At 73.2% G+C, this 57,123-nt stretch carries 52 protein-coding genes (2 of these 52 running past the window's edge); 21 read left to right on the forward strand and 31 right to left on the reverse strand.

Going from position 1 to position 57,123, the window contains the following annotated elements; all coding sequences use genetic code 11:
- The 3 genes in view from ABTW87_RS08880 to ABTW87_RS08890 are tightly spaced (at most 40 nt apart) and all read right to left on the reverse strand, a layout consistent with a single transcriptional unit that may run on beyond the window.
- Positions 1-633, reverse strand: partial view of an SCO6745 family protein gene (locus ABTW87_RS08880; RefSeq protein ID WP_350649976.1) — the 5' portion only. The gene continues 108 nt to the left of window position 1, outside the view; the window shows 633 of its 741 coding nt (coding positions 1-633); it begins with the start codon at positions 631-633; the stop codon falls past the left edge of the window.
- Between the two features lie 40 nt (positions 634-673).
- The gene (locus ABTW87_RS08885) at positions 674-1,609 is read right to left on the reverse strand and encodes a hypothetical protein (protein WP_350649978.1); all 936 of its coding nucleotides are present in this window, start codon (positions 1,607-1,609) and stop codon (positions 674-676) included.
- Positions 1,610-1,615: 6 nt separating this feature from the next.
- Complete coding sequence (locus ABTW87_RS08890) at positions 1,616-2,245, reverse strand: MBL fold metallo-hydrolase (RefSeq protein WP_350649980.1); 630 nt, start codon at positions 2,243-2,245, stop codon at positions 1,616-1,618.
- Positions 2,246-2,401: 156 nt separating this feature from the next.
- Here ABTW87_RS08890 and ABTW87_RS08895 point away from each other — a divergent pair, with 156 nt between their 5' ends.
- Positions 2,402-3,412: a DUF4349 domain-containing protein gene (locus tag ABTW87_RS08895; RefSeq protein ID WP_350649982.1), complete on the forward strand. Its 1,011-nt coding sequence runs from the start codon at positions 2,402-2,404 to the stop codon at positions 3,410-3,412.
- Here the strand turns inward: ABTW87_RS08895 and ABTW87_RS08900 are convergent.
- Complete coding sequence (locus ABTW87_RS08900) at positions 3,369-4,628, reverse strand: amidohydrolase (protein ID WP_350649984.1); 1,260 nt, start codon at positions 4,626-4,628, stop codon at positions 3,369-3,371. The two genes, ABTW87_RS08895 and ABTW87_RS08900, sit on opposite strands and share 44 nt — an antisense overlap.
- A gap of 641 nt (positions 4,629-5,269) precedes the next feature.
- A complete protein-coding gene (locus tag ABTW87_RS08905; RefSeq protein ID WP_350649986.1) occupies positions 5,270-6,853 on the reverse strand; it encodes an acyl-CoA mutase large subunit family protein in 1,584 nt (527 codons plus the stop codon).
- Positions 6,854-7,058: 205 nt separating this feature from the next.
- Here ABTW87_RS08905 and ABTW87_RS08910 point away from each other — a divergent pair, with 205 nt between their 5' ends.
- Together ABTW87_RS08910 and ABTW87_RS08915 are read left to right on the forward strand one after the other, a co-directional pair.
- On the forward strand, positions 7,059-9,008 hold the full coding sequence (locus ABTW87_RS08910) for a serine/threonine-protein kinase (protein WP_350649988.1): 1,950 nt from the start codon (positions 7,059-7,061) through the stop codon (positions 9,006-9,008).
- Between the two features lie 48 nt (positions 9,009-9,056).
- Positions 9,057-10,778 (forward strand): phospho-sugar mutase, encoded by a 1,722-nt coding sequence (locus ABTW87_RS08915; protein WP_350649990.1) that lies wholly within the window; start codon positions 9,057-9,059, stop codon positions 10,776-10,778.
- A 53-nt stretch (positions 10,779-10,831) separates the two neighbouring features.
- Here the strand turns inward: ABTW87_RS08915 and ABTW87_RS08920 are convergent, their stop codons facing one another.
- Positions 10,832-11,509: a GOLPH3/VPS74 family protein gene (locus tag ABTW87_RS08920; RefSeq protein WP_350649992.1), complete on the reverse strand. Its 678-nt coding sequence runs from the start codon at positions 11,507-11,509 to the stop codon at positions 10,832-10,834.
- Positions 11,510-11,657: 148 nt separating this feature from the next.
- Positions 11,658-12,290, reverse strand: a complete 633-nt coding sequence (gene upp, locus ABTW87_RS08925; RefSeq protein WP_350649994.1) for a uracil phosphoribosyltransferase — start codon at positions 12,288-12,290, stop codon at positions 11,658-11,660.
- A 124-nt stretch (positions 12,291-12,414) separates the two neighbouring features.
- On the opposite strand from upp, the gene deoC reads away from it, so the two are divergent.
- The 10 genes from deoC to ABTW87_RS08975 all read left to right on the forward strand — a co-directional run bounded on the left by deoC (position 12,415) and on the right by ABTW87_RS08975 (position 23,785).
- Positions 12,415-13,374, forward strand: a complete 960-nt coding sequence (gene deoC / locus ABTW87_RS08930) for a deoxyribose-phosphate aldolase (RefSeq protein WP_350649996.1) — start codon at positions 12,415-12,417, stop codon at positions 13,372-13,374.
- 5 nt (positions 13,375-13,379) lie between these two features.
- Entirely contained in the window at positions 13,380-14,810 is a 1,431-nt protein-coding gene (locus tag ABTW87_RS08935; protein WP_350649998.1) for an aldehyde dehydrogenase family protein, read from the forward strand.
- The gene (locus ABTW87_RS08940) at positions 14,803-15,627 is read left to right on the forward strand and encodes an aldehyde dehydrogenase family protein (RefSeq protein ID WP_350650000.1); all 825 of its coding nucleotides are present in this window, start codon (positions 14,803-14,805) and stop codon (positions 15,625-15,627) included. Before ABTW87_RS08935 ends, ABTW87_RS08940 begins: the two co-directional genes overlap by 8 nt.
- Before the next feature lie 43 nt (positions 15,628-15,670).
- Positions 15,671-16,156, forward strand: a complete 486-nt coding sequence (locus tag ABTW87_RS08945; RefSeq protein WP_350650002.1) for a BlaI/MecI/CopY family transcriptional regulator — start codon at positions 15,671-15,673, stop codon at positions 16,154-16,156.
- A gap of 11 nt (positions 16,157-16,167) precedes the next feature.
- Positions 16,168-17,073 (forward strand): M56 family metallopeptidase, encoded by a 906-nt coding sequence (locus ABTW87_RS08950; RefSeq protein ID WP_350650004.1) that lies wholly within the window; start codon positions 16,168-16,170, stop codon positions 17,071-17,073.
- 103 nt (positions 17,074-17,176) lie between these two features.
- Positions 17,177-18,424, forward strand: coding sequence for a cytochrome ubiquinol oxidase subunit I (locus ABTW87_RS08955; protein WP_350650006.1), 1,248 nt, complete (start codon positions 17,177-17,179; stop codon positions 18,422-18,424).
- Positions 18,425-18,435: 11 nt separating this feature from the next.
- Complete coding sequence (locus tag ABTW87_RS08960; RefSeq protein WP_350650008.1) at positions 18,436-19,443, forward strand: cytochrome d ubiquinol oxidase subunit II; 1,008 nt, start codon at positions 18,436-18,438, stop codon at positions 19,441-19,443.
- Positions 19,440-21,116 carry a thiol reductant ABC exporter subunit CydD gene (gene cydD / locus ABTW87_RS08965; protein WP_350650010.1) on the forward strand — a complete coding sequence of 559 codons (1,677 nt, stop codon included), beginning with the start codon at positions 19,440-19,442 and terminating at the stop codon, positions 21,114-21,116. The genes ABTW87_RS08960 and cydD overlap by 4 nt, the downstream gene beginning before the upstream one ends.
- A 164-nt stretch (positions 21,117-21,280) precedes the next feature.
- Complete coding sequence (gene cydC / locus ABTW87_RS08970; protein ID WP_350650293.1) at positions 21,281-23,047, forward strand: thiol reductant ABC exporter subunit CydC; 1,767 nt, start codon at positions 21,281-21,283, stop codon at positions 23,045-23,047.
- An 81-nt stretch (positions 23,048-23,128) separates the two neighbouring features.
- Positions 23,129-23,785: a permease prefix domain 1-containing protein gene (locus ABTW87_RS08975; protein WP_350650012.1), complete on the forward strand. Its 657-nt coding sequence runs from the start codon at positions 23,129-23,131 to the stop codon at positions 23,783-23,785.
- 12 nt (positions 23,786-23,797) lie between these two features.
- On the opposite strand, the gene ABTW87_RS08980 is transcribed toward ABTW87_RS08975, so the two are convergent.
- Entirely contained in the window at positions 23,798-24,139 is a 342-nt protein-coding gene (locus tag ABTW87_RS08980; protein WP_350650014.1) for a PadR family transcriptional regulator, read from the reverse strand.
- A gap of 115 nt (positions 24,140-24,254) precedes the next feature.
- On the opposite strand from ABTW87_RS08980, the gene ABTW87_RS08985 reads away from it, so the two are divergent.
- Together ABTW87_RS08985 and ABTW87_RS08990 are read left to right on the forward strand one after the other, a co-directional pair.
- Positions 24,255-25,193 carry a SatS C-terminal domain-containing protein gene (locus ABTW87_RS08985; RefSeq protein ID WP_350650016.1) on the forward strand — a complete coding sequence of 313 codons (939 nt, stop codon included), beginning with the start codon at positions 24,255-24,257 and terminating at the stop codon, positions 25,191-25,193.
- Between the two features lie 39 nt (positions 25,194-25,232).
- Entirely contained in the window at positions 25,233-27,560 is a 2,328-nt protein-coding gene (locus ABTW87_RS08990) for a transposase (RefSeq protein WP_350650018.1), read from the forward strand.
- A 291-nt stretch (positions 27,561-27,851) separates the two neighbouring features.
- On the opposite strand, the gene ABTW87_RS08995 is transcribed toward ABTW87_RS08990, so the two are convergent.
- The 4 genes from ABTW87_RS08995 to ABTW87_RS09010 all read right to left on the reverse strand — a co-directional run bounded on the left by ABTW87_RS08995 (position 27,852) and on the right by ABTW87_RS09010 (position 32,893).
- A complete protein-coding gene (locus tag ABTW87_RS08995; RefSeq protein WP_155328937.1) occupies positions 27,852-28,442 on the reverse strand; it encodes a GTP-binding protein in 591 nt (196 codons plus the stop codon).
- Position 28,443: 1 nt separating this feature from the next.
- Complete coding sequence (locus tag ABTW87_RS09000; protein ID WP_130321596.1) at positions 28,444-28,821, reverse strand: DUF742 domain-containing protein; 378 nt, start codon at positions 28,819-28,821, stop codon at positions 28,444-28,446.
- 95 nt (positions 28,822-28,916) lie between these two features.
- Entirely contained in the window at positions 28,917-29,321 is a 405-nt protein-coding gene (locus tag ABTW87_RS09005) for a roadblock/LC7 domain-containing protein (protein WP_067370442.1), read from the reverse strand.
- The gene (locus ABTW87_RS09010; RefSeq protein ID WP_350650022.1) at positions 29,318-32,893 is read right to left on the reverse strand and encodes a sensor histidine kinase; all 3,576 of its coding nucleotides are present in this window, start codon (positions 32,891-32,893) and stop codon (positions 29,318-29,320) included. The genes ABTW87_RS09005 and ABTW87_RS09010 overlap by 4 nt, the downstream gene beginning before the upstream one ends.
- 460 nt (positions 32,894-33,353) lie before the next feature.
- Here ABTW87_RS09010 and ABTW87_RS09015 point away from each other — a divergent pair, with 460 nt between their 5' ends.
- Complete coding sequence (locus ABTW87_RS09015) at positions 33,354-33,692, forward strand: hypothetical protein (RefSeq protein WP_350650024.1); 339 nt, start codon at positions 33,354-33,356, stop codon at positions 33,690-33,692.
- Between the two features lie 12 nt (positions 33,693-33,704).
- Here the strand turns inward: ABTW87_RS09015 and ABTW87_RS09020 are convergent, their stop codons facing one another.
- Together ABTW87_RS09020 and ABTW87_RS09025 are read right to left on the reverse strand one after the other, a co-directional pair.
- Entirely contained in the window at positions 33,705-34,784 is a 1,080-nt protein-coding gene (locus ABTW87_RS09020) for an adenosine deaminase (RefSeq protein ID WP_350650026.1), read from the reverse strand.
- A 62-nt stretch (positions 34,785-34,846) separates the two neighbouring features.
- Positions 34,847-35,278 (reverse strand): PPOX class F420-dependent oxidoreductase, encoded by a 432-nt coding sequence (locus ABTW87_RS09025; RefSeq protein WP_350650028.1) that lies wholly within the window; start codon positions 35,276-35,278, stop codon positions 34,847-34,849.
- Positions 35,279-35,336: 58 nt separating this feature from the next.
- Here ABTW87_RS09025 and ABTW87_RS09030 point away from each other — a divergent pair, with 58 nt between their 5' ends.
- On the forward strand, positions 35,337-35,807 hold the full coding sequence (locus tag ABTW87_RS09030) for a MarR family winged helix-turn-helix transcriptional regulator (protein WP_350650030.1): 471 nt from the start codon (positions 35,337-35,339) through the stop codon (positions 35,805-35,807).
- Position 35,808: 1 nt separating this feature from the next.
- Complete coding sequence (locus ABTW87_RS09035) at positions 35,809-36,813, forward strand: putative RNA methyltransferase (RefSeq protein ID WP_350650032.1); 1,005 nt, start codon at positions 35,809-35,811, stop codon at positions 36,811-36,813.
- Here ABTW87_RS09035 and ABTW87_RS09040 read toward each other — a convergent pair.
- The 9 genes from ABTW87_RS09040 to ABTW87_RS09080 all read right to left on the reverse strand — a co-directional run bounded on the left by ABTW87_RS09040 (position 36,810) and on the right by ABTW87_RS09080 (position 46,731).
- Entirely contained in the window at positions 36,810-37,490 is a 681-nt protein-coding gene (locus ABTW87_RS09040) for a DUF4272 domain-containing protein (protein ID WP_350650034.1), read from the reverse strand. The genes ABTW87_RS09035 and ABTW87_RS09040 overlap by 4 nt on opposite strands.
- Positions 37,491-37,585: 95 nt before the next feature.
- Positions 37,586-38,866 (reverse strand): thymidine phosphorylase, encoded by a 1,281-nt coding sequence (locus tag ABTW87_RS09045; RefSeq protein WP_350650036.1) that lies wholly within the window; start codon positions 38,864-38,866, stop codon positions 37,586-37,588.
- Positions 38,866-39,570: a cytidine deaminase gene (locus ABTW87_RS09050; RefSeq protein WP_350650038.1), complete on the reverse strand. Its 705-nt coding sequence runs from the start codon at positions 39,568-39,570 to the stop codon at positions 38,866-38,868. Before ABTW87_RS09050 ends, ABTW87_RS09045 begins: the two co-directional genes overlap by 1 nt.
- A 14-nt stretch (positions 39,571-39,584) precedes the next feature.
- The gene (locus tag ABTW87_RS09055) at positions 39,585-40,865 is read right to left on the reverse strand and encodes an ABC transporter permease (RefSeq protein WP_350650040.1); all 1,281 of its coding nucleotides are present in this window, start codon (positions 40,863-40,865) and stop codon (positions 39,585-39,587) included.
- Positions 40,866-40,870: 5 nt separating this feature from the next.
- The gene (locus tag ABTW87_RS09060) at positions 40,871-42,196 is read right to left on the reverse strand and encodes an ABC transporter permease (protein WP_350650042.1); all 1,326 of its coding nucleotides are present in this window, start codon (positions 42,194-42,196) and stop codon (positions 40,871-40,873) included.
- Positions 42,193-43,953, reverse strand: a complete 1,761-nt coding sequence (locus tag ABTW87_RS09065) for an ABC transporter ATP-binding protein (protein WP_350650044.1) — start codon at positions 43,951-43,953, stop codon at positions 42,193-42,195. The genes ABTW87_RS09060 and ABTW87_RS09065 overlap by 4 nt, the downstream gene beginning before the upstream one ends.
- A 38-nt stretch (positions 43,954-43,991) precedes the next feature.
- A complete protein-coding gene (locus ABTW87_RS09070; protein ID WP_350650295.1) occupies positions 43,992-45,056 on the reverse strand; it encodes a BMP family lipoprotein in 1,065 nt (354 codons plus the stop codon).
- Positions 45,057-45,334: 278 nt separating this feature from the next.
- On the reverse strand, positions 45,335-45,676 hold the full coding sequence (locus ABTW87_RS09075; protein ID WP_350650046.1) for a hypothetical protein: 342 nt from the start codon (positions 45,674-45,676) through the stop codon (positions 45,335-45,337).
- A gap of 56 nt (positions 45,677-45,732) precedes the next feature.
- Positions 45,733-46,731, reverse strand: coding sequence for a hypothetical protein (locus ABTW87_RS09080; RefSeq protein WP_350650048.1), 999 nt, complete (start codon positions 46,729-46,731; stop codon positions 45,733-45,735).
- A gap of 98 nt (positions 46,732-46,829) precedes the next feature.
- Between ABTW87_RS09080 and ABTW87_RS09085 the strand changes: the two genes are divergently transcribed.
- Positions 46,830-47,426 carry a TetR/AcrR family transcriptional regulator gene (locus ABTW87_RS09085; protein ID WP_350650050.1) on the forward strand — a complete coding sequence of 199 codons (597 nt, stop codon included), beginning with the start codon at positions 46,830-46,832 and terminating at the stop codon, positions 47,424-47,426.
- 61 nt (positions 47,427-47,487) lie between these two features.
- On the opposite strand, the gene ABTW87_RS09090 is transcribed toward ABTW87_RS09085, so the two are convergent.
- The 3 genes from ABTW87_RS09090 to ABTW87_RS09100 form a co-directional block, all read right to left on the reverse strand.
- Positions 47,488-48,396 carry a sugar ABC transporter permease gene (locus ABTW87_RS09090; protein ID WP_350650052.1) on the reverse strand — a complete coding sequence of 303 codons (909 nt, stop codon included), beginning with the start codon at positions 48,394-48,396 and terminating at the stop codon, positions 47,488-47,490.
- Between the two features lies 1 nt (position 48,397).
- A complete protein-coding gene (locus ABTW87_RS09095) occupies positions 48,398-49,417 on the reverse strand; it encodes a carbohydrate ABC transporter permease (protein ID WP_350650054.1) in 1,020 nt (339 codons plus the stop codon).
- Between the two features lie 109 nt (positions 49,418-49,526).
- Complete coding sequence (locus ABTW87_RS09100; RefSeq protein WP_350650056.1) at positions 49,527-50,828, reverse strand: extracellular solute-binding protein; 1,302 nt, start codon at positions 50,826-50,828, stop codon at positions 49,527-49,529.
- Positions 50,829-51,177: 349 nt separating this feature from the next.
- On the opposite strand from ABTW87_RS09100, the gene ABTW87_RS09105 reads away from it, so the two are divergent.
- Positions 51,178-52,260: a LacI family DNA-binding transcriptional regulator gene (locus ABTW87_RS09105; protein WP_350650058.1), complete on the forward strand. Its 1,083-nt coding sequence runs from the start codon at positions 51,178-51,180 to the stop codon at positions 52,258-52,260.
- A gap of 232 nt (positions 52,261-52,492) precedes the next feature.
- Positions 52,493-54,127 carry a glycoside hydrolase family 13 protein gene (locus tag ABTW87_RS09110; RefSeq protein WP_350650060.1) on the forward strand — a complete coding sequence of 545 codons (1,635 nt, stop codon included), beginning with the start codon at positions 52,493-52,495 and terminating at the stop codon, positions 54,125-54,127.
- 174 nt (positions 54,128-54,301) lie between these two features.
- Here ABTW87_RS09110 and ABTW87_RS09115 read toward each other — a convergent pair whose 3' ends face one another.
- From ABTW87_RS09115 to ABTW87_RS09135, 5 genes are all read right to left on the reverse strand, one after another.
- Entirely contained in the window at positions 54,302-54,745 is a 444-nt protein-coding gene (locus ABTW87_RS09115; RefSeq protein WP_350650062.1) for a hypothetical protein, read from the reverse strand.
- Between the two features lie 79 nt (positions 54,746-54,824).
- Entirely contained in the window at positions 54,825-55,478 is a 654-nt protein-coding gene (locus ABTW87_RS09120) for an SRPBCC family protein (protein ID WP_350650064.1), read from the reverse strand.
- 24 nt (positions 55,479-55,502) lie between these two features.
- Entirely contained in the window at positions 55,503-55,862 is a 360-nt protein-coding gene (locus ABTW87_RS09125; protein WP_350650066.1) for a GntR family transcriptional regulator, read from the reverse strand.
- A 17-nt stretch (positions 55,863-55,879) separates the two neighbouring features.
- Positions 55,880-56,803: a YihY/virulence factor BrkB family protein gene (locus ABTW87_RS09130; protein ID WP_350650068.1), complete on the reverse strand. Its 924-nt coding sequence runs from the start codon at positions 56,801-56,803 to the stop codon at positions 55,880-55,882.
- A 115-nt stretch (positions 56,804-56,918) separates the two neighbouring features.
- Positions 56,919-57,123 carry the 3' end of a 2'-5' RNA ligase family protein gene (locus ABTW87_RS09135; protein ID WP_350650070.1) on the reverse strand. The gene runs 374 nt beyond the window's last position, so only the last 205 of its 579 coding nucleotides appear in the window; its start codon lies beyond the right edge, outside the window; its stop codon occupies positions 56,919-56,921.

The raw sequence follows: 57,123 nt of genomic DNA on the forward strand, positions 1-57,123 counted from the left end.
CGCCTCCGCCCACAGCCGGCGGCGGACCAGGGGTCCCACCGGCGGGTACGGGGGCGACCAGCCCGCCGCGACCGCTCCGGCCTCGCCCTCCGGTCCCGCCAGCACCGCCTCCAGCGGTGTCATGCCCGCGGCGCGGACCGCCAGCAGGTACGCACCGGCGAAGTGCTCGCGCAGCAGGCGCAGGCTCGCCGCCGCCCGGGCGCCCGCCGACCGCTCCGGTACGGGCATCGCACGCCAGGCCGCGAAGAGCGGCATCCCGGTGGCGTCGGCGGCCTCGACGGCCCGCTCGAGCAGCTCGGCGAGCCGGCCGGCGTCCGGCAGGGGGTCGACGTTCTCGTCACCCCACCGGCAGCACTCCAGCAGCGTCGCGGCGGCCACCTGGGTCGGCCGGACGGTCCGCACCGCGGCGTCCCAGCCGTCGGCGACCGCGTCCGGGGCGATGAACCCGAGCGCGGCGGCCACCGTCTCGGCGCGGACGTCGCCGAGCGCACCCGCCCGCCCCGCGATGTAGAACGCCCACCCGGAGATGCCGAGCAGCCGGGCCTGGCGGAGGGTCACCGGACAGCGGGTGAACGCGTCGCCGAGTTCCAGCACGGCCGGCTTGCAGCCGGCCGCCACCTGCTCCGGGGTCATCCGGGCGCTCCCCGCCCCACGGCCCGTCCGTCCACGAAGGTCAGTCTGCCGTGCCGTCGTCGGCACCGGCATCCCCCTCTTCGGCGTCGAGCGCCTCCGCCGCGGCCTCGACCTCACCGGTGCGACGGCGGGCGGCGGTCACCGTCCGCTCGGCCGCCCGCCGGGCCAGCTTCGCCCGGCTGAGGTTCTGCTCGGCGACGGCCCGCCGGCGCTCCAACTCGGCCAGCTCCGCCTCGATCGCGTCGAGGGCGGCCGCGCCGTCGCGCTCGGCCGCCGCGGCGCCGGCCAGCTCCGCCTCCGCCCGGTCCTGGTCGGTACGCGCCCGCGCCAGTTCCTTCTCCAGCGCCCGGCGCCGCCGCGCCCGCTCGGCACGGGCGGCCCGCTCGGCCTGCTCGGCGCGCAGCGCCGAACGGTCCGCCCCGCGGGGCCGCGACGGCGGCTCGGTCTCCTCGTCCGCGCCACCGGTGACCAGCCGCAGCTGCGGGCGGGGCACCTCGCCGAACCCGGCGTAGCTGGCTGCCCGCAGGAGCCGGCCGGTGCGTACCTGCCCGGCCACCTCCGGGTCGGCGAGCGCGGCGTTCAAGGTCGTCTCCACCTCGCCCAGCGGCAGCTTCCCGGCCGCCGGGGCACCGTCGACCTCGGCCGCCAGCTTGCGTACCTCGGCGACCAGCGCGCCGACCACGGCCCGGCGCTGCGCGGACAGTTCACGCAGCTTGGCGCCGCGCAGTTCGCGCTGGGCCGAGCGCAGCGACTCGGCGAGCCGGCCCAGGTCGGCGACCAGCTCGGGCCGTTCCAGGGCGAGCAGGTTGACCAGCCAGGCCGCCACGGTCGGGCGGCGCAGCCGGGCGATCTCCCGGGCGGTGCGCGCGTCGCCGGCGCGGCGGGCCTCGGCGACCGCCTCGTCCCGCAGGGCGACGAACCGGTCGGGGGGCGTGCGGTAGAGCTGCCGCACCAGCTCCGGGGGTGGGCCGGGCATCGCGGCTCAGGCGTCGACCCGGGTGCCCGGTTCGAGCCGCCGGTAGTCCACGTCGGAGAGTCGGGTGAAATTGTTCTTGAGGACGGTCAGGCCGTTGTCGTTGAGCAGCCCGTCGTGCAGCGCGTACGCCCGGCGCGGCGCGACCGCCCGCAGGAAGTCCAGCGACTCGGAGAACTTGGTCCACGGCGCGTGGATCGGTAGGAAGAGCGTGTCCACCTGGACGTCCTCCGGGACGACCAGGGAGTCGCCGGGGTGGTAGACCCGGTCGTCGATCAGGTACGCCAGGTTGTCCACCACCGGGATGTCGGGGTGGATGACGGCGTGCCGACCGCCGTAGGCGCGCACCGGCACACCGGCGGCGGTGAACTCCGCGCCCGCCTCGACCGGGCTCAGCAGGTCGGCCAGACCGTCCAGTGTGGCGGCCAGCGACGCCGGCCCGTACAGGGCGAACGGGCGGCGGTCGTGCTGCCCGGCCAGCGCCGCCACGTCGACGTGGTCGGGGTGCTCGTGGGTGATCAGTACGGCGTCCGCCCCGTCCAGCGCGGCCCGCTCGCTGAAGACCCCCGGGTCGATGACCAGCACTCCCCCGTCGTGCTCGACGCGTACGCAGGAGTGGGCGTACTTGGTCAGCCGCATTCGTGACTCCTCGATTATCGAATCGTGACGTCCTCAGCGCAGTCTGCCGGAACGGACGCGGCACCGCGTCCCGTCTGACCGATCGTCCCGGTCGTTCCGGGGCCACAGACACGGGCGGGTCGGCCGGGAGGCCGGCCACGAAGGATCGGAGCGGGGATGGGCGGAATCGGACCGCGTCGCCGGGCGACGGTGCTCGCGGCGGCGCTGGCGGCGGCCCTGGCCGTCGGCGGCTGCGGCGCCTCCGGGAACGACGGCGCGGCGACGGACAGCGCGGCGGGCGGGCCGGGTGGAAGCGTGGAACTCGGCGACCGGGCGGGCGAGGCGCCGGCGGGTGCGGCGGACGCGCCGGCCGGTGCCGGCCAGCCGGGGAAGGCGGAGGGCGGCGCCGCGGCGGACCTGCGGATCGACCAGCGGGCCATCATCTACACCGGCTCGATGCGGGTGCAGGTGGCGGACGTGGACCGGGCGGCCCACGACGCGGTCGCCCTGGTCACGGCGGCCGGCGGTTTCGTCGGCGGGGACCAGCGGCGCAGCGTCGACGGGGACGCCACGGCCGAATTGACGCTGCGGGTGCCGGCGGCGAAGTTCACGACGGTGGTGGACGGGATCGCCAGGCTGGGCACCCGCCAGCGGCAGGAGATCAGCACCGAGGACGTCACCGAGGAGACGGTCGACCTGGACGCCCGGATCACCACCCAGCGGGCCCGGGTGGAGAACGCCCGCCGGCTGCTCGCCCGGGCCCAGTCGATAAGTGACCTGGTGTCGCTGGAGAACGAACTGGCCCGCCGCGAGGCCGACCTCGCCTCCCTGGAGGCGAAGAAGCGCCGGCTGGCGGATCTGACCGCGCTCTCCACGATCACGGTGTCGCTGGTCGGCCCGGACGCCGCCACCGACGACGGCGAGTCCGACCTCGGGTTCCTGGCGGGGCTGGAGGGCGGCTGGAAGGTCTTCCTCGCCTCGATGGTCGTGCTGCTGACCGTGCTCGGGGCGGTGCTGCCGTGGCTGATCGCCCTCGGCGTACCCGCCGGGGTGCTGGTGTGGCTGCTGCGCCGCCGCCGGCCGCGGCCGGCGCTGGTCGCGACGCCGGCCGCTCCCGCGCCCACCGCCCCGGCGGACGCCGGTGTCAGCTCGCGGCCGCCAGTGCCCGGAGCGCGGTCTGCACCATGACCCGGACGCCGACCGGGATGGCCCGCTCGTCCGGGTCGAACGACGCCCGGTGCAGGTCGACGTTCGGGCCGGAGCGGCCGACGCCGAGCCGGGCGAGGGCACCGGGGACGTACTCCAGGTACCAGGAGAAGTCCTCGCCGCCCATGCTCTGCGGGGTCTCGGCGATGCCCTCCGGCCCGAGCGCGGCGGCGGTGGCGGCGGTGAGGACCTGGATGGCCCGCGAGTCGTTGCTCACCGGCGGCCGGCCGCGCAGGTACTCCAGGTCCACCGTGGCGCCGGTCGGGGCGATCACGTCGCGCACCACCTGACCGACCACCTTGGGAGCCATCTCCCAGGTGTCCCGGTCCATCACGCGCAGGGTGCCGGAGGCGCAGGCCTCCGACGGGATGACGTTGTACCGGGTGCCGGCCGAGGCGTGGCCGAACACCAGCAGCAGGCCGCTGTTGGCCGGCACCCGGCGGCTCACCAGGGCCGGGACCTCGGTGATCAGCCGGCCGAGCGCGTCGACCAGATCGACGGTCAGGTGCGGCCGGGCGGTGTGCCCGCCAGGTCCGGTCAGCCGGACGGTCACGTTGTCCGCGGCGGCGGTGATCGGACCGACCCGCAGGCCGATCTTGCCGACCGGCAGGTTCGGGTCGCAGTGCAGCGCGAAGATCTGCACCACGTCGTCGAGACCGCCGGCCTCGATCACCTCGAGCGAGCCGCAGGGCAGGATCTCCTCGGCCGGCTGGAAGATCAGGCGCACCCGGCCGGGCAGCTCGCCCTGGTCGGCGAGCTGGGCGAGGAGCATCCCCACGCCGAGCATGATCGAGGTGTGCACGTCGTGGCCGCAGGCGTGGCAGACGCCGTCCACCGTCGACCGGAACGGCACGTCCTTGGTGTCGGTCAGCGGCAGCGCGTCGATGTCGGCGCGGAGCGCGATCACCGGGCCGTCGGGGCGGCCGTCGATGTCGCAGATGACACCGTTGCCCTTCGGCAGCAGCCGGGGGCGCAGCCCGGCCAGGGACAGCTCCCGGGCGATCAGCGCCGCGGTCTCGAACTCCTGGCCGGAGAGCTCCGGGTGCGAGTGGATGTGACGGCGCGTGGCGATCAGGCCCGGTACCCGGAGAGCGAGGAGGTGGTCCAGCTCGAAGGGCAACGGCTGGGACCCGGTGGGCGCCGCCGTCCAGGACGACGCCAGATGGCCGCCGCTCGGCAGCGTCAACGCACTCGTCACGTCGAATTCTCGATCACTAGGAATGGATGGATCTTCGGGAACAGCAGACAGCCTAGACCTCCGGCGGTGACGCTGCGCAACCTCGTTCCGGTAGCGGTCGGAGCGCGCTGCGTCACGTACGCCCTGCTCGGGGCGCTCGTATATCAGCGGGACAGCAGGTAGATCGCGGTCGAACGCCGTCATCTGCCCCACACCTCCTACAACGCGTAACCGATTCGCGGGTCACGAAATCGTCATCTGCCTCCGGGGCGTCTTTCCGAATTGTGGCATTAGTCGGTTGTGTTAACTGACGGTCCGACAACTACCCGACCACCGTCGGCAACGAGGCCCCGCAGACGTTCACACGCTCGGGCCGAATCCGCCCGCACACGGTGTGCGTCCCCGATCACCCGGCCGGGTTACCCGGAAAAGCTGCCCCGCATGCGCCGTGGCCGGTGGGCCGCGCCGCCCCGGGGACGGGGGAGCGTGCGCCGGCGTCGTCGCGCGGGCCGCTCACCCCGCCTGCGCCGCCGATCGGCGGCGGAAGTGGCGACAACTGTACGCCGCCGGTCAAAGCCTCGACGACCTGCGCAAACACCGGCACGTAGCAGGCGCGGCGCCGACCCGGTTCCGCCGGGACGACGCCGCGCGTGCCGGTTGCCTCAGAACCGGTCGGACGGGCGGTGGACGCCCCAGACCTCGCGGAGCGTGCCGCAGACCTCCCCGACGGTGGCGCGGGCCCGCAGCGCCTCCCGCATCGGGTAGAGCACGTTGCCGGTGCCCTCGGCGGCGGCGCGCAGCTCGGCGAGGGCCCGCTCGACCGACCCGCCGTCCCGCTCCGCACGGAGCTTCGCCAGGCGCTCGGCCTGCGCGGCCTCGATCGCCGGGTCGACCCGCAGCGGCTCGTACGGCTCCTCCTCGTCGATCGCGAACCGGTTGAGGCCCACCACGATCCGCTCACCGGAGTCGATCTCCTGCGCGATCCGGTACGCGGACTGCTCGATCTCCCGCTTCTGGAAGCCGGCCTCGATGGCCTCGACCGCCGACCCGTGCTCGAAGACCCGCTGCATCAGGTCGTCCGCCGCGGCCTCGATCTCGCTCGTCATCGCCTCCACCACGTACGAACCGGCGAACGGGTCGACGGTGGCGGTCAGGTCCGTCTCGTACGCGAGCACCTGCTGCGTCCGCAGGGCCAGCCGGGCCGCCTTCTCGGTCGGCAGCGCGATCGCCTCGTCGAAGCTGTTGGTGTGCAGCGACTGGGTGCCGCCGAGCACCGCGCCCAGGCCCTGTACCGCCACCCGGACCAGGTTCACCTCGGGCTGCTGGGCGGTGAGCTGCACGCCCGCGGTCTGGGTGTGGAAGCGGAGCATCATCGACTTCGGGTTCTTCGCGCCGAACTCGTCGCGCATCAGCCGGGCCCAGATCCGCCGGGCGGCGCGGAACTTCGCCACCTCCTCGAGCAGCGTCGTCCGGGCGACGAAGAAGAACGACAGCCGGGGCGCGAAGTCGTCGACGGCCAGCCCGGCGGCGATCGCCGCACGCACGTACTCGACGCCGTTGGCCAGGGTGAACGCGATCTCCTGGACGGGCGAGGCACCGGCCTCCGCCATGTGGTAGCCGGAGATCGAGATGGTGTTCCACTTCGGCACCTCGGCGCGGCAGTACGCGAACGTGTCCGCGACCAGGCGCAGGGAGGGCTTCGGCGGGAAGATGTACGTCCCCCGGGCGATGTACTCCTTGAGGATGTCGTTCTGGATCGTGCCGTTCAGCGCCGAGCCCGGCACGCCGTTCTCCTCGGCGACCAGTTGGTAGAGCAGGAGCAGCACCGAGCCCGGCGCGTTGATGGTCATCGAGGTGGAGACCTTGTCCAGCGGGATGCCGTCGAAGAGCAGCCGCATGTCCTCGATGGAGTCGATGGCGACGCCGACCTTGCCGACCTCGCCGTGCGCGATCGGGTCGTCCGAGTCGTACCCCATCTGGGTCGGCAGGTCGAAGGCGACGGACAGGCCCATCGTGCCGGCTCGCAGCAGCTGGTGGTAGCGGGCGTTGGACTCGGTGGCGGTGCCGAAGCCGGCGTACTGGCGCATCGTCCAGGGACGCGACGTGTACATGGTCGGGTAGACCCCGCGGGTGTACGGGTACTCGCCCGGGCCGCCCAGCCGGGAGTCCAGATCCTCCGGAAGGTCCGTCGCCGTGTAGACGCCCTTGATCGGGAAACCGGACTCGCTTGACCGCCGTTCGCTCATTACCGGATGGTAGGACGGCGCGGCCGGACACCGGGTGAGGGATTCCGCACACCATGCCGGGCGCGCTCGACGGGGTGTGCCTGGCCGGGCACGTACTGTCGAGTTCACCAAACGTCCGCCGCGTCGGCTTTCGCATCGGGCGTCGGACCCAGCAAGATAGGGGGGTTGTGTCCCAGCCCCCTCGATATCCCCCGGTGGCTCTTCAGTGACTCAGATCCCGACGTGGAGCGGCGGACCAGTCAGTCCCCCAAGCGGCCGCGCGACACCCGGCACCACGATCGGCGGGCGCTACTCGCTGCGCTCGGCGGTCGGTAACGGCGGCATGGGCACGGTGTGGCGTGCGACAGACACACTCCTGCGGCGGGACGTGGCCGTCAAGGAGGTCGTGCTGCCGCCCGGGCTCGCCCCCAGCGACCGTGACGCCATGTACGAACGCACCCTGCGCGAGGCGCGCGCGGCCGCCGCGATCCAGCACCCGGCCGTGGTCCAGGTCTACGACGTGGTCACCGAGGCCGGCCGGCCGTGGATCGTGATGGAGCTGCTCGACGCCCGCAGCCTCGCGGACATGGTGATCGAGGACGGGCCGGTCGCCCAACGGGTGGTCGCGAAGATCGGCATCGCCCTGCTCGGCGCGCTGGAGGTCGCGCACGCGATCGGTGTGCTGCACCGGGACGTCAAGCCCGCCAACGTGCTGATCTGCTCCGACGGCCGCTGCGTGCTCACCGACTTCGGCGTCGCCCGGATGCCCACCGACGTGCAGCTCACCACGCCGGGCATGGTGCTCGGCTCCCCGCACTTCATCTCGCCCGAGCGGGCGATGGGCCAGGAGTTCGGCCCGCCGAGCGACCTTTTCTCGCTGGGCGTGACGCTCTACACCGCCGTCGAGGGACGGCCGCCGTTCGACAAGGGCGACCCGATCGAGACGATGCACGCGGTCGTCGAGGACCCGCCCGCCGCACCGCAGCGCAGCGGCCCGCTGGTGCCGGTGCTGATGGGCCTGCTGGAGAAGGATCCGGCCCGCCGGCTCGACGTGCACACCGCCCGGGCCATGCTGCGCGAACTGCTCACCGGGCCGCTGACCAGCACCGCCGCCGCGGTGAACTCGGTGACCGACCCGTACTCGGTGGTGCCGGTGCAGCAGCGGCCGGCGCCCGTCGTACAGCCGGAGCCGGCCAAGCCGAGCGGGCAGATCGGCGGCCGGGCGATGCTCGCGCCCGGCGAGTCGCTCACCGACCGGCTGGCGTCGCTGCGCCGGGGCGGGGCCTCGGTTGCCGGCGCGGGTGCCACCGCGCTGGACGACACGAGCGCCGACGCGCTGGCCGGTCCGCTGCACACGCCGACCGGGGCGATGCCCCCACCGGGCCGCACCTACGGCGGGGACGCCACGCAGCAGATCGGCGGGTACGCGGGGCCGGCCGACGCGACCCAGCGCGTGGGCGGCGCCCAGTGGACGGTTCCCGGCACCGGCCAGCCGTGGACCACCACGCCGCCGCCCGCACCGGCCGGCGGTGGGTTCGTCGGCAAGGCACGTGCCGCCGGTGACCATCTCGTCCGCACGGTCAAGGGCTGGCCGCGCAAGGTCCAGCTCGCCGCCGCCGGCGGGCTCGCCGTGGTCCTCCTGCTCGGCGCGCTGGCCCTCTCCGGTGGCGACGACGACACGCCGGCGACGCCGCAGGCGGGCCCCACCTCGGCCGCTCCGGCCGGGCCGGGGGTCGAGATGAAGGAGCACACCGGCAAGGGTGTGCGGATCATGGTGCCGGACGGCTGGCAGCGCAAGAGCGCGGGCAACTGGGTGGACTACGTCGACCCGGAGGACGAGGGCCGCAAGGTCCGGATCCTGATCGAGCCCTTCTCCACCACGTCGATCCGCTGGGCGGAGATCGCCGAGGAGGGTCTGCGCAAGCGTTCGACGTCCTGCGCGAAGCCGTACGAGCAGATCGCGATGACCGAGGTCGACTGGGCCGGCAAGCAGGCGGCGGAATTCGAGTACACCTGCGGCGAGGGCGACGCCAAGCGGCACGGCAAGTGGCGCGGCCTGGTGGACGGCGGCAAGGTGTTCTCCTTCTACCTGACGTCCACCGACGCGAGGTTCGAGGAGAGCCGGCCGATCTTCGACGCCATGGCGGAGTCGTTCCAGCTCACCGAAGCCGGCTGAGACCCGGCCGGGCCGACGTGATGATCCGCCGGCGTGCTATCAAGAGGCATGCCGGCGGACACCACTGACATCAACGACCTCCGCGAGCAGGCCCGGCGCTGGCTCGACGACGACCCGGACCAGGCCAGCCGCGCCGAGCTGAAGGCGGTGCTCGACCGGCTGCCGGCCAGCGCCCCGGAGCTGGCCGACCGCTTCGCCGGCCCGCTGACCTTCGGCACGGCCGGCCTGCGCGGCCCGCTGCGCGCCGGCCCGAACGGGATGAACCTCGCGGTGGTCACGCAGGCCGCCGCCGGCCTGGTCGCCTGGCTCGCGGCGCAGGGTGGCAGCGGCCCGCTCGTGATCGGGTACGACGCCCGGCACGGCTCCCGCGCCTTCGCCGAACGGACCGCGCAGGTCGCCACCGGCGCGGGACGCCCGGCCGTGCTGCTGCCCCGGCCGCTGCCCACCCCGGTCCTCGCGTACGCGGTGCGACGGCTCGGCGCGGTCGCCGGAGTGATGGTGACCGCCAGCCACAACCCGCCGCAGGACAACGGCTACAAGGTCTACCTGGGCGCCGGGCTCGGCGGCGAACTGGGCGCCGGCGCGCAGATCGTGCCGCCGGCCGACGCCGGGATCGAGGCGGCCATCCGGGCGGTCGGCCCGCTGGCCGAGGTACCGCTGGGCCCGGCCGGGACGGTGCTCGGCGACGACCTGGTGGCGTCGTACGTGCAGCAGGCCGCCGGTGTGATCGACCCGGACGGCCCGCGCGACCTGACCGTGGCGTACACCCCGCTGCACGGGGTCGGGGCGGCGGTGCTCACGGCGGCCTTCGCCCACGCCGGCTTCCCCGTCCCCGGGATCGTGCCCGAGCAGGCCGAGCCGGACCCGGCCTTCCCCACCGTCTCCTTCCCCAACCCGGAGGAGCCCGGCGCGGTCGACCGGCTGACCGCCCTGGCCGAGTCCACCGGCGCCGACATCGCGATCGCCAACGACCCGGACGCGGACCGCTGCGCGGTGGTGGTGCGCGAGACCGGCCCGGCGGCTAGCGCCTCCGGCGAGGTCGCCGGCCCCGGGACCGGCGGGGGCGCGCCGGGATGGCGGATGCTCCGCGGCGACGAGGTCGGCGCCCTCCTCGCCGACCACCTGATGCGCCGCGGCGTCACCGGCCTGTACGCCACCACGATCGTGTCCTCGTCCCTGCTGCGCGCGATGTGCGCCGCCCGGGACCTGCCGTACGACGAGACGCTGACCGGGTTCAAGTGGATCGTGCGGGCGGGCGGCGGGGCCGCGCCGCTGGTCTTCGGCTACGAGGAGGCGCTCGGCTACTGCGTGGCGCCCGACCACGTCCGGGACAAGGACGGGATCACCGCCGCGCTGACCGTGGCCGAACTGGCGGCCGGGCTCAAGGCGCGGGGGCGCACGCTCACCGACCGGCTGGACGAGTTGGCCGCCGAGTTCGGCGTGCACCACACCGACCAGCTCTCGGTACGCGTCGACGACCTGCGGATGATCGCCGAGATGATGGCCCGCGTCCGCGCCGCCACCCCGACCACGCTGCTCGGGCAGCCGCTCACCGAATCGCGGGATCTGCTCCCCGAGGCGGACGTGGTGATCCTGCGCAGCGCCGCCGCCCGCGTGGTGATCCGCCCGTCCGGCACCGAGCCGAAGCTCAAGGCGTATCTGGAGGTGGTGGAGCCGGTCGCGGAGGGCGAGGTGGCCGCGGCCCGCACCCGCGCGGCGCAGGCCGTCGCCACCCTGCGCGCCGAGATCGCCACCGCGCTGGGGGTGTAAGGAAGGGCCCCCTGTTAACGCCTGCGGTAGAGGAAGGGCCCCTTGTTAACACCTCAGGGGCGGGGGCCGAGCGCCGCGTCGACGGCGTGGCCGAGCGCGCTCACCACAAGCGCGACGGACGGGCGGACCACCGAGTCCTCCAGGCTGACCTCGCCGGAGAACCCGGCGCCGCTGGCGATCTCGGTCAGCCGCCGCCGGGCGTCGGCGGCGGCCGCCCCGCTCACCCCCAGCGCCGGTTCCATCCGCAGCACCGCGACAAGCGTGGCCAGCGCGGCGGTCCGCTCGTCGGGGGCCACCGAGCCGGTCAGCGCCTCGGCGAGCCGGCGGCGGGTGTCCGCCTCGACCGACGGGTCGACCACCGGGTAGCGGTGCACGTGGATGAAGCCCAGCTCGGTCTCGTCCACGTCCCGCACGACACCCTGGCGACACAGGTCGCCGAGGATCCGGTCACGCAGGCCGTGCCGCAGCCGCTGCACCCAGGAGGAGGGGCTGTGCGGGGTGTCGGCGGCGATCTTCGCCAGCACGGCGTCGGTCACCGGTTCGCCGGTCGGCGTCGGGTCGAGCACCGTGACGTTCCCCTCGGCGTACGCGATCCGCCCGGCCAGCGCCAGCTCGATCAGCACCGCCGCGGCCATGCCCAGGTCGAGGCTGATCCGGGGCATGGTCGCCCGGCCCGTCTCGTCGTCGTACGCGAGCAGAAGCAATTCCTCGGCGAGCGCAACACCAGTCATGGCCCGGACGCTAGCGCCTCCTCGCACCTGCGGGGTCCGGACGCGCCCAGCCCTCGCCGATCATGGACTTGTGGTGCCGGGTCACGGGCGGTTCGCGCAGCTTGTCACCCACCACAACTCCATGATCGCCTCCCCGCGGCGCGGCGGGTCAGAAGCGGGGCATGCCGCCGAACTGGCGGTCGCCGGCGTCGCCGAGGCCGGGGACGATGAACTTGCGGTCGTTGAGGCCCTCGTCGATCGACGCCGTGACCAGGCGCAGTGGCAGGCCGGAGCGCTCGAGCCGCTCGATGCCGGCGGGCGCGGCGAGCACGCAGAGCACGGTGATGTCGACGCACCCCCGGTCGGCGAGCAGCCGGCAGCAGTGCTCCAGCGAGCCGCCGGTGGCGAGCATCGGGTCGAGCACCAGCACCGGCAGGCCGGCGAGGTCCCGGGGCAGCGACTCCATGTACGCGCGGGGCTCGAAGGTCTCCTCGTCGCGGGCCAGCCCGACGAAGCCCATCGACGACTCCGGCAGCAGGCCGAGCGCGGCGTCGGCCATGCCGAGGCCGGCCCGCAGCACCGGCACCAGCAGCGGCGGGTTCGCCAGCCGGGTGCCCTCGGTGCCGGTGACCGGGGTCTGCACCGGGTACCGCTCGACGGGGAAGGAGCGCGCGGCCTCGTACACCAGCATGGTGGTGAGTTCGTGCAGCGCGGCGCGGAACGCGGCCGAGTCGGTCCGGGCGTCGCGCATGGCGGTCAGCCGCGACTGGGCGAGCGGGTGGTCAATGACGAGTACGTCCACGGTCGCTCAACCTACCCGCCCGCCGCCGGGGACACCGCCGCTGTGGCCGGACCGGCGACTCCGCTCACGCGCAGCCGGGCCGTGACCAAGATCACGCGACGGCTGCGTGCGTAGACTTCGGGTCATGACGGCGACAGCGACGTCGGCCCGGTCGGACCTCTCCGAGCTGGGACGATCCGAGACCGCTCTGCGGACCTTCCTGCACGGCCTGCCCGGCGTGGACCAGGTCGGCGCGGAGCAGCGGGCGGCACAGCTCGGCACCCGCTCCATCAAGACCACGGCCAAGGCCCAGGCGATCGACCTGGCGATCCGGATGGTCGACCTGACCACCCTCGAAGGGGCCGACACCCCGGGCAAGGTGCGGGCGCTCGCCGCCAAGGCCCTGCGCCCCGACCCGGCCGACCCGTCCTGCCCGCACGTCGGCGCCGTCTGCGTCTACCCCGCGATGGTCCCGTACGTTGCCGAGGTGCTGCGCGGCAGTGGCGTGCACCTGGCCAGCGTGGCGACCGCCTTCCCGTCGGGCCAGGCGCCGCTGGAGGTCAAGCTCGCCGACACCCGGGCCGCCGTCGAGGCGGGTGCCAACGAGATCGACATGGTGATCAACCGGGGCGCGTTCCTGGCCGGCCGCTACCAGGAGGTCTACGACGAGATCGTGGCCACCAAGGAGGCCTGCGGGGACGCCCACCTCAAGGTGATCCTGGAGACCGGCGAGCTGGCCACGTACGACAACGTCCGGCGCGCCTCGTGGCTGGCGATGCTGGCCGGCGGCGACTTCATCAAGACCTCCACCGGCAAGGTGCCGGTCGCGGCCACCCCGCCGGTGACGCTTGTGATGCTGGAGGCGGTCCGCGACTTCCGCGCCGCCACCGGGCGGCAGGTCGGCGTGAAGCCGGCCGGCGGTATCAAGACCACAAAGGACGCCATCAAGTACCTGGTGATGGTCAACGAGACCGTCGGCCCGGACTGGCTCGACCCGGACTGGTTCCGCTTCGGCGCCTCCAGCCTGCTCAACGACCTGCTGATGCAGCGCACCAAGCTGACCACCGGTGTCTACGCCGGTCCCGACTACTTCACCCTGGACTGAGCGTGATGTTCGAATACGCCCCCGCCCCCGAGTCGCGCTCGGTGGTGGACCTCAAGCCCTCGTACGGGCTCTTCATCGACGGTGAGTTCGTCGACCCGACCGACGGCGGCACGTTCAAGTCGATCAACCCGGCCTCCGAGGAGGTCCTCGCGGAGGTCGCCGAGGGCGGCGCCGGTGACGTCGACCGGGCGGTCCGCGCGGCCCGCGCCGCGTACGAGAAGGTGTGGGGCCCGATGCCGGGCCGGGACCGGGCCAAGTACCTGTTCCGGATCGCCCGGATCATCCAGGAGCGCTCCCGCGAACTGGCGGTGCTGGAGTCCCTCGACAACGGCAAGCCGATCAAGGAGTCCCGGGACGTCGACATCCCGCTGGTCGCCGCGCACTTCTTCTACTACGCCGGCTGGGCGGACAAGCTCGGTCACGCGGGTTTCGGTCCCGACCCGAAGCCGCTCGGTGTGGCGGCGCAGGTCATCCCGTGGAACTTCCCGCTGCTGATGCTGGCCTGGAAGATCGCCCCGGCGCTCGCCGCCGGCAACACGGTGGTGCTCAAGCCCGCCGAGACGACTCCGCTGACCGCGTTGCTCTTCGCCGAGATCTGCCAGCAGGCCGACCTGCCGGCCGGTGTGGTCAACATCGTCACCGGCGCCGGCGACACCGGCCGGGCCCTGGTCGAGCACGCCGGTGTGGACAAGGTCGCCTTCACCGGCTCCACCGAGGTCGGCCGGGCCATCGCCCGCGCCGTGGCCGGCACCCGCAAGAAGCTCACCCTGGAGCTGGGCGGCAAGGCCGCCAACATCGTCTTCGACGACGCCCCGGTCGACCAGGCGGTCGAGGGCATCGTCAACGGCATCTTCTTCAACCAGGGGCACGTCTGCTGCGCCGGCTCCCGGCTGCTGATCCAGGAGTCCGTCGCCGACCGGGTGCTGGAGTCGCTGAAGCGGCGGATGGCCCAGCTGCGGGTCGGCGACCCGCTGGACAAGAACACCGACATCGGCGCGATCAACTCGGCGGCCCAGCTGGCGCGTATCAGGGAGTTGTCCGACGCCGGCTCCGCCGAGGGCGCCGAGCGCTGGTCGCCGCCGTGCGAGCTGCCCGACCGCGGCTTCTGGTTCGCGCCGACGATCTTCACGGGGGTCACCCAGGCCCACCGGATCGCCCGGGAGGAGATCTTCGGCCCGGTGCTGTCCGTGCTGACCTTCCGCACGCCGGCGGAGGCCGTCGAGAAGGCCAACAACACGCCGTACGGGCTGTCCGCCGGGATCTGGACCGACAAGGGCTCCCGGATCCTGTGGCTGGCCGACCGGCTCCGCGCCGGCGTGGTGTGGGCCAACACGTTCAACAAGTTCGACCCCACCTCGCCGTTCGGCGGCTACAAGGAGTCGGGCTACGGTCGCGAGGGCGGCCGGCACGGGCTGGAGGCGTACCTCAATGTCTGAGCGGGTCGCGGTACGCAAGACGTACAAGCTCTTCATCGACGGGAAGTTCCCGCGCAGCGAATCGGGACGGTCGTATCTCGTGCAGGACGCGAATGTCTCCCTGGCCTCCCGCAAGGACGCACGGGACGCCGTGGTCGCCGCCCGGGCCGCCGTGAAGGGGTGGGCCGGCGCGACGGCGTACAACCGGGGCCAGATCCTCTACCGGGCCGCCGAGATGCTGGAGGGCCGCCGCGAGCAGTTCGTGGCTCTGGGCGTACCGGGCGACGAGGTGGACGCCGCCGTCGACCGCTGGGTCTGGTACGCCGGCTGGTCGGACAAGCTGGCCCAGGTGTACGGCGGCGCGAACCCGGTCGCCGGCCCGTACTTCAACCTGTCGGCGCCCGAGCCGACCGGCGTCGTGGCCGTGGTGGCCCCGGAGGCGCCGGCGCTGCTCGGCCTGGTCAGTGTGATCGCCCCGGCGATCGTGACCGGAAACACGGTGGTGGTGGCGGCCTCGCCGGCGGCCCCGCTCGCGGCGGTGACCCTGGCCGAGGTGCTGGCCACCTCCGACCTGCCCGGCGGGGTGGTGAACATCCTGACCGGCCGGCTGTCGGAGACCGTGCCGACGCTCGCGAGCCACATGGACGTCAACGCCATCGACCTGTCCGGCGTCGGCGACGCCGGGCTGGCCGCCGACCTGGAGGTCAAGGCGGCGGAGAACCTGAAGCGGGTGCTCCGCCCCGCTGCCGCCGGCCACGACTGGTCCGCCGACCCGGGCATCACCCGGATGACGGCGCTGCTGGAGACGAAGACGGTCTGGCATCCGAAGGGGGTCTGACCGGCTGCGCCGCGGGCTCTACTACGCGGGGTAGGATTGGCGCGTGACTCGGCTCGGTGATCTCGAACGTGCGGTGATGGACGTGCTGTGGGACTCGGTCCCCGCCACGTCGGGCGGCGTCACCGTGCGGGAGGTCGCCGACGCCCTCGCCGGGCGTGAGCTGGCGTACACGACGGTGATGACGGTGCTGGACCGGCTCGCCGGCAAGGGCATGGTGCAGCGGGAACGCGAGGGACGGGCCTGGCGGTACCGGGCCGCCGCGAGCCGGGAGGCGCACATCGCGCAGCTCATGCTCGACGCGCTCGATCTCGGCGGCAGCCGGGACGCCGCTCTGGTGCGCTTCGCCCGGTCGGTCACCGGAACCGAGGCGGAGGTGCTGCGCGCCGCGCTGAGCGCGGAGGCGGGGCTGACCGACACCGCCACCCCGCCCGAGCGGAGCGGCGCGGGAACGCTCGTCGACCGGGTCGATCCGCCGGCGGCGGACCGGGCCGCGCGGGCGCACCGGGCCGACGAGGCAGCGGACCGGTAGGGCGGGCGGGCATGGCCTACGCGATGCACTTCGGCGTGTCGGTGCTGGCCTGCTGGCTCACCGCACAGGTGCTGGCCCGCTCGACGTGGCCCTGGCGCAGCCCCCGGGTGGCGATCCTCTGCTGGCAGGCGGTCGGCCTGGCTGTCGGCCTCTCCGCGATGGGCCTGCCGATCGCGCTCGGCCTCGCCGCGTACGGCCTGCCGACCGGCAGCGCCCTGTGGGCGCTCGCCACGGACCTGAGCCACGGCACCCTGCCGGCGGAGGTGGGCGCGGTCCAGCTCGGGCTCGTCGGCGTCGGCTTCGGCATCGGGGCGGTGCTCCTGACCACCACCGTCCGCAGCCTGTACGCCGCCGTGCGCGCCCAGCGACGCCACCGCGACCTGCTCGCGCTTGTCGCGCGCCGGGACCCGACCGTGCCCGGTGCCCTGGTGCTCGACCATCCGAGCGCGGCGGCGTACTGCCTGCCGGGGGTGAAGCCCCGGGTCGTGGTCAGCGCCGGCACGCTCGACCTGCTGGATCGGGCCGAGCTGGCGGCCGTGCTCACCCACGAGCGGGCGCACGCCCAGGAGCGGCACGATCTGGTGCTGCTGCCGTTCACCGCGCTCTGCCGGGCCCTGCCCTGGTTCCAGTGGGTGCGGGACGCGCACGAGCGGGTCGCCCTCCTGGTCGAGATGCGCGCCGACGACAAGGCCCGCGCACTGCACGCGGAGGCGTCCCTGGCCGGCGCGCTGCGCCGGTTCGCCGCCGCCGGCAACCGGATCACCCCGGCCGGCGCGCTGGGGATGGGCGACCGGGATCTCGACGTACGGGTGCAGCGCCTGCTGGAGTCGGGGCGGCCGCCCCGGCTGGTGGGCGCCGCGGCGCTGAGCGTGACGACCACCCTGGCCGCCCTGCCCGTCTCGCTGTTCCTGAGCTGACCGGGCGCCCCCGCGCTCGGCGCACCCGGCGGGCGGCATATGTAGACAGGCTACGTGTAGGCTCGCTCCGATAGACGCACCCGTCCGCCCGGAGGGCCGCCCCTTGGACACCCTGCTCCTCGCCCGCCTCCAGTTCGCCACGACGGCCTCGATCCATTTTCTCTTCGTCGTGGTCACGCTCGGCCTGGTGACGCTGCTGGTCGGCCTGCAGACGGCATGGGTGCTCACCGACAAGCCGGTCTACGAGCGGCTGACCCGCTTCTGGGGCCAGCTCTACGTGATCAACTATGTGCTCGGCATCGCCACCGGCATCGTGATGGAGTTCCAGTTCGGGTTGAACTGGAGCGGGCTGTCGCGGTACGTCGGCAACGTCTTCGGGGCACCGCTCGCCATCGAGACGCTCGTCGCGTTCTTCCTCGAGTCGACGTTCCTCGGCATGTGGATCTTCGGCTGGCACCGGCTCCGCCGCGGCGTCCACCTGGCCCTGCTCTACGGGGTGGCGATCACCGCCTACGCCTCGGCCTTCTGGATCATGGTCGCCAACTCCTGGCTGCAGAACCCGGTCGGGTACGAGGTCCGTGACGGGATCGCCCACCTGACCGACTTCTCCGCCCTGCTGACCAACCCGAGCCTCGGCATGGCGCTCGGGCACGTGGTCGCGGCGGCCCTGCTCGTCGGCGGGATGCTGATGGCCGCGGTGAGCGCCTGGCACCTCCTGCGCCGCACCCCGGACTTCGCCCTGCACCGCACCGGCCTGCGGATCGGCCTGGTCGTCGCCACGCTGTCGATCACCCTTGTGCAGGGGTTCGGCTTCGCCCAGTTCGGCCCGGTCGGCGAGGTGCAGCCGACCAAGTTCGGCGGCAGCCCGGCGGCGGACGCCCTGGTCGCCGAGTGGACGGCACGGTTCGGCCCCGGTGACTACACCCCACCGGCGCTGGCGGACGTCGGGCTCGGGTTCATGATCCTCATCGGCTTCGGCCTCGGCACGCTGTGGCTGCTCCTGCCGCTGCTCTGGCGGGACTGGATCATCCGGCTCCGCGTTCCGCTCTGGCTGCTGCTGATCGCCCTGCCGTTGCCCTTCGTCGCGGTGATCCTCGGCTGGCTCGCCCGCGAGGTCGGCCGGCAGCCCTGGGTGGCGTACGGGCTGCTCCCCACCGATCAGGCCGTCTCCGGCGTCGGCCCGGGGTTGATGCTCGTCTCCTACCTCGGCTTCACCCTGCTGCTCGGCGCCCTCGCCGGCACCAACTGGGTGCTGCTCGCCCGGCACGCCGCCCGGGGCGCCGCCGATCCCGCTCTCGGCCGCCGGCCCGAGCAGCCGGCCGACCCCCGCCCCGAACCCGCCTTCGCCTGAGGGAGACGACCGTGGAACTCGCCTGGTACGCGCTGCTCGGCGCCTTCTTCGCCACCTACCTCGTGCTTGGCGGCTACGACTACGGCGTCGGGCTGCTGCTCGCCCGCCGCACCGACCCGGCCCACCGCCGGCAGACCCTCAACGCTCTCGGCCCCTTCTTCCTCGGCAACGAGGTCTGGCTGGTGGCCGCCGTCGGCATCCTCTTCGGGGCGTTCCCCGTCCTGGAGGGCGAGCTGCTGTCCGGCCTCTACCCGGCGGTCGTCGGCGCGCTCGCCGGGGTGATCCTGGTGACCGCCGGGGTGCAGCTACGGAGCCGGCCGGCGAGCGACCGGGCCCGCGCCACCTGGGACCGGGTGGTCGTCGCCGGCAGCCTGCTCGCCGCGCTGGGCTGGGGCGCGGTGCTCGGCGGACTGCTCCAGGGCGTACCGCTGCACGCCGACGGGCACGTCGCCGGGGTGACCCACCTCGGCACGCCCTTCGTGGCCGCCACCGGCCTCGCCCTTGTCGCCCTCGTCGCCCTGCACGGCGCGACCTTCCTCGCCCTCCGCCTGCCGGCCGCCGACGCCGAGCCGATGGCGCGGCTGGCCGGCCGGCTGGTCCCGATGGCCCTCGCCGCGGTCGGCGCGGTCGCCGTCGTGGGCCTGCTCTCCGACCGGGTACGCGCCGCCGCCCAGCGCCCGGCGGTGGGCGTACTCCTGCTGGCACTGCTGGTCGCGGCGGTGCTGGCGGCCCGGGCGGCGCTCGCCCGGCGGCGGCCGGGCCTGGCGTTCGCCGCCACCGCCACGGCCCTCGCGGTGCCGGTGGCGCTGGTCGGGGCGACCCTCTGGCCGTACGCGCTGGTCTCCACGGTCGATCCCGCGGCGTCCCTGACCGTGGCCGACGCGGCCGCCAGCGCGCCCACCCTGCGGCTGCTGGGATGGCTGACGCTACCGCTGCTGCCGGCCCTACTAGGCTTTCAGGCGATGTGCTGGTGGGTGTTCCGGGGACGGACCGACGGCAGGGCACCGGTGTACTGGTGAACCGCCGCCCCTTCGACCCGCGTCTGCTGCGTCGGGTCCCCGCGGCCCGGCGCGACCTCGCCGTGCTCGCGCTGCTCGGCGTGCTCGCCGCGGGTCTGGTGGTGGCCCAGGCGACGGCGCTCGCGGCGCTGCTCGCGACGGCGTTCGACGGGCGGCTGGACCGGCCCGCGCTGGCCGGGTTCCTGGCGGCGGTCGCCGCCCGGTCCCTGCTCGTGTGGGCGCAGGGCACGGTGTCGGCCCGGGTCGCGGCGACGGTCAAGGCGGCGCTGCGGGTCGAGCTGCTCGACGCGGTCGGGCGGCACGGGCCGGCCTGGGTCGCGGGGCAGCGGACCGGGCAGCTCGCCACCCTGGCCGGCCGGGGGCTGGACGCGCTGGACGCCTACTTCACCGGCTACCTGCCCCAGCTCGTGCTCAGCGTCACCGTGCCGGTGGCCGTGCTGGGTCGGATCTTCCTCGCCGACTGGAGCTCGGCCCTCATCATCGCGGTCACGCTGCCGCTCATCCCGATCTTCGGCGCGCTGCTCGGCTGGCAGGCGCAGGCCGCGACCGAACGCCAGTGGCGACGGCTGTCGTTGCTCGGCGGGCACTTCCTGGACATGGTGGCGGGGCTGCCCACGCTGCGGGCCTTCGGGCGGGCGCGGGCGCAGACCGAGGCGGTCCGCCGGATGGCCGACGGGCACCGGGTGGCGACCATGCGCACGTTGCGCATCGCGTTCCTCTCCGCCCTGGTGCTGGAGCTGGTCGCCACCCTCTCCGTGGCGCTGGTCGCGGTGCCGGTGGGTGTCCGGCTGCTCGGCGGCGGGCTGACCCTGCAGACCGCGCTGCTGGTGCTGCTGCTCACCCCGGAGGCGTACCTGCCGCTGCGCGCGGCCGGCAGCCGCTTCCACGCCAGCATGGAGGGCCTCACCGCGCTGGACGAGGCGCTCACGCTCGCCGCCGGGGCGCCGGCCACCGGCGCCCGTGCGGACCGACCCGTGCCGGACGGGCGCGGTGAGATCCGGTTCGAGGGTGTGACCGTCGCGTACGACCGCACCACCGCCCTCCGCGACGTCACGCTGACCGTCCGGCCGGGCGAACGGATCGCCGTCGTCGGGCCGAGCGGCGCCGGCAAGAGCACCCTGCTGAACCTGCTGCTCGGCTTCGTCGCGCCCACCACCGGCCGGGTCACCGTCGGCGGCGTGGACCTGGCCGACGCCGATCTGGACGCCTGGCGCCGGCAGCTCGCCTGGGTCCCGCAACGGGCCCACCTCTTCGCCGCGTCGCTGGCCGACAACATCCGCCTCGGCGCCCCCGACACACCGGACGCCGCCCTGGCCGGCGCGGTCCGGGACGCCGCGCTGGACGACGTCGTCGACGCGCTGCCCGACGGGCTGGCCACCGTCCTCGGCGAACGGGGGCAGGGCCTCTCCAGCGGCCAGCGGCAACGGGTGGCGCTGGCCCGCGCCTTCCTGCGGGACGCCCCGGTGGTGCTGCTCGACGAACCGACCGCCCGGCTGGACTCGGCAAGCGAGGCGGCCGTCCTCGACGCCACCCGCACGCTGGTGTCCGGCCGGACGGCACTGCTTGTCGCGCACCGCCCCGCGCTGCTCGCCGACGCCGACCGCATCCTGCGCGTCGCCGACGGGCGGGTCACCGAACTCACCCCGACCGCCGCCGGGAAGGCGACCTCGTGACCGACCCCGACGATCCGACGGCCGGAGCGGCCGGCCCCCGGAGCTTCCCCGGGACGCCGGGCGACGCTCGCACGGCCGCCGCCCGCGTCGACGCCGTCGAGGAGGCGGCGGGCCCGCTGCCGGCCGTCGGCGCGGACGCACCCGCCGGGCCGGGTGCGGGGCCGCTGCCCCCGGAGGCCCGTCCGTCCGGCGGCGCGCCGGAGCGGGTCGTGCTGCGGCTGGCCCGCCCGTACCTGAACCGGCTGCTCGGCGCGGGCCTGCTCGCCGCCGCCACCGAGTTCGCCGCGCTGGCCCTGATGGCCACGGCGACGTGGCTGCTGATGACCGCCGCCGGCCAGCCACCGCTGGACCGACTGACCGTGGCGATCGTCGCCGTCCGCGCGCTCGCCATCGGGCGGGGCGTGCTCCGCTACACCGAACGCCTGGCCGGGCACGACGCGGTGCTGCGGTTGGTCACCGACGTCCGCGCCCGGGTGTTCGCGGCCCTGGCTGCCCGCCGGGACTCCGCCGGGCAGCGGTCCGGCGACGCGTTGAGCCGGCTGGTCTCGGACGTGGAGGCGGTGCAGGACCTGCTGCTGCGGGTTCTCGTGCCGGCCGCCGCGGCGGGGCTGGTGAGCGTGGTGGCCGTGGCCGCGGCGGCGCTGGTCTCCCCGGCCGCCGCCGGGGCACTCGCACTCGGCCTGCTGGTCGCCGGTGTCGCGCTGCCGGCCCTGGCCACCAGGCTGACCCGGCGCGCCGCCGCCGAGCTGGCGCCGCTGCGCGGCGCACTGGCCACCGACGCCGTCGACCTCACCCACGGTGCCGCCGATCTCGCCGCCTTCGGCGCCACCGGCGAGGCGCTGGACGCGGCCACGGCCCGCGCCGGCCGGCTGGCCCGCGTCGAGCGGCGACTCGCCGCCACCGGGTTCGCGGTCGACGCGCTGGGCGTGCTGGTGGCCGGGGCGACCGCCGGGGCGGTGGTGCTCACGGGCCTGGCCGCCGGTGTGGACGGCGTGCTGGTGGGCGTACTCGCCGTCGGCACGCTGGCCGCCGTCGAGGTGGCGCTCGCACTCGTCGGTGCCGCCCGCCAGTGGACCGGCCTGCGCGCCGGCCTGACCCGGGTGGCCGCACTGCTGGCGGAGGTTCCGGCCCCGGCGGCACCCGCCACCGGTCCGGCCCCGGCGACCCCCGAGGTCCGGTTCTCCGACGTCACCGTCCGGTACCGCCCCGGCGCCCCGCCCGCCCTCGACCGGTTCCGCCTGGACCTGCCGCCCGGGCGGCGGGTCGCCGTGGTCGGGCCGAGCGGCGCCGGCAAGAGCACGCTCGCCGCCGTGCTGACCGGCGCGGTACGCCCGACCACCGGGCGGGTGACGTTGGACGGGCGGGACGTCTCCGCGTACCCCGAGGAGACCCTGCCCCGGTACGTCGGGGGCCTGCTCGCCGAGGCGTACGTCTTCCACGCCACCGTCCGGGAGAACCTGCTGCTCGGGCGCCCCGGCGCGGGCGAGGACGAGCTGGCCGCGGCCGCCGAGGCCGCCGGCCTGCGGGACTGGGTACGCGAGCAGCCCGACGGCTGGGACACCGTGGTCGGCGAGGAGGGCGGACAGCTCTCCGGCGGCCAGCGGCAACGTCTCGCCCTGGCGCGGGCGCTGCTCGCCGCGCCGCCGGTGCTCGTACTGGACGAGCCCACCGAGGGGCTCGACCCGGCGGCGGCGGACGCCGTGCTCGGGTCCGTGCTGGCCGCCACCCCGGGCGGGCGCTCCGTGCTGCTGATCAGCCACCGGCTGCGTGGGCTGGCCGGGTTCGACGAGATCGTGGTGCTCGACGCGGGGCGGGTGGTCCAGCGCGGCCGGCACGCCGACCTGGTCGCCGCCCCGGGCTGGTACCGGGACCAGTGGCTGCTGCAGGAGGCCGCCGAGCGCGGCTACCTCGCCCTCGGCCCGCTGCCCTGACCGGGGTCGGAACCGCGGATCCGGGTCCGCCCAGGGATGTCCCGGACGACGCGGAACCGCCACACGTGGCAGGGTGGGGCCATGCGGGGCGGCGACGACGTGATGGTGGAGGAGCGGCTGCGCGCCCTCGGTGAGCGGCTGCGCGGGCCGAGGCGGCTGAAGGCCGACCTGTTGACCGAGGCGCGGCACGGGCTGCTGGACGCCGTCGAGGCGTACCGGGAGGACGGCCTGCCGGCCGCGGAGGCCCGTCGCCGGGCGGTGGCCGAGTTCGGCTCACCGGCGCAGCTCGCCCCGGCCTACCAGGCCGAACTGGCGGTCGGCGCGCTGCGTGGCCTCTCCTGGCGGGTGCTCGCCGTGGCCGCCGCCAGCATCGCCGTCGGCGACCTCACCTGGTACGGCGCCAGTTGGAGCGAGGGACCCCGGCCGCCCGAGGGCTACCTGCTCCTGGCGGCCTCGCTGGACTGGCTCTGGCTGGTCGCGGCGGTGCTCGGCGGTCTTGGCGTGCTGGTGGCCGGTGCCACCCGCCGCAACCGGCTGGTGGACCGGCTGGTGGGGGCCGGCCTCACCGGCGTGCTCGCCCTTGGTGCGCTCGTCGGAGCGGCCGTTTTCGGCTGGTCCGTGGGACTGTGGGACGCCGCGCTGACCTGGCCGCCGATGATCGTCGGTGCGGTGGTGGTGACCGTGGGCTTCCTCTGGCTGGGCAGCGCTGTCCGGTGCTGGGTGCACGCGGTGCGCTGACCTCGACGGAGGTCAGGCCGGCGCGCTCGGGGGCGTGTCGGCGTCGAGGAACCGGCCGACGGTGGTGCTGAACGAGCGCCACCCGGAGCGCTCGCCGGCCAGTGCCCGACGGCCCGCGTCGGTGAGCTGGTACGTCCGCCGCTCCCGACCGTTGACCGTGCTCCACGTGCTCGCCACGTGACCGGCCCGCTCCAGCCGCCGCAGCGCCGGATAGATGGTTCCGGTGGGCAGGTCGAGGTGACCCTCGCTGCGGGTGCGCAACGCCTCGATGATCGCGTAGCCGTGCAACGGCCCCTGCTCGAGCACGGCGAGCAGCAGTGCGTCGAGGTGTCCGTGCAGCGCCTGGGCCTTCATGTGTAGCAACGCTACTTGTCGGCCGACCGAATCGCCACCGGGGTGCGGGCGCCGCGACTCCAGGATCGCCCACTAGGGTATGTGCGCGTAGTCACTCGCCGGCTGAGTCCGGCGGGTGGGCAGCCCGAAGCACACGGAGGTCAGCGTGGCCCGCCAGTCGCCTCAACGGCCCGACGCCGACGAGCCCGAGCTCGACGCCGAAGCCGAAGCCGAGTCCGGCACCGCAACCGCGTCGGCCGAGGCCGCCCGCGCGCTCTGGGACGAGCTGCGGATCGACCCGGTGGAGATCGCCCTGCCCGCCGGCACCGGCTACACCCTGCGGGCGTACCGGCCGGCGCGGGAGCTGACCCCGACCGACGTCGAGGAGCGCGACCAGGACGACCCCTTCCTCGCCCGCCGCCAGGTGGTGACCGAGGAGGACGAGGACGACGAGACGGTCGTCATCCTCGACGAGGAGGTCGCCCAGGAGTTCGCCGAGAGCGACGAGGAGGAGGCCGGCGGGGGCCGGCGCGGCGGCAAGGACGAGTCGGCGGACGAGTCCGAGGCGGCCGACGAGGAGCCGGGCGACGAGGAGGTGCCGGTCTTCCTGAGCCACAAGGGTCGGCTGCTGCTCTTCAAGACACCGGAGTCCCTGGTCAGTTTCGTCCGTTCCGGCGCTCCCAACGACCTGTCCCAACTGGACAGCTGGAATGAACTGTCCGAACGGGTGGAACCGGCCGACATCGCGCCGCTCGACGAGGACATCTACGAGCTCGACCTGGTCGTGGAGAACCTGCGGGGCGGGCACGACGCGTGGGACCCCACGCTGCTCATCGAAGCCGGTGAGATCGCTCGTGACCTGTCGTACGCCCTGCGGCTACCCGCCGTGCTCGACATGCTCTCCGCCGGTTCCAGTCTCGACGACCTGGATGAGGCTCTCCGGGCGTCTGTCAACGGGGGGATCGGCGGATTCCTCGGCCGCCGCCGGTTGAAGAAAATCGGGGCACAAACCGCAAGTCTGGGTTGGCGCACCATTGTCGGCAAGATCTCTGCCGTCGTGGACTGGCGCGACTGACCCGTACCAGGGAGCATCAGTCTCTGGCAGAGAAGACCTGTGTCCCGGGAGGAGGACGACGCCGTGGCGCTCGTGCGCGTGTACTGCGGTCTGGCCTCGGCGGATCCGGCCGACCGACCGGCAGCGGCCGGTTCGACGCTGACGTCCGCTGTGGTCGACGACGCAGGCCGCCTGCTGCATGTCTGCGAGATCGGTGACGACCCCGCTGGCTACGCCCAGCTGGTCTCGCTGCTCGTGGAGCGGTCGGGCGGGCCGAGCGGTGCGGCGATCGCCGCGGACAGCGACGACCACACCGTCACGTCGCTGCTCAGCGCGGCCGGGCGCCCCCTCGCGATCGCCGACGACGACTCGGTGGACGACTTCGCCGAGCGGTTCGCCGACGACGACTCCCTCGAGGAGATGCAGTCGCCGCCGGCCGAGCGCCGGGCGGTCGGTCTGGCCCGCGCCCTGCAGGCCGGCGCGCTCTCCGCCGTCACCCTTCCCGCGCCCCGGGACCTGGCCGGCTACAAGCAGGTGCTCGCCGCGCACGCCGCCCTCGCCAACGGCCGGCACTCGGCCGCCGTCGCTCTCCGCGAGGTGCTGCGTGAGCTGTACCCGGCGGCGCTGCGGGCCTACCCGGACCCGGCCGAGCCGGTGGCGCTGGCCGTCCTGGACGCCCTACCCGAGCCCGGGATGCTCGGTGGCGCCGGACGGGGCCGCGACAACACCGCCGACCGGGTCGCCGCGGATCTCACGGCCGACGGCGTCGCCGACCCCCACGAGGTCGACGCGGCGGTGACCGCCCTGCGGGTCGCCATCTCCGAGACGCCCCGCCGTGCCGCGGTCAACCGGGCCCTCACCTCGGCCGTGTCCGAGACGGTCCGCCAGGCCGTCGCGTCGGTCCGGGCCTGTGACGCCGGGTGCGACGCGCTGGTCGGCGCGCTCAGCGACCGGGTCAGCGCTCCGGTTGCCGGCCGTCGCGCGGCTGCCCACCGCGGCGAACAGGTCGACGACCTCGCCAACGCCGCCGGCGGCATGCCGCTGCGCGCCGTCCGACCGGCCGAGCCCGCACGCCCGGCCGCCGGCGCCCGACGGCCTCGCCCGGAGCCCGTCGCGGGCCAGACCACGCCCCCGGCGCCCCGGCCGGTCGCCCCGCCGCCGGTCGCGCCGGCGCCGATGACACCCCCACCGGTGGCACCACGCCCGGTCGCGCCGGCGGCCGCCGCCGGTCCCCCGGTCTCCGCACCCCCGTCCCGGCCGGAGGCCCTGCCCAGCCGCATCGACGGGCCGACGAACCGGCCGATCTCGTCCCCGCCGCCCCCGCCGCCGGGCATCACGCCGATCGCCCCCGCGCAGCGCGGTGCGATCCCACCCGCCGAGGCCGGTGAGCCGTTCCGGCCGACGCTGACGACGGCGGCGATCCAGAGCGCCCGCGCCGAGCGGCAGCGCACCGTCATCCCGCCCCGGCCCAAGACCACGAGCGAGCCCCCGGCGCCCACCGGCGGCTTCAGCGCCACCGAGATCAGCGTTCCGGTCCCCACCCCGCGTCCCGGCCAGGAGCCGGCCGCCCCGGGCTCACGCGCCAACTGGCCGCTGGTGAACCACCCGCAGGATCCGGCCGACAGCTCGGCGCGCAACCCGGTGGTCGGCTCGTACGGCGGTCGCGGTGTCGACGCCCCGACCGATCCCGGCAAGGAACGCCGGGTCACCCCGCCCTGGCTCGCCGACGACCTGCCCCAGGAGCCGCCGATGCTGCGGCTGGTCGAGCCGCCGCCGCTGGCCGACCGGGCGCTGCGCAACGGGTCCGTTCCGGCGACCGACCCGCACCTCGAGTCGCCGTCGCTCCGGCTGGTCGACGGCGACGAACCCCGCAACGGCCGGGGGCGCCTGGAGCGTCCGGCGGCGGAGCAACGGCCGGCGCCGCCGGTAGAGCACCGCCCCCCGCCGGTCCCTGACGACGGGGACGGGGACCTGCTCATCTTCGCCCAGGCGAAGTCGGCGTGGTTCGTCGGTCACACCGAGAGCTCCGACCTGGACTGGTCCTCGCTGAACGACAGCGGCTGGCAGGCGGCCGAGCAGGCCGCGAAGCCCGCGGTCGGCGCCGAGACGTCCGCCGGCCTGCCCAAGCGCGTGCCCCAGGCGAACCTCGTGCCCGGCTCGCCGCTGCGCGACGAGCGTCCACTGCGGATCGTGCGGGACGCAGCCAGCCTCGCGGAGAACACCACCGGCTACTTCCGTGGCTGGCGTCGGGGTCAGGAGATCGGCGGCTTCGCGGTCGGCGGTCGCCCGGGCCGGGAGTCCGCCGGAGGCTGGGACTTCACCCGCGACAGCGGGGACCGCGAGGACGACCGGGAGTACGAGTACCGCTCGGCCGGTTACCGGTCCTGACCGTCCACACCCGTTCGTGGCCCTGAGGGCCACCGAGAGACGACGAAGAGGCCCCCGGGCTCCCCCCGGGGGTCTCTTCGTGTGTAGGCCGCCAGGAAGGTTCTGGGCGGTGCGGGCCAGTCTCGTCGGGGCGTTCCGGTCGCGGGCGGGTAGGCCGACGCGGGCAGCGGGCGGGTAGGCCGACGCGGGCAGCGGGCGGGCGCTCGCCTGGCCCGCATGGGATGCCGGACTCCGGACAGCACGGCGCGCCCGGCGGCGGCCGAGGCCACCGCCGGGCGCTACCGGCGTCGATCAGGCCCGCGCGACGGCGCGCGAGCGGCGCATGGTGAGCACGTACTCGACAAGCGAGATCAGCACGTGCTTCGTGGACTCCCGGTTCCGGGCGTCGCACGCCACCACCGGCACGTCGCTGGAGATCGCCAACGCGTCCCGGACGTCCTGCGGGTCGTGGTACTGCATTCCGTCGAAGCAGTTGATGGCCACCAGGTACGGCAGCCGCCGGTGTTCGAAGAAGTCGATCGCCGCGAAGCAGTCGGCGAGCCGGCGGGTGTCGACCAGCACGACCGCACCGATGGCACCGCGGACCAGCTCGTCCCACATGAACCAGAACCGGGTCTGACCGGGCGTACCGAACAGGTACAGGATCAGGTCCCGGTCGATCGTGATCCGGCCGAAGTCCATGGCCACCGTCGTGGTCGTCTTCCCCGGCACCTGCCGGTTGTCGTCGACGCCCACGCTCGCGGAGGTCATGATCGCCTCCGTCGTCAGCGGCGTGATCTCCGAGACCGAGCCGACCAGCGTCGTCTTACCGACGCCGAATCCACCGGCGATAACGATCTTCGCCGACGTCACGCGCCCGCTCGCGGTCGGCGGGCGCGACATGTCAGAGCCTGCGAAGTCCACTCAGCACCCTCTCCAGCAGTTCAGTGCCCACCGCGTCGTCCGAGTCGTCCAGGATGGTCGGCTCGTGGACCGCGACCAGGCCGTCCGTCGCCATGTCGGCGATGAGCACCCGGGCCACACCGAGCGGGAGTTGCATCCGCGCCGCGATCTCGGCAAGCGACTGCACACGTCCGTCACACAGCGCGGCGATGTACTGGTGTTCGCGGCCTTGACCGCCGTTGCCGTTGGCAGCGGCCCGGCCGCGCACCGTCGTCTCGACGAGCGCTTCCATCGCGATGTCGAGTCGGGGGCGGGTACGACCGCGGGTCACGGCGTATGGACGGACCAACGCGCCGGTTGGTTCGTCACGATCGGCCATGTCGCCGCTCACCTCCTTCGCACCCGATGCCGGCTCGCGCCGGCCGAACCCCTCTTTGTCGTCGTTGCCCCGCCGACCGCACGGTCAGCGGAACGTCAGCCCAGCATGCCCGCAGCCGCACGCGGCTGCGGGGTCAACGCGTCGCCCACCCGGTCGACCAGGAGGGCCATTTCGTAACCGACCTGCCCGACGTCGCAGCTGCGTGCGGCGAGCACCGCGAACGACGATCCGTCGGAGATGGACATGAGGAACAGGAAGCCGTTGTCCATCTCGACCACCGTCTGGAGCACCGCGCCGCCCTCGAAGCAGCGGGCCGCGCCCTGGGTGAGGCTGACCAGACCGGACGCGATCGCGGCCAGCTGGTCGGCCCGGTCCCGCGGGAGGTCCCGCGAGGACGCGAGAAGCAGGCCGTCCGCCGACACGGCGACCGCGTGCGCGACTCCGGGCACCCGGTCGGCGAAGTTGGCGAGCAGCCAACCGAGATCCTGCGTAGTTGTCATCCTTCTTGCTCCTTCTGCCCGCTCCCGGCCACCGGGCCTGAGCCAGACTGCGAGGACTGCCCACCCGGAGTCGCCTCCGGGCTGGTCGGGTTGCTGTCGGGGTGGCTACGCCCACGCTGGACACCGCGGTGGTAGGCGGAGAGCAGGCCACGAACCGACTCAGGCGTACGCCGCTGCACCGACGTCGTGGGCTTCTCCACGGCGCCCGGCACCAGCTGCGCCATCGGCGTGCGCTTCGGCAGACCGGTGTTGGTGGTCGCCGACACCGGCACCTCGCTGGCCGCCGAGGCCGCCCGCCAACCGTCGTCGGCGGCGGTCTGCCAGCCGTTGCCGGCCGGCGCTCGCCGCTGAGCCAACCCGTCGGCGGGAGCGCCGTTCCCGTTCGCCGTCGAGCCGCTGCGGCGCGGGGCGCCACCGGTCGTCGGGGTTTCTGCCATCGGTGCGTTACCTGTCGTCGCGGGTGGTGTCTGCTGGGTGGCCGCGTCGACCTTGGCGAACTGCTGGGTCGCGGCGCCGCCGTTGGTCGCGGCCCCCTTCGCCTTCGCCGCCTCCTCCGGACCGGGCCGGCGGGTGCGGAACCAGGCCGACTCCAGCTCCCGGAAGATCGGCAGCTCCATCGTCTCGTCCGCGTACCGCTGCCGGTTCTGGGCCGGCTGCGGCGTGGTCGGGCGGGCGACGGCGGGCGGCGTGGCCGGCGTCGGCCGGGTCACCGGCGCCGGAACGGCGGAGCTGGTCTGCGACGGGCCGGCCTGGTGCGGGGCCGGCGTGCCCGGGTGCTCGGCCGGCCGTGCCACGCGGGGCAGCTCGGTGGTCATGTCCAGCGCCGCGGCGACCCGCTCCGGCACCGCCGGGGCCGTGGTGTCCCGCGTCGCGCCCGAAACCGGCGGCCAGGCCGGCGGAACGGGGTTGTTCGGGGCCGCCGGCGTGGCGGAGACCGGACGCTGCGGCAGCGGCGTGGCGTACGGCTGGCCGGACGCGGGCGCCGCGGAGATCGGCTGCCCGGAGACCGGGGAGGCCGACACCGGCGACGAGGAGACCGGCATGCCCGACGTCGGCGGGCTGGAGACCGGCGGACCGGAGTACGGGATCGGCGGCGCGGAGACCGGCGGCACCGGCGGAGCCGACACCGGCGGGACCTGCGGGGGCGCGTACGGGTGGGCCTCCGGGCTGCTGGGCAGCTGGCGCGGGATCCCGGGCTGCTGCCCGGTGGTCCCCGGGTCGCCCGGGTTGCGCCGCTGCGGCAGTGGATCGACCGGCTGCCCGTTCGAGGTGCGCGGAGCGTAGGTGTCAGCGCCGTTGACGCCGTTCACCGCGGTGGCTCCGGTGAGGTCCGACCAGGCCGGCATCGCGCGGCCCGCACCGGCGCCGGCGGGCGTGCCCGTACCCGCGCCGTTGCGGTGACCGGGGTCGAACGAGCGACCGCCGAACGTCACCTGGTTGCCGGACTCGCCGGGGCGCGGGCCCGGGACCGGCGCGGCCGGGGCGTTCCCCAGCGCCGGCAGGGCACCGAAGGCGGGTGCCGGACCGGTGGTGGCCGGCGGGAGCGCGGGCGACGGCTGCGGCCGGCCGGCGAGCACCCGGGGCACCAGCACCGACGTCGGCAGGGTCACGTCCGCGACGGTCCCCCGATCGGCACCGGGACGCAGCTCCACCTTGACGCCGTGCCGGGACGCCAGCCGGGCGACCACGACCAGGCCCATCATCCGGGAGACCGCCACGTCCACCTGCGGCGGCGTGGCGAGCTTCTCGTTCAGCTCCCGCAGCTGGTCGGGGCTGATGCCGATGCCGCGGTCCTCCACGTAGAGGGAGGCACGGTCGCCGACGCGGCGCGCCTCGACGACGACCTGCGAGTCCGGCGGCGAGAACGCCGTCGCGTTGTCGAACAGCTCGGCGACGAGGTGCACGAGGTCGTTGACGGCGTGCGCGGCGACCTCGATGTCCCGGTCGATGACGCCGAACTCGATCCGCGTGTAGTGCTCGACCTCGGACTGGGCGGCCCGGAGCACGTCGATCAGGGCGGCCGGCTCCCGCTGCACGCGGGTGGAGTCGGCGCCGGCGAGCACCAGCAGGTTCTCGTCGTTGCGGCGCATCCGGGTGGCCAGGTGGTCGAGCTGGAACAGCTCGGCCAGCCGGTCCGGGTCCTCTTCGCCGCGCTCCAGGCGGTCGAGGTGGCCGATCAGCCGGTCGACCAGGATCTGCGAACGGCGGGCCAGGTTGACGAACATGGTCGCGACGGAGGCCCGCAGGGCGGCCTGCTCGGCGGCGGTACGCACGGCCTCCAGGTGGACCGCGTTGAACGCCTCGGTCACCTGGCCGAACTCGTCCTTGCTGCGCACCGGCAGCGGCTCGGCGATCTGGTTGGCCAGCTGCACGGGCGTGAGCTGACCGCCGGCGACCTGGGGGTCACGCAGCCGGGCGACGGCCTGGGGCAGCCCGTACTGGGCGATCGAGAGGGCGCCCTGGCGCAGGTCGCGCAGCGAACGGGCCATCGAGCGGGCGACCAGGTACGCGAAGAGGATGGCCAGCAGCAGCATGCTGAGCAGCAGACCGGTCTCCAGGAAGACCTGGCGCTGCACGTCCGACCGGATGTCGTCGGCGACGGCGACGGCGTCACCGTCGATCCTCGCCTCCACCTGCCGGAACAGCCCGGCGTACGCCGTCATCGCGTTGTTCCACTGGTCCGGCGTGAAACCGGCGGCCGACAGGTCCCGGGCCTGGGACAGACCGCGCAGGTTGCCGTTGTAGCTGATCGCCTCACGGGAGTCCGGGCCGGCAACGGTCTGCTCGAAGTACTCCTGGTCGGCCCGGCCGGCGATCGACTTGAAGGTCTCTTCCCACTGCAGCTGACCGGTGTAGGTCGAGATGTAGGTGTTACGCAGGTCCGGGGTGAGCTGCCCCTGGAAGATGGCCTCGTGGACCACGTCCCGCTGCTGGGCCATGTACTCCTTGTTCCGCGCGAGAGCGGTCGCCGCGCGCATCCGGTCGCTCAGCTCGGTGTCGCTGGCGAGCTGCGTGGCCGAGTCGCGGATGTTGAGCAGGTCGGCGAGCAGCTGCTCATACTCCTTCGTGGCCTGGTCGCGGCCGAGCCGAGCGTTCAACACCTGGCTCCGGATGCCGGGCAGGTCGGTCAGGGTCCGGTCGATGAAGCGCAGCTGGCTCTCGAAGGCGCTGGGCAGGTCCTCCACCTCGGCGCGCTGCCGGGAGTACGGGCCCTTGGCCTCGTCGACCCGCTTCGCCGCCTCTTCGTACGTCGCCCGGCGCGCGTCGCGCGTCTCCTTCGGCGCGTTCGGCCTGAGGCCGAGCAGCCGGATCGCCGCGGTCCGCTCGTCCTGCAGCCGGTGCACCAGGTCGCCCGAGTGGCCGACCAGAACGCTGAGGTCACCGGCCCGGTTGGCGTTGTTCAGCGTCTGCAGGTGGTCGATCAGACCACTGGTACCCACGACGACCGTGGCGATGGTCGGCACGATCATGATGAGACCGAGCTTGGACCAGATCGGCATGTCGCGGAGCCGACCGGCCGGCCGGCGCAGACGCGACAGGAAAGAGCCTGCCGTCTTTGGCCGTTTGCTCACGTCACCGCCCTCGCGATTGCAGCGTCCGCGTCACCCTCGGGCAACGCCCAGCGGCCGACCCGGCGGGTCGGACCATCCGAGATTCCATCACGCCTCCCCGGAAAGAGAAAGCCCAGGTTGGCCGTCGCCGAGGGTGTGATGAGATGTTGTTGCGATCCGATAGCGTTCTGTCTGGCCGGAGTAACTCACCGTAATGGAACACCCCCACCGCGTCGTCCTGCTCGCCGGCCCTTCGGGCTCCGGAAAGTCGTATATAGCCCGGCGAACCGGACTTCCCGTCCTCTGCCTGGACGACTTCTACAAGGACGGCGATGACCCTACGTTGCCACAACAGAACGGGCAGGTCGACTGGGAGTCGCCCGCTTCGTGGGACGCCCGGGCGGCCGTGGACACGATTGTCCGACTGGCTCGGGAGGGTCGTGCGGAGGTGCCGGTTTATGCCATCGGAGAGGATCGCAAGGTGGCCACACGGCCATTTGATCTAACCGGTTCGCCACTTTTCGTCGCCGAAGGGATTTTCGCGGCCGAGATCGTCGCGGAGTGCCGCCGCCGGGGCGTGCTCGCCGGGGCGTACGCCCTCCGGCGGCCGCGCGGCGCGACCTTCGTCCGGCGGCTGGCTCGCGACCTCGCCGAGCAGCGGAAGGCACCGCGGGTGCTGGTCAGCCGGGGGCTGGCGCTGCTGCGCGCCGAGCCGGCCGTGCTCCGCCGGCAGACCGGTCTCGGCGCCGAGGCGGCCCGCGCCGGCGAGGTGCTGCGTCGGGTGGCCGGCCTGCTCGCCGGTCACCCGCACCACACGTGACATCCGCCGCGCTCAGACCAGCAGCTTGGCGTACGCCGGTTTGATCACCTCGTCGATGATCCGCAGCCGCTCGTCGAACGGGATGAACGCGCTCTTCATCGCGTTGATCGTGAACCACTGGAGTTCGCGCCAGCCGTAGCCGAACGCGTCCACCAGCAGCGCCATCTCACGCGACATGGACGTGCCGCTCATCAGCCGGTTGTCGGTGTTGACGGTGACCCGGAAGCGCAGGTCCCGCAGCAGCCCGATCGGGTGGTCGACGATCGACGCGGCCGCGCCGGTCTGCACGTTCGAGGACGGGCACAGCTCCAGCGGGATCCGCTTGTCCCGCACGTACGCGGCCAGCCGGCCGAGTACCGGCTCCGGGCCGGGCGTGATGTCATCCACGATCCGCACGCCGTGGCCGAGCCGGTCGGCGCCGCACCACTGGATGGCCTGCCAGATCGAGGGCAGGCCGAACGCCTCGCCGGCGTGGATCGTGAAGTGGAAGTTCTCCCGCTGCAGGTACTCGAACGCGTCCAGGTGCCGGGTGGGCGGGAAGCCGGCCTCGGCGCCCGCGATGTCGAACCCCACCACGCCGGTGTCCCGGTGCCGGACGGCCAGTTCGGCGATCTCCTGCGACCGGGCGGCGTGCCGCATCGCGGTGAGCAGCGTGCCGACCCGGATCGGGGTGCCCGCCTCGGCGGCGAGGACGCTGCCCTCCTCGAAACCGGCGATGACCGCCTCCACCACCTCGTCAAGCGTGAGGTTCCGCTCCAGGTGCTGCTCCGGCGCGAACCGGACCTCCGCGTAGACCACGCCGTCGGCGGCCAGGTCGAGCGCGCACTCGCGAGCGACCCGCCGCAGCGACGAGGCGGTCTGCATGACCGCGACGGTGTGCGCGAACGTCTCCAGGTACCGCTCCAGCGAGCCCGAGTCGGCGGCCTCGACGAACCAGCGGCCCAGCGCCTCCGGGTCGGTCGTGGGCAGCTCGTGCCCGACCTCGGCGGCCAGCTCGACGATCGTCGCCGGCCGCAGGCCGCCGTCGAGGTGGTCGTGCAGCAGTGCCTTCGGGACCTTGACGATGTCCTCGTACCGGATAGTCGCGACCATGGTCCGACCCTAGTCGGACCTGGCCGGCGCACCGTGCCGGACTCCGTGGCGCGTCGGCCCGGTCACGGCCGCCAGCCGTACATGCGCTCCACCGTGAGGCGGAGCACCAGCCGGCCGTCGGCGACCATCGCGGCACGGTAGTCCGCCCAGTCCGGGTGCTCGCCGCGGATCTCGCGGTAGACCTCGACCAGCTCGTCGACCGTGGCGTCGCCGATCGCGGCGGCCGGCGGGGTCAGGGTGACGGTCCCCTCGGCCACCGCGTACGCCCCGCCGTCGGCCGTGGTGACGTGGAAGCTGGCCCGTGGGTCGCGCCGCAGGTTGCGTACCTTCACCCGGTCGCTGGTGGTGGAGCAACGGATCAGGCCAGCGTCGGCCAGGTAGTCGACGTTGGACAGCTGCGGCCGGCCGTCGCGGCGCAGGGTGACCAGCACGCCGCGGCCGCGCCGCCCGAACAGCTCCCACAGCCGGCGGTTCACGCCGCCTCTGATTGACATGTCATCAACCTAGGTAGCCGATAGATGACATGTCAACAAGAGCGGTAGGATCGGAGTCATGGACGAACCACGCTGGTTGGACGAACGCGAGCAGCGCGCCTGGCGGGGCTACCGGCGGATGCGCCGGCTGCTCGACCTGGAGCTGTCCCGCCAGCTGATGCGGGACGCCGGGCTCTCCGAGCCGGACTACGACGTCCTGTCCGACCTCTCCGAGACGCCGGACCAGCGACTGCGCCTCAGCGAGCTGGCCGACCGGATGCTCTGGTCCCGCAGCCGGCTCTCCCACCACCTGAGCCGGATGCACCAGCGTGACCTGGTCACCCGGGAGGAGTGCCCCACCGACGGTCGGGGCTCGATCGTCGTCCTCACGCCGGACGGACGCCGGGCGATCGAGGCCGCGGCCCCGGGCCACGTCGCGGCCGTCCGCCAGAACCTGATCGACCTGCTCACTCCCGACGAGGTGGCCGCGCTCGACGCGCTGACCCACCGGGTGATCGCCCGGCTCACCGGTGACCGGGCCGGGACCTGACGTGGACGCCCGCATCCTCGCCCGGCTGCGCTGCCCGGTCTGCCGCGAGTCGCTGGCCGGAACCGGCACCGGCACCGCCCGCGCGCTGCGCTGTCCGCGCCGGCACAGCTTCGACGTCGCCCGCCAGGGGTACGTGAACCTGCTCGCCGGCCGCGCCCCGCATGCCGGTGACACCGCCGAGATGATCGCCGCGCGCGCCGACTTCCTCGCCGCCGGCCACTACGACCTCATCTCCGCCGCCCTGGCCGCCGCCGCCGGCGAGGCGGTCGCCCGCTACCGCGCCGCCCACCCCGGCACCCCCACGCGGCCCCTTTGCTCTGCTGCAACGGACGCACCGGTTTCGGCGGAGAACCGGTGCGTGGAGGTAAGCAGAGCAAAGGAGCCGGCCGGAGCACCCGGACCCGACGCGGCGCCGGCGGCCGGTCCGGCGTACCCCCTTGTCGTCGACGCCGGGGCCGGGACCGGCCGGCACCTCGCCGCGGTGCTGGCGGCGCTGCCGGACGCCGTCGGCCTGGCGCTGGACGTGTCGAAGCCGGCGCTGCGCCGCGCGGCGCGCGCCCACGAGCGGGCGGCGGCGGCCCTGGCCGACACCTGGCAGCGCCTGCCGCTGGCCGACGCCTCGGCCGCCGTGCTGCTGAACGTGTTCGCCCCCCGCAACGGCGCCGAGTTCCACCGGGTGCTCGACCCGGCCGGTTCCCTGCTGGTGGTCACCCCGGCCGCCGACCACCTCGCCGAACTGGTCGCCACGCTCGACCTGCTCCGGGTCGACCCGGCCAAGGCGGACCGGGTGGCCGGCAGCCTGGGCGCGCACTTCGTCGAGGAGGCGGTCACCGAACACCGGACCCGGTTGGCGCTGACCCGCACGGAGGTCGCCACGCTGGTCGGGATGGGGCCGAGCGCCTGGCACACCGACCCGGCCGGGCTCGCCGCCCGGATCGCCGCCCGGCCCGAACCGGTCGAGGTGACCGTGGCCGTCCGGCTCGGCGTCCACCGTCGCCGGTCCTAGGTGGACAGATCAACCTCTTCCCAGCCCGGCGGCTCGTCGTGGTACGGGCCCCGCAGGATCACCGCCCACTCCAGCGCCCACCGGCGCTGCCCGATCGCGTTGGCGTCCACCAGGCCGGGCGCAGTCCGGCCGGCGCGCTCCACGTCCAGGTACGACCAGTCGAGGCAGTAGTGCAGGTCGAGCAGCGCCGCCGCGTCGGCGGGGTGCTGTGGCGCGGCCAGGATCCGGGACCGCCAGCGCGCGAAGTTCTCGCCGGCCGCGATGTTCGGCAGCCGCTCCATCAGCCGCTCGTCCACCGGCACCGTGGGATCGAGCTGCTTGGTCAGGCCGAGCACCCACGCCAGCGCGAACAGCGCGTCGTGGTGCAGCACGAAGGAACGGTGGTCGCCCTTGCCGCCGGTGATGAACTGCCACTCCGGCGGCGTGACCGCCTCCATCAGGTGCGAGGCGAGCAGCCAGCTCATCGCCGCCTGCGGCGGCATCCCGAAACAACGGGCCAGGATCAGATGCAGTACGGCGACGCGGGCCTCGATCTCATCCCTCGGGCGCAGCTCGATCCCGTCACCGGGTTCCCACACCAGCGGAAACTGCGGTGGCGGCAGCGGCAGGCCCAGCCGGGACAGCTCCTCCAGGCTCGCCTCGCGCACCGCCCGGGGATCGGGGGCAGGTACGGCCACGACGGATCATCCTCGTCTGCTCGTGCCGGCTCAGGCCGGGTCGTCCCCCCTGGCCAGGGAGGATAGCCCCACTATCGCGGGGAACGGAACGGCGGTCAGCCGATCCGCTCGATCACCAGCGGTTGACCGGTCGGTGCGGTGGGAGCGATGCGCACCGCACGGGCGGCCTCCTCGAGGGCCCCGGCGATCCGAGCGGGGTCCTCGGCCCGGAGCTCGTAGAGGGGGTCACCCGCGCGCACCGGCTCACCCGGACGCCTGTGCAGCACCACGCCCGCCGGCACGGAGACCGGGTCCTCCTTGCGGGCGCGCCCGGCGCCGAGCCGCCACGCGGCCACGCCCATCGCGTACGCGTCGACCTCCGCCACGAAGCCGTCGGCGTCGGCGCGAACCACCTCGACCTCCGGGGCGGCGGGCATCGGGGCGTCCGGGTCGCCGCCCTGCGCGCGGATCATCGCCCGCCAGGCGTCCATCGCCCGGCCGTCCCGCAACGCCGCCTCCGGGTCGGCGTCCGGCAGGCCGGCGGCGTCGAGCATCTCCCGGGCCAGCGCCAGGGTCAGCTCGACCACGTCCGCCGGGCCGCCGCCGGCCAGCACCTCCATCGACTCGGTCACCTCGACCGCGTTGCCGACGGCCCGCCCCAGCGGGGTGGACATGTCGGTGAGCAGGGCGACCGTGCGTACGCCGTGCGCGCCGCCCAGCTCGACCATCGTGCGGGCCAGTTCCCGGGCCTGGTCGGCGGACTTCATGAACGCGCCCGAGCCGACCTTGACGTCCAGCACGAGGGCGCCGGTTCCCTCGGCGATCTTCTTGCTCATGATCGAGCTGGCGATCAGGGGAATCGCCTCCACCGTGCCGGTCACGTCGCGCAGCGCGTACAGCTTGCGGTCGGCGGGCGCGAGGCCGGCACCGGCCGCGCAGATCACCGCGCCCACATCCCGGAGCTGGGCGATGAACTCCTCGTTGCTCAGCGCCGCACGCCAGCCCGGGATCGACTCCAGCTTGTCGAGCGTGCCGCCGGTGTGCCCGAGACCCCGCCCGCTCAGCTGGGGCACCGCCGCGCCGCAGGCCGCCACCAGCGGCGTCAGCGGCAGTGTGATCTTGTCTCCGACGCCGCCGGTCGAGTGCTTGTCGACGGTCGGGCGGTCGACCGCGGACAGGTCGAGCCGCTCGCCGCTGGCGATCATCGCGGCGGTCCACCGGGCAATCTCCGGCGCGGTCATGCCGTTGAGCAGGATCGCCATCGCCAGCGCGGACATCTGCTCGTCCGCCACGACCCCCCGGGTGTACGCGTCCACCACCCAGTCGATCTGCGCGTCGGTGAGCACACCCCCGTCCCGCTTCACCCGGATGACGTCAACCGCCGCGAACGTACTCATCAGCCGCCCCACCGGGTCGGTACCTCCAGCGGCGGTTCTCCCTCGCCCGCCCAGAAGATCGTGCCCGACTCGTCCACCACGACCACCCGGGGCGTCCGGGCCAGGCCCCAGGTGATGGCCTCGGCCGGATCGTCCCAGCTCGGGCCCTCCTCCAGGACGCCGGTCTCAGCGCCCTCGGTGTCCCCGGCCGACCGCTCCCAGTACGCCGTCCACACCTGCTGCCCGGCCGACAGGTCGGGGTGCACGAACACCGTGCCCCGCCCGCGCCAGGCGGCCAGCCGCTCCGGCACCACCGGCACCGGGGTCTCGCCGGTGACCGCCTCCAGGTCCTCGACGCCGAAGGCGTGCGGCAGCAGCTCGGCCATCCGCAGCGGCCCGCCCTTGGCCTCGATCAGGCACTCCGGCCCGCCCTGCTCCCAGAGCAGCTGCCGGCAGCGCCCGCACGGCATCAGCGGCTCCCCGGTGGCGTCGACGCAGGACAGGGCCACGATCCGGCCGCCGCCGGTGGCGTGCAGCGAGGACACCACGCCGCACTCGGCGCAGAGCACCACGCCGTACGCGGCGTTCTCCACGTTGCAGCCGACCACCACGCGGCCGTCGTCGACCAGGGCGGCCGCCCCCACCGGGAACTTCGAGTACGGCACGTACGCGTGCCGCATGACCTCCGTCGCGGCGGCCCGCAGCCGCCCCCAGTCGATCTCCATGCGGTGTTCCCCCGTCAGCCCTTGATGTACGGCTTGCCGTCGGCGGCCGGCGCCCGGACCTTACCCACCAGGCCGGCCACCGCCAGGATCGTCGCCAGGTACGGCAGCATGGCCAGGAACTGGCTCGGGATGGTGCTGTTGATCGCGCCCAGGTAGGTGGCGAGCTGGTCGGCGAACCCGAAGAAGAGCGCCGCGAGCAGCGCGCCGGTGGGGCTCCACCGCCCGAAGATCAGCGCCGCCAGCGCGATGAAGCCCTTACCGCCGATCATGTTCTTGGTGAACGAGAACAGCGCCAGCGTGTACGACGCCCCGCCGATCCCGGCCACCGCACCCGCCAGCAGCACGTTGCGGTAGCGCACCCGCAGCACCTTGACGCCGAGGGTGTCGGCCGCCGTCGGGTGCTCGCCCACCGACCGGGTACGCAGACCCCACCGGGTCCGGAACAACCCGATGTGGATCACCAGGACCAGCAGCAGGCCGAGGTAGAGGAAGATGTTGCCGCGGAACAACGCCGGCCCGATCACCGGGATGTCCGCCAGCAGCGGGATCTCCCAGTTGCTGAACCGCGGCGCGCTGTTGTACCGCTCCGCGTCGGTCTGCATCAGCCGCTCGTAGAGGAAGCCGGTGACGCCGACCGCGAGCAGGTTGAGCACGATGCCCATGACGACCTGGTCGACCAGGTAGCGGATGGCGAAGACCGCGAGCAGCAGCGAGATGAACGTGCCGCCGATCGCCGCCGCCACCAGGCCGACCCAGACGTTGCCGCTGATGCTGCCGAACAGCGCGCCGCTGAACGCGCCCATCAGCAACTGGCCCTCGATGGCCACGTTCACCACGCCGGAGCGCTCGCAGAGCACGCCGGCCAACGCACCGAAGATCAGCGGCAGGGCCAGGATGAAGGTGCCCCGCACCACGTTGACCAGTGGCATGAAGTTCTGCCCGACCGGGGCGGCGGAGACCTGCCAGCACAGGAAGCTCAGCACGAACGCGACCAGACCGATGCCGAGCACCAGGATGAACCAGCGCTTCGGCAGGCCGGCGAGCATCGCCACGCCGGCGGCGAGCGTGATCGCGCCGAACAGGATCGCACCGACCGTGCCGTTGATCTCCAAAGCGGCGCCGGCGGCGTCCTCGCTGAGGGTGAACCGTGCCTGCTCGCCGGTGGCCAGCGCACCGAAGAGCACCACCGCCAGCAGGCCCAGCGCGGTAAGCACCAGGCCGACCTTGCGGGTACGCGTCCAGAAGCCCTCGTCGACCGGGGCGACCGCGACGTCTTCGACAGCCATGGTGGACACGCTCGTCACCAGCCCTTCGCGAGGCTCGTCTGCAGCCGGGCGGCCCGCGCGGCCCGGAGCTGGAAGATCGCCTTCACCAGGGCCGGCGCGGCGATGAAGATGACGATCAGCGCCTGGAGCACGGTGACCAGCTCAAGCGAGACCCCCGAGTACGACTGCATCCGGTTGCCACCGGCCTGCAGCGCGCCGAAGAGCAGCGCCGCGAGCGCGACGCCCCACGGCTTCACCCGGCCGAGCAGCGCGACCAGGATGCCGTCGAAACCGATCTGGGCCACGACCAGCGGGGTCAACGCGGCCGCGGTGGTGCCGAGGACCATCTGCGAGCCGCCGAGGCCGGCGAGGATCCCGGCGAAGACCATGATCAGCACGTACGTGCGGGTGACGCTGATGCCGGCGGTGCGCGCCGCATCCGGGTTGGCGCCCACGGCGCGCAGCTCGAAGCCGAGCGTGGAGCGGTTGAGCAGCCAGGCGACGGCCCAGGTGGCCAGCACGGCAAGGATGATGCCCGCGTGCGCCCGCAGGTTGTCACCGAACAGGCGGGGCAGCTGCGCGGAGGCGTCGACCGACCGGCTGATCGCGTCGGTACGGTTCGGGTCCTGCACCCCGTTCTGCACGATGAGCCAGGTCAGGAAGTACGTCGCGATGTAGTTGAGCATGATCGTGTTGATCACCTCGTGGGCGCCGGTGCGCGCCTTGAGGATGCCCGGGATGAACCCCCAGATCGCGCCGCCCAGCGCTCCGGCGAGCACCGCGACGAGCAGGTGCAGCCCGGGCGGCAGCGGCAGCAGGAACCCGGCCAGACCGGCCAGGACGACGCCCATGGTGGCCTGGCCCTGGGCCCCGATGTTGAACAGGCCGCCCCGGAAGGCGAGCGCCACGGACAGGCCGGTGAACACCAGCGGGGCGGTGTAGGTCAGCGTCTCCGAGATCGGGCTCAGCGCGGCGGTGAAGCCGACCGCCTCCGGATCGAAGATGGCGCCCTTGAACAGGTTCGCGTACGCCTCGCTGACCAGCGTCCAACTGGAGTTGATGGCGTCCGACGGGCGGGCGGTGATGTAGCCGTAGGTGGCCAGCACCTCCGGGTCGGACACGATCATCAGGATCGCGCCGACCACCATCGCCAGGACCAGCGACAGCAGCGTCACGGTGAAGGTGTTGGCCGCCCAGAGGTTGTCCAGGAAGAGCCGCCCGAGCGAGGGCCGGGCCTCCGGCGTCGGCTGCTTCGGGCCGGTCGGCGCCTCGGCCCGCTCGGTGTTGCCGAGCGCGGTCCGTGCCGCCTGCTCCTCGGTCGCCGGCTCCTTGTCCGGAGAGCCGGAGGTTCCGTTGCTCATGCCTCTTCCTCGCTGCCGGGGCCTTCAGGGGCCGGAGCCGCGCCGTCGGCGGCCGCCGGGCCGGTGGCCGTCGGGTCGCCGGGAGTCGCCGGGCCGCCGGTCGCCGTCCCCTCGGGGGTGACACCGGCCATCAGCAGACCGATCTCCTCGCGCGGGGTGTCCGGGCCGACGACGCCGATGATCCGCCCGCGGTACATCACCGCGATCCGGTCGGCCAGCCCGATCACCTCGTCGAGTTCGCTGGAGACGACCAGGACGGCGGTGCCGGCGTCCCGTTCGTGGATGACCCGGCTGTGGATGAACTCGATGGAGCCGACGTCGACGCCGCGGGTCGGCTGGGCGGCGATGAAGAGCTTCAATGGCCGGGACAGTTCCCGGGCCACGATCACCTTCTGCTGGTTGCCGCCGGAGAGCGTGCCCACCGGCGCGTCCGCCGACGAGGTGCGGACGTCGAACTGGGCGATCCGCTCCTTCGCCGACTTCGCGATCTCCTCCGGGCGGAGCGCGAGACCCTTGCCGAACGGCGGCCGGTCGTACATGTCCAGCACCAGGTTCTCCGCGACGCTGAACTCCTTGACCAGGCCGTCGACGCTGCGGTCCTCGGGCACGTAGCCGACGCCCGCGTGGAGCACCTTCTTGGTCGACCAGCCGTCGATGCGTTGCCCGTCGAGACGCACCGTGCCGCTCAGCGCCGGGCGCAGACCCATGATCGCCTCGATCAGCTCGGTCTGGCCGTTGCCCTGCACGCCCGCCACGCCGAGCACCTCGCCGGCGTGCACGGTCAGGTCGACGCCGTCGACCGCGCGGCACTGCCGGTCGTCGTCGACCACCAGGCCGGACACCTCGAGGACCGGGTCGCCCGGGGTGGCCGGCTGCTTGTCGACGGTGAGCCGTACGGTGCGGCCGACCATGAGCGCGGCCAGCTCGTCGCGACTCACCTCGGGCGACGCGGTGCCCACGGTCTTCCCGCGCCGGATCACGGTGATCCGGTCGGCGATGGCCTTGACCTCGCCGAGCTTGTGCGTGATGAACACGATCGACTTGCCGGCGGCCTTGAGCGACCGCATGACGGTGAGCAGTTCCTCGGTCTCCTGGGGCGTGAGCACCGCTGTCGGCTCGTCGAGGATGAGCAGGTCGACGTCGCGGGTGAGGGCCTTGACGATCTCGACCCGCTGCTGGATGCCGACCGGCAGGTCCTCGACGATCGCGTCAGGGTCGACGTGGAGGTTGTAGCGGGCGGAGACCTCGGCGACCTCGCGCCGGGCGCGGCGGCGGTCCAGGAAGCCGGCGAGGCCGCCCCGGACCTGTTCGGCGCCGAGCATGATGTTCTCGGTGACGGTGAAGACCGGCACGAGCATGAAGTGCTGGTGCACCATGCCGATGCCGGCGCCGATCGCGTCGGAGGGGCCGCGCAGCTTCAGCGGCTTCCCGTCGACCAGGATCTCGCCCTCGTCGGGCTGGTACAGCCCGTAGAGCACGTTCATCAGGGTCGACTTGCCCGCGCCGTTCTCACCGAGCAGGGCGTGGATCTCTCCCGGCTCCACCGTCAGGTCGATGTGGTCGTTGGCGACCAGGTCACCGAACCGCTTGGTGATGCCCCGCAGTTCGAGTCTCAGCGCAACCTCCCGGGGTGCGAAGCGATGGTGCAGCGTAGCTGCCGGTGCGGGCGGGTGGAACCGATCGGCCGCCCCGGTGCCGCGGGGTGTCCCGCGACGCCGGGGCGGCCGGATCGTCGTGCTGTACCGATCGCCGGCCACCTACGGTGATCATTCCACCGTGGGTGGCCGGCGACGCGTCACTTCGGCTGGGCCGGCGACTCGACCTTGATCGTGCCGGCGGCGATGTCCGCCTTCAGCTTGTCGACCTCGGCCTTCAGCTCGGCCGGCACCTTGCTGTCGAACTCGTGGTACGGGGCGAGCGACACGCCGTTGTTGGCGAGCGTGCCCAGGAAGCCCGGGGTCGCCTCGAGCTTCTCGCCGGCGGCGGCCTTGAGCACGGCCTCCTTGACGGCGTCCGGGATGTTCTTCACCACGGTGGTGATGATCGCCGCGCAGTCCGGGGTGCTCTCGCAGCCGTCGACGTCCACCCAGATGGTGTTGTACTTGCCGCCCGAGGCCTTCGCGGCACCGGTGGTGCCGAGGCCGGCGCCGCCGGCGACCGGCATGACGATGTCGGCGCCCTGGGCGACCAGCGCGTCGCTCACCTTCTTGCCCTCGTCCTGCTTGACGAAGTCGTTGGTGAACGAGCCGTTCTGGGTGGCCTTGTCCCAGCCCAGGACCTGGACGTTCTTGCCCTTGGTCTTGTTGTAGTGGGCCACACCGTCGGCGTAGCCGTCCATGAAGATGGTCACCGGCGGGATCTTCATGCCGCCGTAGGTGCCCACCTTGCCGCTCTTGGTCATGCCGGCGGCCAGGTAACCGGCGAGGAAGCCGGCCTGGGCGGTGTCGAACTGCATCGGGTAGACGTTGGCCTCCGGCACCTTCGCGTCGACGATGGCGAACTGCTGGTCCGGGTTCGCCTTGGCGATCTTGGAGGTGGCGTCACCCATCAGGCCGCCGACGGCCAGGATGAAGTCGCAGTCCTGGTTGACGTACTGCGTCAGGTTGGGCTCGTAGTCGGCCTCGGCCTTCGACGCGACGTACTTGATGTCGATGTCGCCGTTCTCGGCCTTGGCCGCCTCCAGGCCCTTCCAGGCCGAGGTGTTGAACGATTTGTCGTCGATACCGCCGACGTCGGTCACCATGCAGGCGCTGTACTTGTTCTCGCCGCCGCCGGCGTTGTTGTCATCTTCGGGGGCCTCGCCACACGCGGCAGCGGCCAGCACGAGGCCACCCACCGCGAAGACCGAGGCGATCCGCATCCCACGCACCGAGCGCAAGACGTCTCCTTCCATTGCTCACCGCGCCATCCGCGGTGGCAGCCCTTGTGAACCGGCCTGCGCTGTGCCGCCGGCGTCCCACGTTACGGACGCAGAGCGTACGCCCGCGCCCCTCCACCGGCCGACAATCGTGCACGACTGTTGAGCGCCTGTTACCCCTACGTAACCCTTGGGTGGGGCAGATCACTCTCCGTGCCACTGAAAGGGCGTCGAGCGCGACGAAATGTCCGTTTCGTCGATGGCGCCCCTCCTGGCGGACGTTACCTCCAGAAGACGGCCACCGCAGCGTTGACCAGGGTCAAGCCGATGATCGCGAGGAAGTGGCCCCGGTTGACCGCCTCCCGCTTACGGGAAAAGAAGACCATGACAAAGATGAGCAGCGCGAGCACCAGTTTGGTAACAAGCTTCGCCGGGGCCGGCTCGTCACCGTCGCGCAGCGGAGCGGACAGCCCGATCCCGGTCAGCAGCATGATCACCGCACCCCAGAGCATCGCCGGATTGATCCGGAGCCGGCCCTTGAGGTATTGGACGACCGCGCCACCGAGCAGGAGCGCGAAGCCGATCAGATGGATGTAGCGGAGGATGAGTCGTAGAGCTTCCACGCCGCCCATCCTCCCCTATCAACGACGGTTTGTAGTAGAGGGCTGCCGGGGGTACGTCAGCGCACCGGCGCCGCGACGCCGTCCGGCTCGACGGTGGCGGCGCCGCTCTCGGCGGGCCCGCCGCCCGCCACCGCCACGAGCGCGAACCCGACAAGTGCGTACCCGGCCAGCACCGCGAGCGGCGCCCCGGCGCCCGCGCCGCCGAAGAAGGCCACGGATCGCAGCAGCGTCGCGCCCGCGCCGACCGGCAGCCACTGCCCCACCTCACCCCACGGCTGCGGCAGCAGCTCCGGCGCGGCGCCGACCGCCGAGAGCGGGTTGCCGACCAGGAACACCAGCAGCGCCCCCAGTGCCAGGCCCGGCCGGCCGAGCAGCGCGCCCAGCCCCGCCACGGTGGCCGACGCGGCGAGCACGAAGAGGCCGGTCGCAGCGGCCTCGGCGAGCCAGTTCCCGTCGATCACGCCCAGCCAGCCGTGCAGGATCGCGGCACCGACCGGGCCGGCGATGACCCCGAGCACGGCCAGGCCCGCCAGCCGCGCGGGGCGGGTGCGCACCAGAAGCACGAGCAACGCGCCGGCGAGCAGGCCGCCGAGGGCCAGCGGCAGGAAGCCGGCCGCGAACCCGGCGCCGCGAACGTCGTCCGGGTCGGCCGGAACCACCTCGACGACGGTCACCGGCCGCTCGGCGGCGAGCTGACCGGCGACATCGGTGAGCAGCAGGGCGACCGTCGGGCTGGCCGCCGGCGCGGTGTGCAGGGCGACACCGTCGGGTCCGGCGACGAACGCGGCGTACACCTCCCGGTCGCGCAGCGCCCGGTCGGCCGCTGCCGCGTCCGGCAGCGTGGTGATCTCGAAGGCGCCGGGGCGCGCGGCGGCGAGCCGCCCGGCCAGCTGGTCCGCAACCGGCGCCGGACCCGCCACGGCGATCGGCAGGTCACGTGGGGCCAGGTTCGCCGCCGGCGCGGCGAAGAGCGGTACGAGCAGCGCCAGCACCGCCGGCACGACGGCGGCGACGAGCACGGCGAGCAGCAGGGGTGAGCGGACGCGGGACGGCACGACGACCTCCTAAAACGAATGTTCGTTCTCTTTAGGGAGAGAGTCCTCCCGAGGCGCGACGGCTGTCAAGAACGAACGTTCGTTTTAGGCTGTATCCCGTGCCACGTGTCTCGGAGCAACACCTCGCCGCCCGCCGTCGCCAGATCGTCGAGGCCGCCCGCCGGTGCTTCCTGCGCGAGGGGTTCCACCGCACGACGATGCAGGACGTGATCACCGAGGCCGGCCTCTCGGTGGGTGCCGTCTACCGCTACTTCCCGAGCAAGGCCGCCCTGATCAGCGCGATCGCCGAGGAGGCGGTCGGTGGCGCGGAGAGCGTGCTGGCCGAGCTGGCCCGGCTCGACCCGCCGCCGCCCCTGCTGGACGCCCTCGACCGGGCGCTGGCGTACGTGGAGACCCAGACCGGCGAGGACGGTGTCCTGCGGATCGCGATCCAGGTCTGGGGCGAGGCGCAGCGGGACCCGGAACTGGCCGCCTTCGTGGCCGCCAAGTACGACGGCATCCGCCGGCACTTCGAGGTCCTCGTCAAGCGCGCGCAGACCACCGGCGAGGTACCGGCCGACGCCGACCCGCAGGCCGTCGCGGCGGCCCTCTTCGCCCTGGTCCCCGGTTGGCTCCTGCAGCGCATCCTCACCGGCCGGCCGGACCGGGCCAGCTACCTCGCCGGCGTCCGCACCCTGTTACGGGCCGACACCTGACCGGTGATGAAGCCGGAGGCGGGCGCCGTGCGGCGCCCGCCTCCGACCGGGAACGACCCGATCAGCCCTTTGTTCCGCCGGCGGTCAGACCCGACACCAGGTGCCGCTGGGCGAACAGGAACACCAGACCGGCCGGCACGGTCACCAGGACCGCCGCCGCCGTCAGGTACTCCCACTGCGGGTTGAACTGCGGCACGAACTGTTGGAGCCCGTACGCCAGGGTGAACTTGTTGTCGGTCTGGATGAAGGCCGACGCGTACGCGACCTCACCCCACGCGGTGAGGAAGGTGTAGAAGGCGGTGACCGCGATGGCCGGCCGGGCCAGCGGCAGCACCACCCGCCAGAAGATCGCGAACGGGCCGCAACCGTCCAGCGCCGCCGCCTCGTCAAGCGAGGTCGGGATCGAGTCGAAGTAGCCCTTGAGCATCCAGGCGCAGAACGGCACCGCGATGGTCAGGTACGCGATGACCAGCGACGGCAGGGTGTTGATCAGCCCGAGTCGCGCCATGATCGTGTAGATCGGCACGATCAGGATGGCCACCGGGAACATCTGGGTGACCAGGAAGACCATCATCAGCGGCCGGCGGCCCGGGAAGTTGAACCGGGACACGGCGTAGCCGGTGGTGGCCGAGAAGAAGATGCCGATGATCATGGTGAGCGCGGCGACGATCACCGAGTTCAGCATCCACTTCGGGAAGTTCGTGTCGGACAGCACGTAGCTGTAGTTGGCCAGGGTCGGGTCCTGGACCAGGGTCAGGTCGCTGCTCTGGACCGCGTACCCGGGCTTGAAGGACGACAGCAGCACCCAGGCGATCGGGCCGATCGCGATCAGCGACGCGAGGATCAGCGTGCCGTGCAGCAGCACGGACCTGGCCGGGCTGCGCCGGCTGCGACCGGGCCGTCGTACGGGCCGGGTCCGGGCGGCCGGCGCGGCCGGGGTCGCCGCCGCGGGAGTGGTCAGCTGGGTCATGTCACCACACCTCGCCTTGCTTGCGCAGGACCCGCCGGTAGAAGACCGAGAAGACCAGCAGGATCGACAGGATCAGCACGCCGTAGGTGGACGCGAGCGAGTAGTTGCGGATGCCCTCGAACGCGGCCCGGTAGGCGCCGGTCACCAGGATCTCGGTCTCGCCGGCCGGTTGCCCCTCGGTCACCAGGAAGATGATCGGGAACATGTTGAACGTCCAGATGGTGCCGAGCAGGATCACCGTCATGCTCACCGAGCGCAGGCCCGGCAGGGTGATGTTGCGGAACCGCTGCCACGGCGATGCCCCGTCGATCTCGGCGGCCTCGTAGAGCTCACCGGGGATCGTCTGCATGCCGCCGAGCAGCGCCACCATCATGAACGGCACGCCGAGCCAGATGTTGGTGATGATCGCGGTGAACAGCGACGTCCACCGGTCCGCGAACCAGTCGACGCGGTCGATCCCGAGCGACGACAGCAGCGAGTTCGCCAGGCCGAAGCGCTCGTTGAAGATGAACTTCCAGGCGAACGCGCTGACGAACGCCGGCACCGCCCACGGCAGCACCAGCAGCACCCGGTAGAGGCCACGGCCCCACATCGGGCGGTTGAGCATCACGGCCAGGCCGAGGCCGAGGCCGTAGTGGAAGGCGACGCCCACAAAGGTCCAGATCAGGGTGATGCCGGTCCACTCCCAGAACGTCCCGACCTCGCCGGTGAGGACCTTCACGTAGTTGTCGAGGCCGACGACCTCCCACTTGTTGGGGTTGTCCTCGCAGACCTCGCTGCCGGTGATCGACCTGGTGCAGATCTCCGCCACCTGGTTGGCCTCGGTGAGGTTGGTGAAGGAGAGCCAGACCCCGCGGAACAGCGGGTAGAAGATCAGGACCGCCAGGACGATGACGACGGGCAGGACCATCGCCCAGGCGTACCAGTGCTTGTCCCAGCTGCGACGCAGCCGGGACGGCGGTGCGGAGCGGCGGCCGGACGGCGCGGGCGCTGGCGCCGGCTCGGCTGTCACAGTGCTCATCAGCTGTGCTCCAGGGGAGTGAGCCGGCAGGGCCGGCGACCGGTCACGGTCGCGCGGCCCTGCCGGGTGCCGAAGTGGTCGCCGGCCGCTGCCAGCGCCGACGGTCGGATCAGAGACCGTACGAGGTGACGACCTCTGCCTTGTACTTCTTGGCGACGGTGTCGAGCGCGGCCTTCGGGTCCTTGTTCTGGATCAGAACCTCGGTGGCCATCTGGTCCAGCGGGCCGAAGAACTGGCCGGCCTCGGGGATCCAGGGGCGGCCGACGGCGGCCTCGACGACCGGCTGGTACGCGGCCACGATCGGGTTGTTCTTCACCGAGTCCACGTCGTAGGCCGACTTGCGGGTCGGCAGCAGGCCGAGCTTCTCGGAGAGGAAGGCCTGCGACTCGGCGGAGCTCATGAACTTCACGAACGCGACGGCCGCGTCGACCTTCTCCTGCGGCATGCCGGACCAGATCGTGTAGTTGTGACCACCGACCGGGCCACCCGCCTTGGCGGAACCACCCGGGACCGGGGCGATGCCCAGGTTCTCCTTGCCGCCGAAGGTCGGCGCCGTGGTGACGTTGTTGACCTCCCACGGACCGTTGATGATCATGGCGACCTTCTTCTCCTTGAAGAGGGTCATCATGGTGCCGTAGGAGTCGTTGGCGGACGGCTTGGCGGCCGCGCCGCTGTCGATGAGGTCCTTGGCGATCTTCAGCCCGGCGACGTTCTGGTCCGAGGCCACGGTGATCTTCTTCGACTCGACGTCGACCAGGTCGCCGCCCTCGCCGTACATGAACGGCAGCATGAAGTAGCCGGCCGGGTTGATGTAGAGGCCCTCGGCGCCGGTCTTCTGCTTGACGGTCTGGGCGGCGGTCTTCAGCTCGGCCCAGGTCTTCGGCGGCGTGGAGATGCCGGCCTTGGTCAGCAGCTCCTTGTTGTACATGAGCGACAGCGTGTCGGTCACCTGCGGGACGCCGTAGGTCTTGCCGTTGTACTTGTTCGACGCGAGCGGGGTCTCCAGGAAGTCCGACTCGTCGGCGAGCAGCTCGGAGCCGTCCAGCGCGTAGAGGTAGCCGAGGGAGGCGAACTCCGGCACCCAGGCCACCTCGGCCCGAAGGATGTCCGGCGCGCCCGTCTTGGCCTGCGCGGCGGTCTTGAACTTGTTCTGCGCCTCACCGAACGGGACCGACTGATAGTTGATCTTGACGTTCGGGTAGGTCTGGTTGAACTTGGCGATCAGCTCCTGGAACGCCGGGCCCTCGTTCTTCGGGTCCGACGTGTCCCACCAGGTCAGTTCGGCCTTGAGGGCTGCGGGATCCGCCTTCGGCTGCTCCTCCGCCTTCTTCTCCTCCCCGCCGCAGGCGGCGAGGGCGAAAGCAAGGGTGGTGGAGGCGAGTACGGCGATCCCCTTGGCTGTGCGACGCATGTTCGCTCCTAGATTGCCTGCCGGGTATCGGCGGGACAGTAGCAAGAAGTTTCCGGATTAGAAACCCCTTGCGAACCGCCTTGCAACAACCGATCCCGTCTTGTCATCTGACGATGCCTCGGGGCGGGCTTATGGGACAAACCAACCTGGCCCAACGTGGCCCACATCCCACCATCGTCACCCCGCGCGAGCTGCCCATCACCGGCTGCACGACGCACCGCGTACGCATGCGCAAGCGTCCGTTTCGGGCCGGGGACGCCGCGTCGCCTCTCCGGCACCGCTTCTGCTCGAAGCTGCAAGATCTTGCCGGCCACTGCGCAAGAACCGCTCAGTGAGCTACAGTGCCGCCATGCGCGCTCGACTGTCCGACATCGCCCAGCAGGCCGAAGTCAGCGAGGCGACGGTGTCGCGGGTGCTCAACGACCGCCCGGGGGTGGCACCCGAGACCCGGCAGGCCGTCCTGACCGCCCTCGACGTGCTCGGCTACGAGCGCCCGGCCCGGCTGCGCAAGCGCAGCGCGGGGCTGGTGGGCCTGGTGGTCCCGGAGCTCGACAACCCGATCTTCCCCGCGTTCGCCCAGATCATCGAGTCGGCGCTGGCACCCACCGGCTACACGCCGGTGCTGTGCACCCAGACCCCCGGCGGCGTGCGCGAGGACGAGTACGTCGAGATGCTGCTCGACCGCCAGGTCTCCGGCATCGTCTTCGTCTCCGGCCTGCACGCCGACACCGCCGCCGACCACGACCGCTACCGGGCGCTTATCGCCCGGCCGCTGCCGGTCGTCATGATCAATGGGTACGCACCCGACCTCCCGGCGCCCTTCATCTCCTGTGACGACCGGGAGGCCGCCGAGCTGGCCGTCGCCCACCTGGTCGCCCTGGGACACCGCCGGATCGGCCTGATCACCGGTCCGGACCGGTTCGTGCCGGTGCTGCGCAAGGTCAACGGCTACAAGGCCGCGATGAAGCGCCTCACCGACCTGTCCGACGACGAGTTGGCCGAGCTGACCGAGCTGTCCCTGTTCGGCGTGGAGGGTGGCGAGGCCGCCGCCGCCCGGCTGCTGGACCGCGGCGTCACCGGCATCGTCTGCGGCTCCGACCTGATGGCACTCGGCGCGATCCGGGCCGCCCGGCAACGCGGCCTGTCGGTGCCGCACGACCTCTCCGTCGTCGGGTACGACGACTCCCCCCTGATGGCGTTCACCGACCCGCCGCTCACCACCGTGCGTCAGCCGGTGGCCGCCATGGCGGTGGCCGCGGTGCGGGCGCTTGTCGACGAGATCAACGGGCACGCCGCCCCGCACTCGGAGTACCTGTTCCGCCCCGAGCTGGTGGTACGCGGGTCGACCGCGGTGGCCCGGGCGGCGGACGCGTCCGCCGGTGGCCCCGCGCGGCAGCGCCCGGCGCCCTCCGCCCTTGCCGTCTCCGCCTGACCGGGCGCGCGCCCGCTCCGCTCGCGGCCTCCGGTGTTAACAAGGGTCCCGTTCACCTCGTGCGGCGTTAACAGGGGGCCCTTCCTTCCCCCGGAGGGCGTGACGGCTGTCATTTCTTGCGCAAGGAATGCTTGACTCTTGCAGTGCCAGGGCGGCATCCTGCACTGACACCGTGCGCCCACCGCCCGCGCCGCACACCGCCGTCCCGCGCCACAGAACGGGGAACGCCTCGATGACCGTCAGCAACCCCACGCCGCTGACCTCCGACGACGACTGGTGGCGCTCCGCAGTCGTCTACCAGGTCTACGTCCGGAGCTTCGCCGACTCGAACGGCGACGGGATCGGCGACCTGCAGGGCATCCGGCAGCGCCTGCCGTACCTGCGCGACCTCGGCGTGGACGCCCTCTGGCTGACGCCCTTCTACACCTCGCCGATGATCGACGGCGGGTACGACGTCGCCGACTACCGCGACGTCGACCCGATGTTCGGCACGCTCGCCGACTTCGACGAGATGATCGCTGACGCTCACGCCCTGGACCTGCGGATCATCGTCGACCTGGTGCCGAACCACACGTCGAGCGAGCACCCGTGGTTCCAGGCCGCCCTCGCCGCCGCCCCCGGCTCCCCGGAGCGGGAGCGGTACCTGTTCGCCGAGGGTCGGGGCGAGAACGGCGAGCTTCCCCCGAACGACTGGGAGAGCATCTTCGGCGGACCGGCCTGGACCCGGCTCGACGACGGGCAGTGGTACCTGCACCTCTTCGACCCCGCGCAGCCCGACCTGAACTGGCGCAACCCCGAGGTCCGCACCGAGTTCGAGGACGTGCTCCGGTTCTGGCTGGACCGCGGCGTCGACGGGTTCCGCATCGACGTGGCCCACGGGATGATCAAGGCCGAGGGCCTGCCGGACGTCGGTTTCAGCACGATGACCACCGGCCGGCGGCAGGTCGAACTGCTCGGCAAGGGCCGGCTCCCCTACTTCGACCAGGACGAGGTGCACGACATCTACCGCTCCTGGCGGCCGATCCTGGACAGCTACCCGGGCGGCCGGATGGCGGTGGCCGAGGCGTGGGCGGAGACGCCGCAGCGACTCGCCCGCTACATCGGGCCGGACGAGCTGCACCAGGCGTTCAGCTTCGACTTCCTCGACGCCACCTGGTCGGCCGAGTCGTTCCGCAAGGTCGTCGACACGGCGCTCGCCGAGTCGACGATCGTCGGCGCACCGACCACCTGGGTGCTGTCGAACCACGACAAGCAGCGGCACGTCACCCGCTACGGCGACGGTCCCGAGGGCCTGCGCCGGGCCCGCGCCGCGACCCTGCTGATGCTCGCGCTGCCCGGCTGCGCGTACCTCTACCAGGGCGAGGAGCTGGGCCTGCCCGAGGTACTCGACCTGCCCGACCACGTCCGCCAGGACCCACAGTTCCTGCGCACCGGCGAGAGCCGGGACGGCTGCCGGGTGCCGATCCCGTGGAGCGGTGAACTGGCCCCGTACGGCTTCGGACCGGCGGGCAGCGAGCTGAGCTGGCTGCCGACCCCGGCGACCTGGCGCGAGCTGTCGGTGGCCGCCCAGGCCGCCCGGCCCGGCTCGACGCTGGAGCTGTACCGGAGCGCGCTGGGCATCCGCCGGACGCACCCGGCCCTGTCCACCACGGCGTCCGGGATCACCTGGCTGGAGACCGAACCGGGTGTCCTCGCGTTCAGCCGCACCGCCGGCGACACGGTGCTCACCTGCGTGGTCAACATCAGCGGCGGGCCGGCCGAGATCGAAGGGTACGGCGACCCGCTCGTCGCCAGCGAGACGCTCGCCGTGCGGGGCTCCGCCCACGTGCTCCCGGTCGACGCGGCTGCCTGGTTCGAACGACGCTGAGCGGGTAAGCCCTCATCGACCTGGTCGTCCGGCGTGCTCCGCGCCGCCGGGCGACTGGGCAACCGACCCCTTGTGGTGGGGGGTGAGGTGGCGCCGGCGCTCCGGGAACACTCCCGGGGCGCCGGTGTCCATCCACGACCGGCCGCGCCGCCGTTGACCCGGCGTGTCGTGACGTCAGCCGCCCGCGCCGGGCAGCTTCGCCGCGATCCGGCCGAAGCCAGCCCGCAGCTCGGCCTCGCTCGGCGGCGTCGCCGGCCCGGTACGCCGGTCCCGCTCGGCCGCCGCCTCCAACTCCTCGTCGATGGTGTCCTCGTAGTCGCCGTACAGGTCGGTGCTGTCGACCTGCGCCGCCTCGTCGCGCGCGGCGATCTGCGCGGCGGCGATCTCGCCGCGGATCTCGTCGACCGACACCGCCGGCAGCAGCGGCTCCACGACCCCCATCAGCTGTTCCTCGGCTACCACCGCCTCGGCGAGCGCCAGCGCGTGCGACCGCTCGTACGGCCCGCAGACCACCGGCTCCCACTCGTCGGCGTCGCCGAGCGGGCCGAAGGTGATGATCCACGGGAGGTCGAGCATCGGCGAGTCGTCCGGCAGGTCGAGTGTCACGAGAGCGCCCACCCGCCCATCATCGCCGCCCGGCACCGGCGTGCGCGGCCGATTCGCCGCCTCGTCGCCGGTCAGGCGGAGCTGTCGCCGGTCAGGCGGAGCTGTCGCCGGACGCGAGCGGACTCCAGCGGGCGGCCCACACCCGCTCCAGGTGTGCCGCCTCGGCGTCGTCGACGCCGTACGCGCTCACCGTGAGGCTGACCGCACCCGACTCGGGATCGTCCAGCGGCCGTTCGGCGGTCGCCGCCAGCAGCCGGCCGTCGGGATCGACCACGATCCGCTGTCGGGGGCTGTGGAACCACTCCTCCGTCGACCCGGCCGTGCCCAGCACCGCGAGCAGGTCCCGGCCCGTCCCGGTGCCGGTCAGGTAGACCGTCCGGCGCTCGCCCGCCGGCCGGCACTCCAGCAGGAACCGCAGCTGGGCGAAGAACGTCTGCCAGCCTTCGGCGATCGCCCGCTGCTCGGCGGCGGCCGCGGCGTCGGCCGGGGCCGGCAGCACCGCGCTCAGCCGCGTCACGTCCCCGTCGGCGGCGAGCCGCAGCTCGGAACCGTCGTCCATGGCGATCCGGTCCGGCGGCTCCGGACGGGCGTGGTCCACGAAGATGAACCGGATCTCGTCGTCCAGCCCGTCGTACTCCCAGCCGAACCAGTGCCGGATCTCCGCCGGCTCGGTCAGGGCCGACCACACCCGCTCCGGTGCGGCCCGCACGACCGCCTCCACCACTGTGCCGTCCGGATCGGTCATCGATGTCCTCCTGCGTCGTGTCGGTCAGCGCGCCTCGAGCGCGGCCCGGACCAGGGCGAGCGCGACCTCGGGCGGGACGCCCAGCCGCGCCGCCTCCGTCGCGTAACCGGCCGCGGCCCGCTGCAAGCGGTCCACCGCATCATCGCGGCCGGGTGCGACAACCGTGCCGTGCCGACCCCGGGTCTCCACCAGCCCGGCCGCCTCCAGCTCCCGGTACGCCCGCGCCACCGTGTTCACCGCGAGACCCAGGTCCGTCGCGAGCCGGCGGACCGTCGGCAGCCGGGTCCCGACCGGCAGCCGGCCGTCACCCACCTGCTCCGCGATCCGCGCGCGCACCTGCTCGTACGGCGGCACCGGCGAGTCCGGGTCGACGGTGATCTCCACTCCTGCGCTCCTTCCCGTCAACCGGCCCCGCCGGGCGTGCCGGGATCCGTGTCCTCGTCCAGGTCGACCGCCACCGGCCCCTCCGCCAGGTCCACCACCCGACCCCGGGTGCTCGTGGCGGCCAGGGCCGCGCCGAAGAGCACGAGCTGGTTGAGCAGGTAGAGGTAGAGCAGCAGGCCCACCGCGCCGGCCACCACCGTGTACGCCGGGTTCCGCTCGGTCCGCACCACGTAGTAGCGACCGACGGTGTTGAGCAGCGTGATCCCGACCGCGACCAGCAGCACCACCGGGCGCAGCCGGGCCCGGCTCATCCGCAGCCGCGGCACCGCGACCAGCAGCAGGGTCGCCAGCACCGCGTTCACCAGGACGCTGAGCACCGCGCTGACCGTGGTGAGGCCGACCGACCCGGTGCTGCGCAGCGCCCACCGCAGCAGCGACTCCAGCGCGTCGACGGCCGCCACCGAGGCCCCGAGCAGCACGAACACCACGAGCAGCACGCCGAGGTCGACCAGGCGGCGGACGACCAGGTTGCCCGGCTGCTGGTTCAGGCCGTACATGAGCCGCTGGGACGAGCGGATCGCCTCCACCCAGCCGATCCCGGTGAAGACGAGGATGATCAGACCCACGACGCCGACCGTGCCGCTGCTCTCGGCGATCTGGGCCGGGTCGAGGAACGGCAGGTTCTCCCGCAGGAAGTCCTCCGCCGCGTCGCTGACCTCGTCGTTGTCCTCGAGGATCGCGCCGAAGACGGAGTACGCGACCAGGGCGAGCGCGAAGACCGCGAAGAACCCGTAGTAGGCGATCGCGGCGGCCAGCCGCCCGCCCAGGACGTCGTTGTACCGCACCCCGGCCCGCCACACGTGGTCGAAGGCGCCGGAGCGGCGGCGGGCGGCATCGATGCGTCCCCCGATGCTCGCCTCGACGCGGCCGAACACATTCACGCCGTCATCCTCGCCGATCTTCCGCCCGCGCGGGGTCATCCGGCCGCCGGCCCTCGCCACGCGGCGAGTCGCCCGCCGTCTCTCGACCCGGCACCGGCCCGGGCCGGCCCCGGTGTCAGCCCCCGAGCCGGAAGTCCCGGCGCGGCTGCCACCGGGCCTGCCCGCTGTGCGAGAACAGGGTGAACGCCTCCACCTCGAACATCGCCGAGAAGTCGGCCAGATCCTCGTACACCTTGTCCAACGCCTCGGGCGCGACGTCCTGCGCGACCGTCACGTGCGGGTGGTACGGGAAGCGGGCCTCCCGGCGCAGCTCCGGTGCG

The sequence above is a fragment of the Micromonospora sp. NPDC126480 genome (assembly GCF_040302465.1).
GTDB lineage: Bacteria > Actinomycetota > Actinomycetes > Mycobacteriales > Micromonosporaceae > Micromonospora.

Bases quoted from the DNA above. Each gene is read 5' to 3' on its own strand.
- ABTW87_RS09090 (WP_350650052.1), bottom strand. From the start codon at position 48,396: ATGACCCAGCTGACCACTCCCGCGGCGGCGACCCCGGCCGCGCCGGCC.
- ABTW87_RS09030 (WP_350650030.1), top strand. From the start codon at position 35,337: ATGGACGAACCACGCTGGTTGGACGAACGCGAGCAGCGCGCCTGGCGG.
- ABTW87_RS09100 (WP_350650056.1), bottom strand. From the start codon at position 50,828: ATGCGTCGCACAGCCAAGGGGATCGCCGTACTCGCCTCCACCACCCTT.
- ABTW87_RS08980 (WP_350650014.1), bottom strand. From the start codon at position 24,139: ATGAAGGCCCAGGCGCTGCACGGACACCTCGACGCACTGCTGCTCGCC.
- ABTW87_RS08895 (WP_350649982.1), top strand. From the start codon at position 2,402: ATGGGCGGAATCGGACCGCGTCGCCGGGCGACGGTGCTCGCGGCGGCG.
- ABTW87_RS09070 (WP_350650295.1), bottom strand. From the start codon at position 45,056: ATGCGGATCGCCTCGGTCTTCGCGGTGGGTGGCCTCGTGCTGGCCGCT.
- ABTW87_RS09110 (WP_350650060.1), top strand. From the start codon at position 52,493: ATGACCGTCAGCAACCCCACGCCGCTGACCTCCGACGACGACTGGTGG.
- ABTW87_RS08885 (WP_350649978.1), bottom strand. From the start codon at position 1,609: ATGCCCGGCCCACCCCCGGAGCTGGTGCGGCAGCTCTACCGCACGCCC.
- ABTW87_RS09120 (WP_350650064.1), bottom strand. From the start codon at position 55,478: ATGACCGATCCGGACGGCACAGTGGTGGAGGCGGTCGTGCGGGCCGCA.
- ABTW87_RS09045 (WP_350650036.1), bottom strand. From the start codon at position 38,866: ATGAGTACGTTCGCGGCGGTTGACGTCATCCGGGTGAAGCGGGACGGG.
- ABTW87_RS08905 (WP_350649986.1), bottom strand. From the start codon at position 6,853: ATGAGCGAACGGCGGTCAAGCGAGTCCGGTTTCCCGATCAAGGGCGTC.
- ABTW87_RS08950 (WP_350650004.1), top strand. From the start codon at position 16,168: ATGGCCTACGCGATGCACTTCGGCGTGTCGGTGCTGGCCTGCTGGCTC.
- ABTW87_RS08890 (WP_350649980.1), bottom strand. From the start codon at position 2,245: ATGCGGCTGACCAAGTACGCCCACTCCTGCGTACGCGTCGAGCACGAC.
- ABTW87_RS08915 (WP_350649990.1), top strand. From the start codon at position 9,057: ATGCCGGCGGACACCACTGACATCAACGACCTCCGCGAGCAGGCCCGG.
- ABTW87_RS09000 (WP_130321596.1), bottom strand. From the start codon at position 28,821: ATGGCCGATCGTGACGAACCAACCGGCGCGTTGGTCCGTCCATACGCC.
- ABTW87_RS08975 (WP_350650012.1), top strand. From the start codon at position 23,129: ATGCGGGGCGGCGACGACGTGATGGTGGAGGAGCGGCTGCGCGCCCTC.
- ABTW87_RS08920 (WP_350649992.1), bottom strand. From the start codon at position 11,509: ATGACTGGTGTTGCGCTCGCCGAGGAATTGCTTCTGCTCGCGTACGAC.
- deoC (WP_350649996.1), top strand. From the start codon at position 12,415: ATGACGGCGACAGCGACGTCGGCCCGGTCGGACCTCTCCGAGCTGGGA.
- ABTW87_RS09095 (WP_350650054.1), bottom strand. From the start codon at position 49,417: ATGAGCACTGTGACAGCCGAGCCGGCGCCAGCGCCCGCGCCGTCCGGC.
- ABTW87_RS08940 (WP_350650000.1), top strand. From the start codon at position 14,803: ATGTCTGAGCGGGTCGCGGTACGCAAGACGTACAAGCTCTTCATCGAC.
- ABTW87_RS08995 (WP_155328937.1), bottom strand. From the start codon at position 28,442: ATGTCGCGCCCGCCGACCGCGAGCGGGCGCGTGACGTCGGCGAAGATC.
- ABTW87_RS09050 (WP_350650038.1), bottom strand. From the start codon at position 39,570: ATGGAGATCGACTGGGGGCGGCTGCGGGCCGCCGCGACGGAGGTCATG.
- ABTW87_RS09005 (WP_067370442.1), bottom strand. From the start codon at position 29,321: ATGACAACTACGCAGGATCTCGGTTGGCTGCTCGCCAACTTCGCCGAC.
- ABTW87_RS09025 (WP_350650028.1), bottom strand. From the start codon at position 35,278: ATGTCAATCAGAGGCGGCGTGAACCGCCGGCTGTGGGAGCTGTTCGGG.
- ABTW87_RS09060 (WP_350650042.1), bottom strand. From the start codon at position 42,196: ATGAGCAACGGAACCTCCGGCTCTCCGGACAAGGAGCCGGCGACCGAG.
- ABTW87_RS09105 (WP_350650058.1), top strand. From the start codon at position 51,178: ATGCGCGCTCGACTGTCCGACATCGCCCAGCAGGCCGAAGTCAGCGAG.
- ABTW87_RS09020 (WP_350650026.1), bottom strand. From the start codon at position 34,784: ATGGTCGCGACTATCCGGTACGAGGACATCGTCAAGGTCCCGAAGGCA.
- ABTW87_RS08935 (WP_350649998.1), top strand. From the start codon at position 13,380: ATGTTCGAATACGCCCCCGCCCCCGAGTCGCGCTCGGTGGTGGACCTC.